Consider the following 57,671-nt stretch of genomic DNA (forward strand, 5'->3'; position numbering starts at 1 on the left):
AGTGGGGGCAATGGCCGGCGGTGGGGGGAAGTGGGGAGTTCACCCCGGAACCACCACCCGGGAACCACCACCCGGGAACCACCACCCCGGAACCACCGCACGGGAACGATCGCACCGCGCCGTCGCTGGGGCGCGCTCGATCGAGCACGCCGCACGACAGGGGCTACGGAAGGCTGGCCGTATCGAAGAGCCGTGAAACGACAGCAGCACCTCACCCGAGGGTGAGGTGCTGCTGTCGAATCGGTGAAGTTGTGGTGGGTGACCGTCAGGCCCAGGGAGATCCGGACGGCGGAGTCATATCACTCCTGATCGAACCGCTTACGAAAACGGTCTTCCATTCGAGAGGTGAAGCTGCCGCCCTTGCGGCCACCGCTCGATTTCGGCTGAGCACTACGACCTTGCGTGCCGGCTCGGTCGCTTGCGCTACCTTCTTCGCCGGTCGCGGCAGCTCCCTTCTTGGAGCCGCCGAACAAGAACAGTGCCCCGGCACCGAACATGAAGAGAAAGCCGATGAGGCTGACGACGAGAAAACCCAGACTGTTCGTCGACAGTGCTACACCGGCGACGAGCAACACGAGTCCCACGACGAACAACGCGGCAGCCTGAAAACGCCTCTTGCTCGACGCCGCGCGAACGCGACCGCCCCTCACATGGGACGCGAATTTGGGATCCTCGGCGTAGAGAGCGCTCTCGATTTGATCGAGCATGCGCTGCTCGTGCTCGGAGAGTGGCACGGTACCTCCCCCTGCACAGATAATGAGAGTCGTTTCGGTTCAGAAGCGACGGGAAGCTGACCTTGGCGGCTACCTACTGACGATGATACGAGCTGAATCGGCCGCTTACCACCTACTCGCACTATGTGTTCCTGAGAAACGACCAAGTTTTCGAGACGGACGTCTCGGAAACACTTGTCGAACACCGTGTGACGTGGCTGTTCACGTCCGTCCGGACTCGAGGAACCGACTCGGCGGGCTATGCGGACAGCGGTGCCGCCATCGGATCGACAGGCTGGAACCTCGACTGACCGCCCAACCGGTCCTCGACCGCGTTCAGAAAACGACTGACGTGTCGATAGAAGTCGTCTGCGTCGACGTCTCCGACAGCGGACGAGGCACCCGCCTCGACTGCCGCGCGGGTTGCGGAGAAGGACGAGAAGTACTCGGACCAGATCGCCAGATCCGGCGCAGCCTTCGCCATCAGAACCCAGGCGTTGCGCGAACGTGGCCGCGAGCCGATCGAATTGGGCAGCGATGCCAGGACTGCGGCAGCACCCTTGAGTGCGGCGACGTAGCTTCCGAGGAAGCGGTCCCCCGCATCGCGCTCACCGATGGATTCGGACAGCAACGCATCGGCTCGACCGAGCAGGACCTGCGCATGACGCGACACCGGCGACCGCACGCCGACATCGAATGTCTTCGTCATCGTCATACTCGAACACCTCCAGTTCGAATCTCCGGGCGCGCTACCGACACGCCTGGAACCGTGATGAAGCCTTACAGTCGAACTCCGGAAGAATCCGCCTCGTTCGTCGAGGTGATCCACCGGCGCACTCGGCCCCGATCATCGAACACCCGTTCGACACATTCAATATAGCTGTGCCCACCGACAAGTTGCCGAAGAAAGGGTGAGAACCGTCGTCACCGATGCGCAGACAACCCCCTACGTGGTCGATCTGACGCCCCAGGAATTCCGTCGGCGCTTGTTCGACGCTCTGGCGATCTACGTCGAGGCCATGGAATATCCCCGCGGAACCGAGCACAGCCGCGCACCGATGTGGACGGAGCATCTGCACCGGCCGGGCTGGCGAGCGGTGGGAGCCATGGTGCCCAATCCCGACAAGACGCAGCCGGACACGCTGGTCGCCGTTGCGTACGGGTATCACGGCGCGCACCATCAGTGGTGGCATCAGCAGGTCCGCGACGGATTGCGCCGCGCAGGACACTCGACACAGCACGTCGACGCCACCCTCGGCGACTACTTCGAATTGACCGAATTGCACGTACTACCGAGCGCGCAAGGACACGGACTCGGCGGGCGTCTCTGTCGCAGGCTGCTCGACGGTGTCCGAGCGCACTCTGTGATGTTGTCCACACCCGAGGTCGCGCAGGAGGACAACCGCGCCTGGCGGTTGTATCGACGGCTCGGCTTCGAGGACGTACTGCGGCACTTCACGTTCGCCGGCGACCGGCGCCCCTTCGCGGTGCTGGGCCGCCGGTTGCCGCTCGACGGGCCCGTAGCCTGAAGGTGTGATCGATGCTGTGGTGGTGGGCTCCGGCCACAATGCCCTGACTTCTGCCTGCTACCTGACCGATGCCGGAATGTCGGTGGAGATCGTCGAACGCGACACCGTCGCGGGCGGTGCGGTGTCGACGGTGGAGCGCTTCCCCGGCCATCGAGTCGACCGGGGCTCCTCCGCGCACATCATGATCAGGCACACCGGGATCGTCGAAGAGCTCGGACTCGAGGAGTTCGGGCTGCGCTACATCGACTGCGATCCGTGGGCATTCGCCCCGGGCGACGTCGACACCGCCGAACGCGCCATCGTCTTCCATCGCAGCCTCGATCGAACGTGCGAGTCCATCGCTGCCGCCTGCGGGCCCGCCGATGCGCGCGCCTACCGTTCCTTCGTCTCGGTGTGGGGCCCGCGCAGCGAACGCACCATGCGCGCATTCGGTGGGCCGCCCACCGGGTCCAAACTGCTCCGATCCTTCTGGGGACTCGGTGCGCCCGACGGCGGCAGCTCGCTCTCGCGCGAGTTTCTCGCCACCGGCGATTCCCTGCTGGACGAAATGTTCACGAGCGAGCGACTCAAAGCTGCGCTGGCATGGTTCGGAGCGCAGTCCGGCCCGCCGATGTCCGAGCCCGGCACCGCCCCGATGGTCGGCTTCGCGGCTCTGATGCACACGCTCCCACCGGGCCGCGCCGTCGGCGGTAGCGGCGCACTGACCGAGGCGATGATCGCCCGGCTGCACCGGGACGGGGCAGCGCTGACGCTCGGCGATGCCGCCGTATCGCTGACGCGTCGCGCGCACGGCTGGACGACGAGGACCGCGTCGGGACGGGAGATCGACAGCACGATCGTCGTGGCCGGATGTCATATCCTGACCACGCTCGACCTGCTGGCGGAGGGCGGACACGACGCGGCACAGCTGGCCCGATGGCGCTCCACCATTCGGGTGGGTCCGGGGATCGGTACCGCGGTTCGGTTGGCCACCGACGCGCTGCCGCAGTACCCGAGCGCCGACTGCATCGAGGACGGTACCCACGGTCTCGCGCTGCTCGTCCGCGACCGCGCGCAATTGCGGTTGGCTCACGGGCACGCCCTCGCCGGGGAGCTGCCGCCGACACCCGCTGTTCTCGGCATGTCGTTCAGCGCCCTCGATCCGACGATCGCGCCGCCGGGTCAGCATCAGATCTCCCTGTGGTCGCAGTGGCATCCGCACACTCTCGCCGATGGCCGCCGGTGGCGCTCGAACGTGCCGGGGCAGCGTTCTTTGGCCGAGGTCGAGGGTGATCGAATCGTCGCCGAGCTCGATCGCTACGCCCCGGGATTCGCCGCGTCGGTCCTCGATCGGTACGTACAGTCGCCGCCGGACATCGAGCAGGAACTCGGACTGATCGGAGGCAACATCATGCACCTGGACATGTCACTGGACCAGATGATGATGTGGCGTCCTCATCCCCAGCTGGCCGGCCACCGCGTTCCCGGAGCAGACGGTCTCTATCTCACCGGCGCGTCGACTCACCCGGGAGGCGGCGTCACAGCGGCCAGCGGCCGTTCGGCGGCGAGAATCGCACTCGCGGACGCACGCGCGGGGCGTCGTCGCGCATTCTTCAGCAGGAGACGAGCATGAAGATTGCCCCGACGGTCTTCGCGATCGGTGCCGTCGCCGCCCAGATCTGCTACCCGCTCGTATCGGGTTCGACGCGGGACGCGGTGACCATCGCGGTGGTCGCGCTACTCGCGCTGGCGTCGATCGCGCACGCCGTGCTGTACCGCGGAAAGCCGTGGGCGGCGGCTCTCGTGATCCTGACTGCAGGAACGGGATTCGTGTCCGAACTCGTCGGCACGGCCACCGGGTTTCCCTTCGGCGAGTACTTCTACGCGCAGAATCGACTCGGACCCAGCCTGTTCGAGGTCCCCGTGGTGGTTCCACTCGCCTGGACGGCGGGGTTCTATCCGATCTGGTGCGCGGTCACGTTCATCGTCGGCCATCTCGGTGCGACACGGCTCCGAGCGTCTGCATTCCGAATCGCCGCAGTCGCCGTCGGAATGGTGGGCTGGGACCTGTATCTCGATCCTCAGATGGTCACCGACGGCCAGTGGACCTGGACGTCCGGTGCCGTCGGACTGCCGGGTGTGTCGTCGATCCCGTTGACCAACTACGCGGGTTGGCTGTTGGTGGCGACATTGATGGCCGCAGTCATGGAAGCGGTGAACCGCGTGGTGGCCCCGCGCGCGTCCGACGACGTCGTTCCCCTCGGGCTGTTCCTGTGGACGTGGCTGGGTTCGGCGCTCGCGCACGCGGTGTTCCTCGACGGCCCCGAACTACGATTCTCGGCCGTCTACGGATTCGTCGTCATGGGTAGTGTCGGAATCCCGTTGCTGTGGATCGCACGTCGTCGCGGATCTCTACGTAGCCGACACGCACCGATGGCAACCCCTGCCGACTGACACCGACGCGACGCCCTGGCACGATGTCGCTGTGCAGTCGACATCACGAACATCCGCTCGTACCCGCCGACGCCGAGTTCTCTCGGTGCTCGCCCTGACGCTGCTGGTCGCGCCGATGCTGGCCGGCTGCTTGCGGGTCCAGGTCACGATGGGTGTGTCGGCCAACGACCGGGTGGCGGGTCAGATCGTCGCGGCGACGGTCCCCACCTCCGACACCGACACCGGCCCCGAACTCGTGGTGCCCTCCTCGATCGAGGACAAGGTCCGCGTCGAGCCGTACAACCAGGACGGGTACGTCGGGTCGCAGGCCATCTTCGACGACCTCTCGTTCGGTGATGTTCAGACACTCGGTTCGATCTTCCAGAACGCGGCCGGATCGTTTCAGCTGACCCTGCAGCGTTCGGGCGACACCGTGACGCTCGCCGGTAACGCCGACCTGTCGTCGGTACCGGTCCAGGGGTCCGACGTGCAGTTCACTATTGCATTTCCCGCCCGTATCGGGACCACCAACGGCACTCGCGAGAGCGACAACTCGATCTCGTGGAAGCTGCCGGCAGGCGAAGTCACCTCGGTGCGTGCCGAGGTCAACTACCCGGACCCCAACACTCGTAGCTTCGCCGGCTGGGCGGGCATCGTGGGCGGCGTGACCGTCGGAGTGGCCGCTATCGTCGGTGCCATGGCCTGGGTGTCGCGGAACCCACCGTTGGGCAACCGTCGTAAGCGCGCTGCCGAGACGGGCGAGTCGAACGACCGAACGTCGGTGTGATCGCCCCCATCTCGTCCCGCACGACAGATCTCGCCGAATGACGGTCCTGACCCGGGCGACTCGGGCGACTGCCGTTCTCGCCTCCACCTCCGCTGCCGTCGCGGTGTTCAATGCGCTGTTCGTGCCGGGTTTGCGTCGACCGAGCCGTGACGTCACCGAACGGGTCGCAGTGTGCATCCCCGCGCGCAACGAAGTCGACACGCTGCCTGCGTTGATCGGCGATCTCACGCGTCAACGATTCTGCACCGACCTGCAGGTCGTCGTCCTCGACGACGATTCGACCGACGGAACGGCAGCCGCTGCCGTCACCGCGGCGAACGGCGATCCGCGATTCCGCGTCGTGACCTCCCACGCGTCGCCGCCGCCCGGATGGACGGGTAAAGCCGCCGCGTGCGCCGAACTGGCCGACTCGGTCGACGTGGATACGACGATCGTCATGTTCGTCGACGCGGATGTCCGGCTCGAACCCGAGGCCCTCGCCGCCGCGGCGAGGAGGTTGCGCCGCCGCGGCGACGCTCTGATGTGCCCCTGGCCCGAGCAGGTGGCGGGTGGTCTCGCCGAACGCCTCGTTCAACCGCTGCTCGCGTGGTCGTGGATGTCGACGCTGCCCGTGCCGGTCGGCAATGCGACGCTGCTGCCGTCGATGGCCGTCGCCTGTGGGCAGTTCATGGCGTTCGATGCCGCCGCGTATCGCGTCGTCGGCGGCCACAGCTGCGTCGCGTCGAGTGCCACCGAGGATCTGGACATCGCGCGTGTCCTGCGTCGACGCGGGTTCTCGACGTCGGTTGCCTCCGGTGCCGGGTTCGTACGGTGCCGGATGTACCGCTCGGCCGCCGATGTTCGGGCGGGTTACAGCCGGTGGCTGTGGAACGAGTTCGGTGGGCCCGTCGGTTCGGCCACGGCTGCCCTTGCGCTGAGTACGGTCTACCTGTTGCCGCCGGTCGCGGCAGTCTTCGGTTCCGGTTCGACGCGGCGACTGGGTGTCGTCGGTTACCTCGCCGGGACCGTATCGCGCGTGGCATCTCGTCGGCGCGAGTCGGGACCCCGATTCGGCGCTCGCGACGTCGTCGACGCCGCGGTGCACCCGCTGTCGATTCTCGCCTTCGTGGGGCTCGTTGCGGAATCCCACGTGCGACGACGCCGCGGCGCGCTGAGCTGGAAGTCGCGTCCGATGCCGACGTCGTAACGCCGATCGCAAGTCAGACGCGCGCGGCTGCCAGCCCCAGGTTGCTCAGGACCTCACGTGTCGCGCGCGCGAAATTCAACGTGATGAAGTGCAGCCCGGGCGCACCTTCCGCGATGAGCCGCTCGCCGATGTTCGTGGCGAGCTCGATACCCACCTCTCGAACCGCGGCCTTGTCTTCCTCGGCTCCGGATCCTGCTGCGCGAGTGAACTTCTCGTCCAGATGCGACGGCAATGTCGTGCCCGAGAGCTCGAGCATCCGGCGCACCGAACGCAGCGAGGTGATGGGCATGATCTCGGGGATGATCGGCTTGGCACCCTGCTCGGGGTCGTATGCGCTGACGCGATCACGCAGCCGCAGGTAGTCGTCCACGTCGAAGAACATCTGCGTGATCGAATACTCCGCTCCCGCACGCAGCTTCCCGACGAGGCACCTGGTGTCCTGCTCGAGATCGTCGGCGCGGTGATGGCCTTCCGGGAACGACGCCACTCCGACGTGAAAGTCGCCCAGTTCGCGGACCATACGCACCAGCTCTTCCGCGTACTCGACTCCCTCGGGATGCTTCTCCCACTCGCCGAGTGGATCTCCCGGGGGGTCACCGCGAAGAACGAGGATGTTGGTGATGCCGCGGTCGGCGTACGACCCGACCATCGAGCGCAACTCGGCGACACTGTGCGACACGGCAGTGAGATGCGCCACTGGCAGCAGAGTCGTCTCCTCGGCGATCTGACCGGTGACGCGCACCGTTCGATCGCGGGTGGAACCACCTGCGCCGTACGTCATCGACACGAACGCGGGCTGGAGTTGCTCGAACTCTCGCACTGCTCGCCACAACCTGGCCTCGGCAGCCTCGTCGCGCGGGGGCGAGAACTCCACCGAGAACGGGATCCTCGCTTCGGGTTCGGTCCGCAATCGGTCGACGATCGACGGCGTCCTCGTCACGAATCCTCGGCTCGACCGCCCCCTGACGGAATCTTCGCTCACCCGAAGATCATAGGTTGCGCTGCGCCGCCGGCCCGCTGGGCATCCCCCGACGGCGTAGTTCGCTGCTCGTCGGTGCCGGGTTCGGGTGCCTATTACTGTGGGACTGTAACGCGTCTTTCCCACGAAGACCTTGGAGGATCGTCCTGTCCGGAGACCTGTCCGCGCCCACCAACTCTGTGTCCGTGAATGCGACGTCGCTACGGGATTCCGTCGATGCGAAGCTCGCGGAGTTCTTCGCCTCGCGTCGTGCGGTCGTCGACAGCGTCGGCGGTGGCTACCCGGCCGCAGTGGCCGACCTCGAGGCGTTCGTACTACGCGGCGGCAAGCGCATGCGCCCGGCATTCGCGTGGACCGCGTGGCTCGGCGCGGGCGGTGAGCCCACCGGGGACCGCGCCGACGCAGTACTGCGTGCGTGCTCGGCCCTCGAGTTGATCCAGGCCTGCGCATTGATCCACGACGACATCATCGACTCGTCCCGCACCCGCCGAGGCTTCCCGACCGTGCATGTCGGCTTCGCTCAGCGACATCGCGATGCGGGGTGGTCGGGCTCGGCAGATCACTTCGGGGTCTCCGCAGCCGTTCTCGTCGGCGACCTGGCGCTGTGCTGGGCCGACGACATGCTGCGCGAGTCGGGCATCGACACGGACGCGGCACGGCGGGCGCAGCCCGTGTGGTCCGCGATGCGTACCGAGGTGCTCGGCGGTCAACTCCTCGACATCGAGGCCGAAGCCGGGACGGACGAGAGCGTCGCGGCAGCCATGCGCGTCAACCGGTACAAGACCGCCGCTTACACGGTCGAACGCCCTCTGCACCTCGGGGCCGTTCTTGCCGGGGCCGGCGAACCGCTGACTGCGGCGTACCGCAGCTTCGGTGCCGACATCGGCATTGCCTTCCAGCTGCGCGACGACCTGCTCGGCGTGTTCGGCGACCCGGAGATCACCGGCAAACCGTCGGGTGACGACATCACCGAGGGCAAGCGCACGGTGCTCATCGCCGTCGCCTTGCAGCAAGCGGACGCGAGCCGTCCCGATCACGCGGCGAAGATTCGAGCCAGTCTCGGTACCGAGCTCAGCGAGAGCGAGGTCGCCGACATCCGATCGATACTCACCGAACTGGGCGCCGTCGAGGCCGTCGAACGGCAGATCGACGAACTGGGCACCCGGGCCGTTGCCGCGCTGGACGACAGTTCCATCGATCCGATCGCCGCCGAACACCTTCGTGCCATGGCCACCGCCGCCATCCAACGGCAGTACTGAAAGAGAGCGTCATGTCTACGATCCGAACCGTTCCCGGCCGCACCGACTCGGTCGTCGTCGTGGGAGCTGGATTGGCCGGCCTGGCCGCGGGGCTCCACCTGCTGGGCGCAGGCAAGAAGGTCACGATCGTCGAGCGCGACGACACCGTGGGCGGCCGCGTGGGGGTGTATCCGGTGACCGACTCCGACGGAACGCATCTCTACGACATCGACAACGGTGCGAGCGTACTCACGATGCCGAACCTGGTGCTCGAAGCGTTGGCCGCCGTGGGTGCCGACTTCGAGTCCACGACGCCGCCGATTCGGCTGACGTCCCTGTCGCCGTCGTACCACACGCGGTACGCCGACGGCACGTCCATCGACGTCTACTCGGACCCGGAGGCAATGGCCGCCGAGGTCGAGCGGACCTGCGGTACGGCCGAGGCGCAGGGCTACCGCGATCTTCGGCGCTGGCTCGCCGACATCTTCGACGCCGAATTCGACCGCTTCATCGACTCGAACTTCGATTCGCCGCTGGACCTCGTGGGATCCAAGGCCGCGATCACCGATACCGCAACGCTGACGAAGCTGGGCGGCTTCGGTCGCCTCGGGCCACGGGTCGATCGTTTCCTGAAGGACACCCGTCTGCGCCGAGTGTTCACGTTCCAGGCCCTCTACGCCGGCATGGCACCGCAGAAGGCGCTGGCCGTCTACGGTGCGATCGCACACATGGACACCTCCCTCGGGGTGTTCTTCCCCGAGGGAGGCATGGCGGCTATCGGCCGGGCCATGGCCGACGCGTTCGTGACGGCGGGCGGCACGCTCGAACTGGGCACCGACATCGTCGACATCACCGTCGACCGCGGCCGTGCCGATGCCGTCCTCACCGCCGAGGGACGTCGAATCGCTTGCGACGCATTGATTCTCACCGCCGACTTGCCCGTCGTCGATCGCCTGCTCGATCGCGCCTCGGTGTCGAAGAAAGGCAGGCGCAATGGGTACGGCGTCGTGTCGCCGTCCGCCGTCGTGGCCCACGGAACGGTTCCGGTCGAACTCACGGCGTCGTGGCCTGCGCGGGCGCACCACACCATCGACTTCGGTGACGAATGGGCCGAGACCTTCCGCCGGATCACCGCCCGCTCCGGCAAAGGATCTCTGATGGCCGATCCGTCACTGCTGATCACGCGGCCGTCGGTGAGCGATTCGGGCCTCGAGGTCGTGCGCGACGGGGTCCGCAGCGAGCCGGTCTCGATCCTCGCCCCGTGCCCCAACCTCGACAGCGCTCCCCTCGCCTGGACCGAACTGGCTCAGCCCTACCTCCGAGAGATTCTGGCGACGCTGGAGGGCCGCGGATACACCGGACTCGCCGACGCTTTCGTGCTCGATCACATCGACACACCGCAGACGTGGGCGGACAAAGGCATGTTGTCGGGCTCGCCGTTCTCGTCCGCGCACGTCTTCCGGCAGACCGGGCCTTTCCGGAGAAAGAACATGGTCGCCGGCCTCGACAACGTGGTTCTCGCCGGCTCCGGAACCACTCCCGGTGTGGGCGTGCCGACCGTCTTGGTCTCGGGCAAGCTGGCGGCAGAACGAGTGACAGGGCCGCGAGGGCGGTAGGTTCGTCCGATCGACTGCGTCGACCAACTAAGCTGAGCGCGATCGTTTGCCGGTCGCGATCTTTGCTGCGACCATGATCCTTCGGCCGACAGCGAGAACGCGTCGGCGCGGAGCCACATCTCGACACACACGACTCGCAGCAGAGGAGGAGCAGGCGGCAATGTCTTCGGTTTCGTCGCACTCCACCTCCGAAGGGCGCTCGTCGGACGGGTCTGCACCGGTGCCTGCGCGGCATCCGTCGAGACTGACGACCACCGGAAACTTCCTGCGAAGTCCCGAGGGCAAAGCAGCGATCCTCGGGGTTCTCGGTGCGGTCTGCATCATGTTCGGTGGATTCGGCGCGGGCAGCGTGCGCCGTCGTGACCCTCTACTCGAAGAGATGCATCTGTCGTGGCTGCGATTCGGCCACGGCTTCGTGCTGTCGACCGTCATCGTCTGGGCCGGTGTGCTGTTGATGATCACCGCCTGGGTCAGGCTCGGCCGAGCCACGCTGCACGGCCGCACCACGGTGGGCGAGCTCCGGTGGATCGTGCCCGCATGGACGGCACCGTTGCTGCTGTCGGTGCCGATGTTCAGCCGCGACGCTTACTCGTACCTCGCTCAAGGTGCGTTGCTACGGGACGGCTTCGACCCGTATGCCGTTGGGCCCGTTGCCAATCCGGGAATCCTGCTCGACAACGTCAGCAACGTGTGGACCACGACCACTGCCCCGTACGGGCCGCTGTTCCTGCTCCTCGGTCGCGGCATCACCAGCCTGACCGGCGACAATGTGATCGCCGGAACCATGCTGCTCCGCCTGACCATGCTTCCCGGGCTCGCTCTGATGATGTGGGCCGTCCCGCGACTGGCCACCCATCTGGGCGGGCGCGCCACGACGGCGGTGTGGCTCGCCGTGCTCAATCCCCTGGTGCTGATCCACCTCATCGGCGGAGTGCACAACGAGTTGCTCATGGTCGGCCTGATGACCGCGGGCATCGTGCTCGCGCTCGAGCGTCGCCACGTGGCCGGCATCGCGCTGGTGGCGATCGCCGTGGCCATCAAGGCAACTGCCGGTCTCGCTCTGCCGTTCCTGGTGTGGATCTGGATGCTGCACCTCCGCGACAAGGCGCGCGAGGAAGGCCGCACACCGCCTGCACCGATTCTGGCGTTCACGAAGACCGCGGGCATCGGAGCGGCCGTCTTCGTCGCGGTGTTCGCCGTCGCGTCCGTGATCGCCGGAGTCGGCATCGGCTGGCTCACGGCGTTGTCCGGCTCGGCGAAAATCATCAACTGGCTGTCACTGCCGACGATCCTCGCGCATCTGGTGACCGTCAGCACCTCGTGGTTCCTCGATCTGCGTCTCGGACCGGTTCTCGACGTCACCCGGCTGCTGTGCGCGATCGCCTTGGTGGTCATCCTGGCCGGGGCGTGGTGGTTGGGCCGCCGATCCGAGCGGGACGCGGTCAAGGGCATCCTGATCGCTCTCGTCGCCACTGTCGTTCTCTCCCCCGCCGCGCTGCCCTGGTACTACTCGTGGCCGTTGGCGATTGCGGCCGGCTTTGCGTTGTCCCGCCGAACGCTGATGGTTCTCACCGGCCTGTCGACCTGGCTGATGCTGGTGTTCCAACCCGACGGATCCATCGGCCTGTACACGTTCGTGCACGTGGCCCTCGCAGTTTTCGCTGCAGTCGTTGCCGCGCTGGCGCTGACCCGAGTCGACCCGTTGCGTTTGCGATCGGACCGCTCCCGGGAACACCGTGCCGTACCCAACGCCCCCAAGACCGCGACCGTCTCCACCGAAGACGACGCCACACCGTGAGGTCCCGCGCCATGAGTGCCCGCGTATCGAGAGAACTGACCGACATCGATCCTGCTCTGCACGAGGCGTATCGCATCTGCCGCGAACTGAACGCCCAGCACGGCAAGACCTATTTTCTGGCAACCAGGCTGTTGCCCGTCGACAAGCGCGCAGCCGTGCACGCTCTGTACGGTTTCGCTCGGATGGTCGACGACATCGTCGACCTCGAAGGCACCGACATCGCGGTCGGTTCGGACGAACTGAACGCCCGCAGAATCGTCGAACTCGACATCATCGAATCCCGGGTGCGCGACGCCTTGGCCGGAAAACCTCTGTCCGACAGCACATCCGATCAGGTGTTGAGCGCATTGTGCGACACGGTCGCTCGGTACGAGATTCCCCACGACTACTTCTTCGCGTTCATGCATTCGATGCGCATGGACATCCCGGGCAGCGCGATGTTCGTCTCGCGGTACCGAACGATGGAGCAGTTGAACGAGTACATGTACGGATCGGCCGCAGTCATCGGACTGCAGATGTTGCCGATCCTCGGAACGGTGGTGCCGCGAGCCGAGGCCGAGCCCTCGGCTGCGGCGTTGGGCGAGGCGTTCCAGCTGACCAACTTCATCCGCGACATGGGTGAGGACCTCGACCGCGACCGCATCTATCTCCCGACCGACGAATTGGCGGCCTTCGGGGTCGACGAGGATCTGTTGCGGTGGTGCCGGACCACCGGCTCGGTCGATGCCAGAGTCACCCGCGCCCTCGCCCACTCGATCGCCGTCACCCGGTCGATCTACCGGACGTCGGACGCCGGGATCGACATGTTGGATCCGCGAGTGCGTCCGTCCATGCGAACGGCGTCCATTCTGTACGGCCGCATTCTCGACGAGGTCGAAGCGCAGGGCTACCGGGTGCTCTCCCAGCGCGCGACCGTGCCGCAGTGGACGCGCGCACGCGTCGCGCTACCGCAGTTCGCCGTCACCGGCTGGAAGCGCGCCACGGTCCGCTGACAACCGCTGTTCCAGCTGCTAGAAGGCCATTGCCTGAGCGCGTCTGATCACTTCGCGCATCAGGTCACCGTGCAACGCTGCGACCGGGGTGCCGGGCAGACTGTCGTCCTCGGCGAACAACCACCGCAGAATTTCTTCGTCCTCGTAGCCGCCGTCGTGCAGCACCGCCAGCAGGCCGGGCAGACCCTTGACGATTTCGCCCTTGGTCGTGTCGAAGAACTGCTCGGGCACGCCGGGGACGCGGGAACGCTTGAGAGCCAACAGCTGACGATCCCGCACGAGCTGCTCGACGCGCGTCTTGGGGACGTCCAGGATCTTGGCGACGTCGGCGAACTGCAGCAGAGAAACCGACGGATCGAGCACGTCGTCGGCGTAGGGAATGGCACTCACGCGGGTAACGTTAACGGGTCCGGCGTCCAGACTTCAAAAGTGACGCGGCCCGCCACGGAGACCGAAGACACGAACCACGATCGTCGGTGAGCTCCCACGGCGCCGATACCATCGTCGTCAGGCGTCCGGATTTCGAGCGGACACATCGAGGACGACGAGGGGAGGTTCGGTGATACCGGGTTCGATGCTCGATCGTCGATATCGAATAGACGCACCGATCGCACGGGGCGGAATGTCGACGGTCTACCGCGGACTCGACACCAGGCTCGACCGACCTGTCGCGGTGAAGATCATGGATCCGAAGTTCGCCGAGGACCCGCAGTTCGTTCAGCGATTCGAGTTCGAGGCACGCGCGGTGGCCAGGCTGAGCCACCCCGGTCTGGTGGCCGTGTACGACCACGGGCGGGACGGCGATCACGCATTCCTGGTCATGGAGCTCGTCGAGGGCGGAACGTTGCGCGAGCTGCTGCGGGAGCGCGGGCCCATGCCGCCGCACGCCGCAGTCGCCGTGGTTCGCCCCGTGCTCGAGGCTCTCGCCGTCGCACACCGCGCCGGTCTGGTGCACCGAGACATCAAACCGGAGAACATCCTGATCAGCGACGACGGAGACGTCAAGATCGCCGACTTCGGGCTGGTCCGAGCCGTCGCCGCCTCCACCGTCACCTCGAGCAGTGTGATTCTGGGCACGGCCGCGTATCTGTCTCCCGAACAGGTCACCACCGGCTCCGCGTCCGCGAGCAGCGACGTCTACGGCGTCGGAGTCGTACTGTTCGAGCTGCTCACCGGACGCACCCCGTTCACCGGCGACACATCCCTGTCCATCGCCTACCAGCGCATCGACAACGACGTTCCGCTCCCCTCGACCCTCATCGCAGGCGTGCCACCACAGTTCGACGACGTGGTCCAACACGCCACCGTCCGCGACCGGGAACACCGATACCGCAACGCCGACGACATGGCCCGCGCGCTGCGCACTGCCGCGTCGGCGCTGGCACTTCCCGCGTACCGGGTGCCCGCTCCCCAGCGTTCGGCACAGCACCTGAGCTCGGCGGCTGCGGGCGCACCGACGACAGTCGCCGGCGATCGACAGCCGCCCACCCGCACCCAGGTGGTGCAGAGCGCTCCCCCGGTACCACCGCCCGACGGCATGCACCACACCCGAGTGGTCACGTCACCCACATCCCGCGAAATCGAGTACGAACCGCAACCGGACGACCCGCAGCCGGCGGCACCCTTGGGCCGGCGACACTACGAATTTCCCGATTTCGCCGCCGATCGCCAACGGTCCCGGCGGGCCATCGTCGTCTGGTTGGTGGTCGTTGCACTGTTGGCCGTATTGGTCGGTTTCGGCGGCTGGTGGATGGGCTCGGGCCGATACACCGCAGTTCCGATGGTCGACGGTCTCGACACCACCGGTGCCACGAGCGCGATCGAAGCGTCGGGCTTGGAAGCAACGGTTCGGGGAACGTACTCCGACACCGTCTCGACCGATCTGCTCATCGGCACCGACCCCGTCGGTGGTTCCCGAATCGCCAAGGGCGACACCGTGTTCCTGCTCGTCTCACTGGGCAGCCCGACCGTCCCCTCCATCGACTCCGACGCCTCCGTCGAAGACATGCAGCAGCAATTGCGCGAGAGAACCTTCACCCCGGTCGACGGCGGCGAGGCATTCAGCACCACCGCGCCGATCGGCGGCGTTGCGGCGCTCGATCCCCCGCCGGGAACGGTGTTGAACACCGGTGCCGCGGTCACCGTGCTGCGCAGCAAAGGTGCACCGCCGGTACAGGTTCCCGACGTCCGCGGACAGAGCGTCGATCAGGCACGGACGACTCTCGAATCGGTCGGCATCACCGTCGACGAGGTCCGCGAGACGTTCGACGAGGACACCGACGGCGGAAAAGCGATCGGCACGAACCCGAAGGCCGGCCAAACCGTCAAGTCCGGCACCACCGCCGTCCTCGACGTGTCTACCGCGGTCACCGTGCCGTCGCTCCTCGGCCGTTCGGTGGGATCCGCACGCACGACTCTGGACTCGCTGGGACTGACGATCGATGTTCGTCAGGTGGTCGACACGGACGGCTCGTTGGTCATCTCCCAGAGCCCCGGAGCCGGTTCACGGGTGGAACCGGACTCCGAGGTCATGGTCGTCTCACTGCCCTGACCCCCGGCGGCCCTGACCGCCGGCTGCCCTGAGCCACCAGGGCGGTGCCGGCGATCAGCCGCGAAGCATCTCGGCGACGAGGAATGCCAGCTCGATGCTCTGCTGAGTGTTCAGTCTCGGGTCGCAGGCAGTTTCGTAGCGCCCGGCCAGGTCGAGATCAGAGATGTCCTGGGCTCCGCCGAGGCATTCGGTGACGTCGTCACCGGTCAGCTCGACGTGGATTCCGCCCGGGTGGGTGCCGAGGCCGTTGTGCACCTCGAAGAAGCCCTGCACCTCGTCGACGATGCGGTCGAAATGCCGGGTCTTGTATCCGGTGGACGCCTCGTGCGTGTTGCCGTGCATCGGGTCGCACTGCCAGATCACCTGGTGTCCGGTGGCCTGCACCTTCTCGATGATGGCAGGCAGGATGTCGCGAACCTTGCCGTTGCCCATGCGTGAGATCAGCGTCAGGCGGCCCGGCTTGTTGGTCGGATCGAGGCGCTCGACGTATTCGACGGCCATCTCGGGGGTCGTGGTGGGTCCGATCTTCAGCCCGATCGGGTTCGAGATCAGTTCGGCGAGCGCGATGTGCGCGCCGTCGAGCTGGCGAGTGCGGTCGCCGATCCACAGGAAGTGAGCCGACAGATCGTAGAGCTTGGGGTGATCGTCGGTGTTGTCGAGCCGCAGCATCGCGCGCTCGTAGTCGAGTACGAGTGCTTCGTGGCTCGCGAAGATCTGGGCGGTGTGCAGATTGGGGTCGGAGACGCCACAGGCATCCATGAACCGCAGGCCGCGGTCGATCTCCCCGGCCAGCGCCTCGTAGCGGGCTCCGGCGGGTGACTGCGCGACGAATTCACGGTTCCAGTCGTGCACCTTGTGCAGGTCGGCCATCCCGGCTCCGGTCAGTGCCCGAACCAGGTTCATGGCCGCACTCGCGTTGGCGTAAGCGCGCACCAGCCGTGACGGATCGTGGCCGCGCACGCTCTCGTCGGCCACCAGCGAGTTGATCATGTCGCCGCGGTAGGACTGCAGGCCGAGCGCATCGATGTTCGACGAGCGAGGCTTGGCGTACTGGCCGGCGATGCGCGCGACCTTGACCACCGGCATGCTCGCCCCGTAGGTGAGTACGACGGCCATCTGCAGCAGCGTGCGAATGTTGCCCTTGATGTGCGGTTCGGTGTTGTCGACGAACGTCTCGGCGCAGTCGCCACCCTGAAGCAGGAACGCCTCACCGCGGGCGACGGCAGCGAGCTTGTCCGACAGCGCCTCGACCTCACCTGCGACGGTGATCGGCGGAACGCTCTCGAGCACCTTGCGCATCTCGCCGGCCTGCTCGGGATCCCACTGCGGCTGCTGCGCAGCCGGCTTGGCCAACGCGTCGTCCAATCGAGTGCGCAGCGTCGGAGACAGCGGCGGCAGGTCGGGCAAGCGATCGATGGGTACGTCGACAGTCCAGTTCACCGTTACAGGATATTCGTACCGCCGTCGCCGCAGGACAACGGGTGTTCAACCGCGGTACGAGTACTCCTCGATCGCCTGGAACTTGGCCAGATTGTGGCGCGCGTCGGCCAGGGCATCGTGGGCGTCGTCGGGCACCGAGGGAAGCTCGGGACTGCCGCGATCCTCCCAGTGCTGACGGAGCTCACGGGTGAATCGAGGCAGGGAACGCGGCAACTCGGTCATCGATCCCCACAGCTGGCAGAGCGCCACGTGGTCGTACGCCGCCACCCATGCCCACAATTCGACCTCGGCACCGTAGTGCGGTACGAGGAATTCGAGCAGTTCGTCGCGAATTCGGGATCGGCTCATCCACAACGCCGACGAGTACGGTGGCAGCTTGGGTAAGACGTTGCGCCGGACCCACCGGCCCGCCCGCTCGGGGTCGAACTCGGAGGACACCGCATAGAACTCGCGACCGTCCTCCGACACCACACCGATCGAGACCAACTCGATTGTGCGACCATCCTCGATGAACTCTGTGTCGTAGAAGTAGCGCACGCGGCTCACCCTAGCGCGTGCCCCGGCACGTCCCCCACACACCGCAGAACCGAGCCGAACAAGCCCTGAAAGGGAACGTTGTGACTTCGTCCGACACCAACCGTCCGGTCGCCGAAGCATCGGAGCCTGCCGGCCCGACGCGACGCCGGTGGCCGCGTTGGGCGGTGGCGTCGAGCAGGGTCGTCGTTGTCGTCGCCTCGGCGGTCGGTGTGCTCTTCCATCTCAACGGGTTTCCCGGGCTGCGAACGTTGGGTGAGCATTACCGACTGGATCTCGATGTCTATCGGCTCGGCGGCGAGGTGTTCGCTCGGGGCGGGGATCTGTACGGCCAGCTTCCTCCCATCGCGACCGGTACCACGTTGCCGTTCACTTATCCCCCGATTGCTGCCGCTCTGTTCAGCCCGCTCTCGAAGGTCTCGCTGTACGCCGCATCGATGACGGTGACATCGTTGTCCATGCTCGCGTTGCTGGCGACCGTTGTGCTCACGCTGATCTCGTTGGGGGTTCGCCCTCGCACGCTCGTGTGGTGGAGTGCAGGCGCGGTGTTCGCGGTGTCCGTCCTCGTACTGGAGCCGGTCACGTCCACGTTGAACTACGGGCAGATCAACATCGTTCTGATGATGTTCGTCGCGCTCGACTGCTTGCCGAAGAAGACTCCGTGGCCTCGGGGTGTGCTGATCGGTCTGGTCGCCGCCGTCAAACTCACTCCCGCAGTTTTCGTCTTGTTCTTCTTGCTGCGCAAGGACTTTCGCGCTGCGGTGGTATCGGCACTGAGCTTCGCGGTGTTCACGGCGATCGGGTTTGCGCTCACGTGGTCGGACTCGGTGAAGTACTGGACCGAGACGATCATCGATTCCGATCGGATCGGCGGACCGGGGTACCCGGCGAATCAGTCCATCACAGGTGTGCTGGCCCGCCTCGGAATGGACGAGCTCCCCCGTTCGATTCTGTGGATCGCGCTGTCGGTAGGGGTACTGCTCGTGGCGGGAATCGCGATGCGCAAAGCGTTCGCCGCCGGTGAGGTCGCCCTGGCGCTGACCGTGAACGCGATGTTCGGCCTGTTGGTCTCGCCGGTCTCCTGGTCACACCACTGGGTGTGGGCAGTACCGTTCGCGTTGGTGCTGGCCACCGTCGGATACCGCCGTCGAAGCGCACTGCTACTCGCTCTGGTTGCCGTCGGACTAGCGATCATGGTGTACGCACCGCACTGGAAACTCGGTGAAGGTCGATGGAGTGGACTCGACTGGCCGTTGGTCGATCAGTTCGCCGCATCCGCCTACGTGTGGTGGGCTCTGGCCTCTGTGGTCGCCGTCGCGGCCGTGAAACTCTCGCCTCGGGTCACCCCGAAGGAAACCGACACCGCGGTTCACTGACCGCCGTCGTCAGCTGGCCTTCGAGTCGGGGATACGGCGCGCGGACGGAGCCGAATCTTCGGGTGTCGCAACCTTCTTCAGCGAGGCCGCGTACACGTCGACGTATTCCTGGCCCGAGAGCAGCATCAGGTCGTACATCACCTCGTCGGTGACGGCGCGCTCGACGAATCGGTTACCTGCCATTCCCTCGAACCGGGAGAAGTCGATGGGCTTGCCGACGCGAATGGTGACCTTTGCCGGACGCCACACGCGCGAACCGATCGGGTTCATCTTCTCGGTGCCGATCATGGCGACCGGCACCACCTGAACGCCGGTCTGCAATGCCAGGCGCGCCATTCCGGTCTTGCCCTTGTAGAGCCGCCCGTCGGGCGACCGGGTGCCTTCGGGGTAGATACCGAGCACCTTGCCGGCTTCGATCACGCGGGCACCGGCGTTCAGTGCGTCCTGTGCCGCGTCGGCTCCGGTGCGGTCGATGGGCACCTGACCCACCGCGGTGAAGAACCACTTCTGGAACGCACCCTTGAGACCCGAGCCGGTGAAGTACTCACTCTTGGCGAGGAAGGTGATGCGCCGCGGGGTCTTGAGCGGAAGATAGAACGAATCGAGAACCGCTTTGTGGTTGCTGGCCAGGATCACCGGGCCGTGCGTCGGAATGTTCTCCGCACCCTCGATCGTGGGCCGACCCAGGGCAATGAGCAGGGGCCCCACGATGATGTATTTGAACAGCCAGTACCACATTGACGTGCTCCCTGATCATGGTCGGCAATCGTTGGTGTGCCGGCTCGCGCGGGGCGAACCGACTGCGGCCGTGCGTTCTCGAACCGTGCCGCGTAGTGAACTGTACCCAGGGTTTATGACACCAGCCACATCGACGAGCAGTCGTCGTGCGACATCACACGGCGTCGGTCCGGACCGTCATCGTGCGGTGGTGACGAACTGTGCTCGCGCGAGCTCGGCCGCACCGATCATCCCCGCGGCCTCGCCCAGTTCGGTGCTGCGAATCCGTGCCAGCGGGCGATGGCCCGCGCCGGTGACGAGCTCGGCGTACTTGTCCGTGGCACGAGCGAGGAATTGGCTCGACGAAGTGGCCACACCGCCGGCCAACACGATCAGGTCGGGGTCGTACACATCGCTGACCATCGAGAGTCCGACGCCGAGCCAGTGTGCGAAATCCTCCATGGTGCGTCGGCCGATCGAGTCGCCGTCGTGCGCGGCGCTCGCGATCCGACGCCCGGTCAACGAGCCGGGATCGAGGAAGACCTCGCGCGCCAACCTCGTCGAGGACGACGGGTCTGCGGCCAACAACTCCACCGCCGTATCCACCAGTGCGGTACCGCTGCAATACCGTTCCCAGCACCCGCGTTTGCCGCAGGGACACGCTCGTCCGTCGGGCACCACCTGAATGTGACCGAGTTCGGGTGCCACCCCGTGGCTCCCTCGATAGATTCGGCCGTCGATCAGCAGCGCCGCGCCGATTCCCGTTCCGATAGCCACCATCACCACGTTGCGGCCACCCGATGCCGCTCCGAATCGGTATTCCGCCCACGCGGCGGAGTTGGCGTCGTGTTCGAGCAGCACCGGTAGTCCGATGCGTTCGCTCATCTCGGTTGCGACCGGCGTGTCGACCCACGGCAGGTGCGGGGCGAACCGGACCGTCGTGCGGTCGGAATCGATGAAACCCGCCACCGCCAGACCGACGGCAGCGATGTCGTGTCGGCCGGCCAGCTCCTGCACGGCGCGGTCGAGACCCCGCTCGAGTGCACGAGCAGTGTGGGGCGTGGGTGCTGCGGTCGAGTCGAGCACCTGACCGTCCGCGTCGACAACCGAGGCGCGCAGGCTCGTGCCGCCCACGTCGATCCCGACCGTCAATCGCTGATGATGACGCTTCATTCGTTCATGCCTTCCTCGGCCGTCCCCCCACGGCGATGGTCACTCCTTGACCCGAACGGTAATCGGTACGAACGCCGGTCGACGAACGGACGGCGCAGAGGTGTCCTCCGACACGTCCGCGGCGGCGTCGACCCGGTCGGCAGCGGACGCTGTCGACTCGGTGCTGGACTCGCTACTACCCCCAGCGGCGTGTTCGGTGCCCGGCGCGGTGTGGTCGATCAACAACTGACGCAGCAGTGCGACGACGACGGCCCCTTCCGAGGCAACGAGTTCGACGAGATCGTGCCGTTCACCGCGCACCAACGCCGCGAGCGCACACACCGGGCACCAGCTGCAGCCCTGCTGATCGCGGTCCTGCTGTGTCTCGGCAACTCGGCGCAGGATGGGCTCGAGACGTGTCAGGACGGTGTCGGCCAACGCCAGCAGGTCCGCGCCCAACTCCGAATGCCCGGCCGTCACAGCGTCTCTCCGCTCACAGCTCTTCCGGTCATTGCTCTTCCGGTCATGGCTCGGCCGCTCACAGCGGCCACACATCGGGGTCGGGTCGGAAACGCACCACCAGGAACGGGCCGTCGAGTTCCGCAGAATCGGCGATACACCGACGCAACACCGACGCCAACGTGACGCGTCGCCGCCTACCGTCGGCACTCACTATCAAGTCGTCCTCCACTCGCCCCAGACCCAAGGTGGTCGAATCGACTACCGGCAGAAGCATTCTCATCGCGTACACGGATTCGAGTCCGCTCCCCGACTCGAGTTCGACCGACGGTCGACCGGCCGGGCTCGACGCACGTCGTTCGAGGGGCGGTGCCAGGTGCTCGGCCACATCCTGCAAGGGGCCCAACCCTACCGGTTCCACTTCACAGTGCTCCACCTCCACGATCGGAACCGAGCCGACGCGTCGTCGGAGTTCGGCCACGGCGTCGAGCTGCGCGGCCCGCCATCGCTCGAACCAGAACACCGCAGGATGAGCTCCTACCAGACCGATCGACGAGGAATTGAGGGCCGGGAGCATCCGGTTCACCAGCAGTCGGTCGACGCGAACGCCGAACAGAGCCGCTGCGGAGAGCGTGCGTTCGGCGTCGACGATGGACAGGTGCTCGGGGGTCAGGACCACGGTTGCCCCTGTCCGGTCGGGATCGGTGATCAGCGCCCGGACCGATTCGATCTGTCCGAGGATCCGCTCGATCATGGCCACCACGAGCGTGAGCCGCACGTCGGTTCCGGTGCCGGCGACCATGCGATCGTGGCGCGGCCACACGCGCTCGAAATAGGACGAGACGGTGTCGGGCAGCTGCAGTGTTCGCAGCGCATCCCCCGATGCCGGAAGATCGACTATCACTGTGTCCCAACGACCTTCGTCGACGAGCCGGGACACCTCGTGCAATCCCAACAGCTCCTCGATACCCGGGAACCCCATCAGCTCCTCCGGCTCGATCGCGCCGAAACTCACGCCGTGTTCGTGGCCTGCCGAGGCCACCGACAGCATCGAACCCAAACCGCGGTATCGCTCTTCGAGCAGCCGCGAGGTATCGATCTCGACGACGTCCAGGTTCGGAGCGACCGCTCCGATGCCCGAGTCCTGGTCGGTGTCACCGTCTGCGCCGAGGGCGTCGCGGAGCGAGTGCGCCTGGTCGAGGGAGGCGATCAGCACCTCTTGGCCCGAGGCCGCGAGCGCAAGACCCGACGCAGACGCCAGGGTGGTCTTCCCCGCGCCACCTTTGCCGATGAACAGCGATACCGTGGTGCGGGGTTCGGGGCGAGCGTCGGTCAGCCTTCGACCCGCTTCTTCAATTCCTTGAGCGCAGTGTCGGTGATGACCTTCTCTGCTTTGCGCTTGAACAGGCCGATCATCGGAATGTTCAGATCGACCGTGAGCTCGTACGTCACGTCGGTGCCGTTGCCGGTCTCACGCAGCGAGTACGACCCGTTCTGAGATTTCTGCATTTCGCCCGAGACGAGATTCCACGACACCGAATTGCCGTCCGCGGCCCAGTCGTACTCGAGTTCGTACGTGTCTTTCACCATTCCGGCGTCGAGCACGAACTTGACCCGCTTTCCCCGTCCGTCCGCACCGACTTCGAGGACCTCGACGGACTTCGCGGCGGATACCCACGTGGGATACGCGTCGAAATCGGCGATGACGTCCATGACCCGACTCGGTGGGGCTTCGACGACGATCGACCTCTGGGTTTTCTCCGCCATGACTACTGGTCCGCTTCCTCTCGGGTACTTCGATCCGCTTCGTTCGCTGCCTGCTGTGCAACCCGCGGCAGGCCTATCTCACACGATCGAACCGCCGACGCACAACGCGAACCGGCCGACCGTACCGCGCGGTTCATTCGGGAGCTGAACTCGACGCTACGTGGTGGGGTGCCTCGCCCGCTGACCTCCCGGCCTCGAGCTCCCGCTTCAGCTCGAAGGTCATGGCGCGGCCGGCCACCCGACGCGCATGCTGCTCGGTGGCCGACTCACTTGGTGAGGCCGGCTCGGCGTGCAGGAAGTAGTGGACGATCACGCCGTCGAGTGCGGGCTCGAGCCACAGCTCCATCGTTCCGACGACGCCGCCGCGGACCGACCACCGAATGCCCTTCTCGCCGCGATCCTCGGTCACGGTCAGCGACAGGTCCGGCCACCACCGCCGCCATCGCTCCGGCGAGACGAACGCCTGCGCCACCGCCGCACCGGGCGCTGCCACGAATGTCTGATCCGCAACTTGAATACTGCTCATCGTCAGAGCTTCACATATCGGGTCCGAGACCAGGACCGCCGAGGCGCATTCGGGACCGTGCGCCCCGGGTCTAGAGTATCTGTGAAGCCGAGCTATCGACTTTCTCCATCCCGTTCGATCCGGAGGTAATCCCGTGCGCGAGTTCACTGTTTCCGCCGAGTACGACATCGCGGACACCGACTCGGCTGTCGACAGCGTCTTCGCCCGCGCTCGGACGTCGCCGGATGCCGTGGTGTTCCGTCGGCTCGACGACGGCCGATGGACCGATGTCGGCGCCGCAGAATTCGAGCGACTGGTCGTCGACGTGGCCAGGGGCCTCGTCGCGGCAGGTATCGAGCAGGGCGATCGCGTCGCGCTCATGTCGTCCACGCGATTCGAGTGGTCGGTCATCGACTACGCGATCTGGGCCGCGGGCGGAGTGACCGTGCCGATCTACGAGACGTCGTCGGCGGGCCAGGTCGAGTGGATTCTCGAAGACGCCGAGCCGGTTCTGTTGGTCCTCGAGAACGACGCGCACGTACGGGAGACAGAAGCCGTCGTAGCTGCGGCGCCGTCGGTACGTCGAACGTTCGTGATCGACAACGCTTCCGGCACGGGCGGAGTGCAGGCTCTGATCGACAACGGCGCGGACGTCTCCGAAGACGTTGTGCACGAACGAGTCTCGACACTTCGCTCGTCCGATCCGGCCACGTTGATCTACACCTCGGGCACTACCGGCCGCCCCAAAGGTGTGCAATTGACGCATGCGAACCTCCTTGCGGAATCTCGCGGCATTCGCCAGACGTCGTTGAAAGCTCTTCTGACACAGGGCCGCAGTACGTTGATGTTCCTTCCGATGGCGCACGTCCTCGCTCGCGCGGTGAGTATCGCGTCGTTCGATGCCGGAGTCACCCTCGGCCACACCAACGACATTCCCAACCTGGTCGCGACCTTCGGGACATTTCGACCGGACTTCATTCTGTCCGTGCCGCGCGTGTTCGAGAAGGTCTTCAACACTGCGAAGCAGAAGGCACACAGCGACGGCAAGGGCAAGATCTTCGATCTCGCGACCGAGTGCGCAGTGGCGTGGAGCCAGGCGCAGGATTCCGGTGGCCCGTCGATCGTGTTGCGCGCCAAGCATTTCGTGTTCGACAAGCTGGTCTATGCGAAGCTGCGGACCGCTCTCGGCGGCAAGTGCGAACTTGCCATCTCGGGCGGCGCACCACTGGGAGCGCGACTCGGCCACTTCTACCGCGGCATCGGCGTGACCATCTACGAGGGCTACGGCCTGACCGAAACCACTGCGGCGTTCGCGGTGAACACCATCGGATTCCAACGTGTGGGCAGTGTCGGACGCCCGCTACCCGGGAACACCGTCCGCATCGCCGGCGACGGTGAGATCCAACTACGCGGACCCGTTGTGTTCGACGGATATTGGCGAAACGAGAAGGCGACCGCGGAATCCCTCGACGACGGGTGGTTCCGCACCGGCGATCTCGGATCCGTCGACGAGGAGGGATACATCACGATCTCCGGCCGCAAGAAGGAACTGATCGTCACCGCCGGCGGCAAGAACGTCTCCCCCGCGGGCCTCGAAGATCACCTTCGTGCCGGAGCACTGATCAGTCAGGCCGTGGTGGTCGGTGACCAGAAGCCCTTCATCGGTGCCCTCATCACCCTCGATCCGGATGCGTTCGACAAGTGGAAGTCCGCACACGGCAAGGACTCCGACGCCACCGCAGCGGATCTGCAGGCCGACCCCGATCTCGTCGCCGAGATCGACGCCGCCGTCGCCGACGCCAACAAGTCGGTCTCGCACGCGGAATCCATCAAGAAGTACCGCCTGCTCCCCCACGACTTCTCGGAGGAGAGCGGCGAATTGACGCCGACGATGAAGCTCAAGCGCAATGTCATCACCAAGGCGTACGCCGACGAGATCGAGGCGATCTACGCGAGGTGACACGCGTGGCGTGAGCCGTGGTGCGAGCGGCCCGCCCGGTCAGATCAGTGACCGCAGTTTCTCCGTCAGCACGTCCCAGCGCCATTCCGCGTCGACCCATGCCCGACCGGCGTTGCCCATCTGCGTCGCCAGTGTTCGATCGGACAGGATCGTCACGATCGCGTCGGCGATGGACGACACCGAAGTCCCGTCGACGACGAGCCCGGTCTTGTTGTGCTGCACAGCTTCCGGAGCGCCTCCCGACATCCCGGCAACCACCGGAACGCCACAGGCCGACGCCTCGAGGTAGACGATTCCGAGCCCCTCGACGTCGAGGCCCGCGCCTCGGGTGCGGCTCGGCATCGCGAACACGTCGGCGATCGTGTGATGGGCAGCCAGTTCCGCCGACGGCACCGTCCCGGTGAACACCACGTGCTGCTCCATCCCGGTGGAGCGAACGAGTTCGCGCAACGTGTTCTCGTACGGACCGCCGCCGACGATCACCAGAACCGCCCCGTCCACCGCGCGCCGGATCTCCGGTAGCGCCCGGATCAGGAAGTCCTGGCCCTTGCGCGGCACCAGCCGCGACAGACACAGAACCGTCGGTCGGTCACCGAGGCCGTACCGAGCACGTAGCTCCGTCCTCGCGGCATCGTCGGGCACGAAGCGATCGGTGTCGACCCCCGGCGGCAGATGCTCGAGTGCCGCCGACGCCCCGAACGCCGAGCTGAATCGGCTCCGCGTGTACTTGCTCACGTAGGTCACCACATCGGTGTTCTCTCCGATGGTGCGCAGCGTCGCGCGACCACCGGGCACCATCGACCACCCCACCTCGTGGCCGTGCGTGCTCGCCACGATGCGATCCGCCCCGGCTTTGCGCAGGTGTGACGACATCACCGCCAACGGGGCCGCGGCACCGAACCACACCGAGTCGCACCCTCGGGTTTTCACGATGCGCGCTGCGCGGCGAGCCACCAACGGAGTCGGCAGCATCAACGTGGTCGGATGCCTGATGACCTCGAAGGGTTGTTTCGCATCGAACTTCACGTGCGAATCACCACGCCACCGCGGCGCGTAGACCACGAGCTCGTCGGCGGGCAACTGCGAGGCGAAGCTGTGCAAGTAGGACTGGATTCCGCCCGGCCGGGGCGGAAAGTCGTTCGTCACCAGAAGAGTACGACGCATGACGACAACCGTAGCGCTCCCGATCGGACAGCTCGTGTCGACGACGCGCACGTCCGCATCAGCGTGACCGAGCGGCCACCCAGTTGCCCCACTCCGCGACGAACCGGGTTCGGCTCAGACTCAGGACCGAGGTGATCGCCGCGTCGACGACTCCGTCCGACCCGGGTCCGGCCGCCAGCGCCTCGTAGAACCTGCGCAACGTGGACTCGCCGTACCGGTCGGCCACGAACGCGAAGACCGACCAGGCTGACTCGTAGGCCACGTTGGAGCGGGTGCCGCCTGCACCGAAATCCTCGTCTTTCGGCAACACGGTCGGCGGGCCACCGGCAGCCACGATCGATGCCAGAGTAGGTGCCAGCTGCCGGAAGTCGGCACCGGAACTGCGATACCCGGAGTAGTCGGCGAAACCCTCCGCCACCCACAACGCGGTGCCTTCCGCCGTCTTCGCCCGCGCCGCCACATGCGTCAACTCGTGCCGAAGCACCGAACGAAGAGTGAACGGAGTCAGCCGCGACGCGGCATCGGGACCGAACACCACGCGCTGACCCGTCGGACGCGACCCACCGGCCACGGCGTCGGACACGGTCACTGCGGCCACGTCCGTCGAGGGCGAGGACCCCGTCGATTCGTCGAACTCCTCGGCCGTCGAACTGACGAACACCAGTCCGTCCCGGGCCCAGTCGGCCCCCCAGAAGTCGGTGACCGCAGCGGTCGCCGCGGGCAGCTCGGCGGCCACATCTGCCACGAACTGCTCACGGTCGGGATGTCCCAACACCACCGACGTGCCGGATGCAGTGGCGACCGAGCGCACCGTCACGGGCCCGAAATCCCACGGCCCGCGCCAGGTGTGGCGACGGTAGGTCGGCAAGTCTGCGTCGTCGACCAGTCGCCACTGGCCGTCGCGTTCGGCGACCACCAGCGAAACCGGCCGACGGGTCGGCGAGGCATCCGGGCCCTGCACGGCATATCGCAGGTACACCGGTGGAGCCCACACATCGGTGGCATCCAGCTGCTCGGCAATCGACGACGGCACGGGGGTCTCGGGTTCGTCACCGATCTCGTAGTCGAAGTCCGAGAAAGGAACCGTCGGAACGACAGTCGCCCGGCGAACCTGCGCATCCACGAACGTCGGATCCGCGAGGGGGTCGAGTAACCCACGCAGCGCCGATTCGTCGCCGGAACGGAGGGCAGCCGCCCAGCGCTCGAGCAGCTCGGTCACTTCGGCGCGGCGCTGCTCGTCGTACGTCGGCGGATTCTGCGAGGCCGACGGATCGGACGAAGTCGATGCGCTCGATGTCGCCGCTCCCGATGCAGGACCGTCGTGACGATGAACCCACAGCAGCGTCGACGCCACTGCCAGAACGACCAGGACTGCCGCCCATCGCGCCCGCCCCGACGCGGTGAGCGCGTGGACAACGGACGGCCGTTCCGTACCGCTCATTCAGGCGTCAGTCGTCGTTCGCGGCACAGTCAGTACCGACGGGCCCCGTAGAACGGGAACGACGCCATCGACTGGACCTTCACCGGAACCCCGAAGGTGGAGGCATGCAGAACGTTGCCGTTACCGGCGTAGATACCGACGTGTGATGCGTCCGGGTAGAACAGAACGACGTCTCCCGGCTGCAGATCCTTCTGATCGACGGGAGTTCCGCCGGCAGCCTGAGCCTGACTCGACCGCGGCAACGTCTTTCCGACCTGCTTGTAGGCCCAGACGACCAACCCGGAGCAGTCGAAACCGTCGGGGCCGGTCGCTCCCCAGACGTACGGCTTGCCGATCTGTGTGAGACCGGCTTGCAACGCGCTGGAACCGGAGCCCGGCGTCAAGTTCTTCAGAATCGTGGAGGGGTCGAAACCTTCGGGAAGCGCCGATCCCGCGAGGGCCAGCTGCTCGGACGAGGAAAGCGCGCTGTACGCGGCCATGACTTCGGCGATCTGGCCCTGAAGTTCACTCTGCTTCGCCTGCAGATCGTCGCTGACCGCTTTGGCCTGCTCGGCGGCGACTCTGGCCTGTTCTGCGGCGGTCGCGGCGGCCTGCTCTGCCGCGGATGCATCCGCGCTGGCCTGCTGGAACCGAGCTACCTGGCCGGCTGTCTCGGCGGAAATGACATCGAGGGCCGACATTTGGTCGAGCAACTGTTGCGGGGAGTCGCTGACCATGACCGCGAACAACCGGTTGGTGCGAGCGCCCTGGTAGTTGACATTGGCCACCTTGTCCATGGCGGGTTTGAGCTGCGCCAGCTGCGACTGGGCGGCGTCGAGGGCCGCCCGACTGGCATCGACGGCGGTCTGCGCATCGAGCTGCTCGCGAGCCCGAGCGTCGAGATCGATCTGCGCGTTGTGCAGCGACTCGTTGGTCTGTTCCGACTCCCGGGACAGCTCCGCCAGCTTCGCCTGCGCGTCGGAAGCCGAGCCGAACCCCGGATCGGCGCTCGCCGTCGTGATCGGCACCACCATGATGCATGCGGCCGCAACGGCTGTGGTCACCGAGCTACCTACTAGTCGTAGAACTCGGGTGGTTCTCGATATCGCCACGGAAAGCGACTCTCCGTCCTGACATATGCCATTCCAGCTGGAGTGGCGGTTGGAAAAAGTGACCGGAACCGAACGATACCCATGCTCAGCTGGGCGCGGACGTGAACACGGTCCGAAATCGACGCAGTCTGCACGTGACAGATCACAAACCAAACGTCGGAGAGGTCTCGATCAGATTACGAACTGGACGCTCTGCTGTCCACCGTACCGGCGTGTCGCCCGGAAACCGTCCCTGGAAACGACAACAGGGCCGAACCGTCGAAACGGATCGACCCTGTCGGTCGGTACACAACTCCGGTCGGAGCGCTCGGCTCAGTAGCGTCGAGCACCGTCGAACGGCATGGAGTCCACGGGAGCAACCTTGACCGGCACGCCGGACGTGGATGCGTGCACGACGTTGCCGTCGCCGATGTACATACCCGAGTGCGAGCCGCCGTAGAACGAGACGACGTCGCCGGGCATCAGGCTGTCACGCGAGACCGGGGTGCCCGCGGCTGCCTGGTCGTAGCTCGTACGGGGCAGGCTGACGCCGGCCTGCTTGTAGGCCCACTGGATCAGGCCCGAGCAGTCGAACGAATCCGGACCCGATGCGCCGTACACGTACGGAGCGCCGATCTTGGACTCCGCCGCCTGGACGGCCTTGGCAGCCGGGGTGACCTGCGGGGCAAGGGGCGCACCCGGAGCGGGCATGCCCGGAATGTTGAGGGGAGGGAGACCCGGGATGTCAGGAATCTCGAAGGTTCCGACGCCGGGGATGGTGACTGGGGCCGCCATTGCCGGTGCAGCGGGGAGAATCACCACGCCTGCCGTGAGCGCTCCGGCTACGAGAGCTCGCCGCAATGTTCGGTTGGAAAGTTGTGACGCCACGAAAGATGGTGCTCCGTTTCTTCCACTCGTCCGCCGACCGAGTTAGCTGACGGGTTCGGGCTGGGAAGAGCAGCCCTACCCACCGGCCACCATCGGTGACTCGGCGGGATTCACCCCAGTAAATATCGGGTTCCCGGTACGAACACTCTCGCGAGTGATCGATTAGGCGGTGACTTGCGACGCCACTCCGGTTTGGACTGGCAAGACTCCGCAAGGTCTCAGGAAGGTTACGAAATGGCATACCCCTGTGTCGACCCCAACGCGCCGAACGGACCGAATTCGGCCATGTTCTCGCTACCCGGCGCGTTGATCGCCCGGTGTGTCACGAGTCGATAACAGGGGAACATCCGCGGTGCCGTCGTCGTTCACGACGAGCTTGAGCGCGGGCACCATACCGACGTCGGCGAGCACTCCCATGGCACCGAGTTCTTCCTGCTCGAGGGTGATACGAGACGGTGAACCGACCCATTGCCCATCCGATCTCGCGGGCATCCCGGGAGCCCCCAGAAGCACCGTCACAACGCAGTCGGCGCAGGCGATGTCACGAACCAGGCAGTCACTGCAGTCGATGATCATTGTGATCCTTGTCTCTTTGTCGCGTCGGACGGTGTAATCGGCCGATCGAACGAAAGGTAGCGCCAGCCACCGACAGGTTCCGCGACTCGACAATCGGCACCGACCGACACGATGCCCTCCGACGCCGTGTTCGGCGTTCTTGTCGGAGGTCGGCCCTAACGTCGTCGCAGTGAGCCTGCCGATCCAGCTGACGTTCGACGAACTCGACACCCCGCTTCACGCCACCACGTTCGTCGTCGTCGACCTCGAAACCACTGGTGGCAGCGCTGACACGGAGGCGATCACCGAAATCGGGGCAGTCAAGGTCAGAGGCGGCGAGATCATCGGCGAATTCGCTACCCTCGTCGACCCGGGCAGATCGATCCCGCCGTACATCGTCGAGTTGACCGGCATCACGACGGCGATGCTGATCGGGGCTCCCCGCATCGAACGCGTTCTCCCCGGCTTTCTCGAGTTCGCTCGCGGATCGGTACTGGTGGCACACAACGCCGGGTTCGACACGGGATTTCTCAAGGCCGCAGCGAGTCGACTCGATATAGCCTGGCCCCGCTTCCAGGTGCTCTGCACGGTCAAACTCGCCCGGCGAGTGCTCACGCGCGACGAGGCACCCTCGGTGAAACTGTCCGCCCTGTCGACGTTGTTCAGATCCAGCACTCGGCCGACTCACCGAGCATTGGACGACGCGCGTGCCACGGTGGACGTGTTGCACGGCCTGATCGAACGAGTGGGCAACCAAGGCGTACACAGTTACGCGGAACTGGTCGACTACCTCCCTGCGGTGTCGGCGGGGCAACGAGCCAAACGCGGCCTGGCCGCACACCTGCCCGATACACCCGGCGTCTACCTCTTCCGAGGACCGTCGGACGAGGTCCTGTACGTAGGGACCTCGAACAACCTCAAGCGTCGGGTGCGCAACTACTTCACCGGTTCCGAGACACGTGGGCGAATGAAGGAGATGGTCTCGCTCGCCACTCGCGTGGACCACGTCGAATGTGCGCACGCACTCGAGGCAGGAGTCCGCGAATTACGGCTGCTCTCGGCTCACGTCCCGCCTTACAACCGCCGATCGAAGTTTCCCCGCAAAGGGTGGTGGGTCACCCTCACCGACGAAGCGTTTCCGCGTCTGTCGATCGTGCGCACTCCCGCACCCAACAGCCTCGGACCGTTCGCTGTTCGGGCGGACGCGGCGGAGGCCTCCGCCCTCGCCGCAGAATTCTGTCGACTTCGTACATGCACCCGCCGGTTGGGCCGCGCGGTTCGACACGGTGACGAGTGCACCGCGACGGACGTCGGTGGCTGCCCAGCGGCGTTCTCCGGGCCCCTGACGGCCGAGGAGTACTCGGGTGCCCCGGCGAAATTTCTGGCGTTCGTGTGTGGACACGACGACGAGCTGCTGTTCGCGATGCGACGCCGCGTCGCCGAACTCGCGGACCGTGAACTGTTCGAGACAGCCGCGCGTCTCCGCGATCGAATCGCGGTGACGGTGAACGTGCTCCGCAGGATGCACCGGGCGGCCGCCGTTGCGGCCATCGCCGAGCTCGTGGCGGCCAGGCGGACGGCCGACGGTGGTTGGGAGCTGATGGTGGTGCGCTTCGGCCGCTTGGCCGGGGCGGCCGTCGCACCGCGAGGGGTGCACCCGATGCCCGTCGTCGATGCGATCACGGCGTCGGCCGAGACGGTGATGCCCGATGCGACGCCACTTCGCGGTGCGCCGCCGGAAGAGGTGGGCCTGATCGCGTCGTGGCTCCATACGGACGGAGTGCGCATCGTTCGCACCAGCAGTGGCTACTGCAGCCCTGCTCGGTCTGCGGGTTCGTGGGAGGAGTGGTGTCGAACGGCCCGAGAAGCAACGCGGCAGGAGTGGAGCCCGCGGAACGACCGATGAGGCAGGAGTGGAGCCCGCGGAACGACCGACGAGGCAGGAGTGGAGCCCGCGGAACGACCGATGAAGCGAGAGTGGAGTCGGCCGAGCAACTAGTGTTGTCTCGGTTGGGTCGAGCTCGCGTCATGTGTGAGCCCGGAGATGCGTGAGGAGCACAGATGATCAATGCCATCGTCTTGATCGACGCCGAGGCCGATCTGATTCCGGAGACGGCGCAGGCCGTTGCCGATGTGGACGGTGTGTCGGAGGTGTACTCGTGCGCCGGCGACGTCGATCTGATTGCCATCGTCAAGGTGCGTGATCATGCGTCGATAGCCGAGGTCATCACCAAGCACATCAATCGTGTTCGTGGTGTTCGCAGTACGACGACTCACATTGCGTTTCAGTCGTATTCGAGTGCCGACGTCGATGCAGGATTCTCGATCGGCGAGTAGTTCGGTGTGATTCAGTCGGCCAGCGCGGTGGTGCAGCGTGCCCAGTCGGCAAGCAGGCGGGCCGCGGAACCGTTGTCGACAACCGTTGCCGCAGTTGCCAATCCGGCTTCGATTTGCTCGTGCAGGTTTCCCGAGACTCCTCGATGCGCGGCCATGGCCGCGGCGGCGTTGAGTAGCACGGCGTCACGGACGGGTCCGTGTTCGCCTGCGAACACGCGATGTGCCACTGCTGCATTGAAATTCGCGTCCCCGCCTCGGAGGGCCTCGATGGGTGCCCGAGCGATTCCGTAATCGGCCGGGTCGATCGAGTCGACGGTGACGGTCCCGTTGGACACCACGTGCACGGTGGTCGTGGTGGACAGGGTGATTTCGTCGAGCCCGTCGTCGCCACGGACGACGAGAACCGAACTACCGCGTCGAGCGAACACGCCGGCGACGACGGGCACCAGATTCTCGAATGCGCAGCCGATCAGTCCGGCGCGTGGGCGGCCCGGGTTGGTCAAGGGGCCCAGCACATTGAAGATCGTCGGAATGCCGATCTCCTTGCGCGCCGGACCGGAGAACCGAAGTGCGGGGTGGTGGATCGGCGCGAAGCAGAATCCGATCCCAACCTGCTCGACGCTCGACGCCACCCCGGCGGGCCCCAGGGTGACCCGCACGCCCAGCGCCTCGAGCACATCGGTCGTACCACTCTTGGACGACGCTGCACGGTTACCGTGTTTGACGACGCGTATTCCGCTGGCAGCGACGACGATCGCGGCCATCGTGGAGATGTTCACCGTGTCCGCACCATCGCCGCCGGTTCCGACGACGTCCACCGCGTCACGGTCGGTCTCGACCAGAAATGCGTGCGAGAGCATGGAGTCGGCGAGACCCTCCAGTTCCGCGGGAGTGGGGCCCTTCATCTTCAGTGCCACCCCGAAGGCAGCGATCTGAGCGGCTGTGGCGTTGTCGGACATGATCTCGTCCATCACCCAGCCGGTATCGGCGCTCGACAGGTCGGCGTGCGTGGTCAACGCTCCGAGGATTCGACGCCACGTTCGCGGCTGCTCGTCACTGGTCCCTGCGGTCATGGTGGATGTGCCGTGCCCTTCTGCTGTCGATGCGCGCGGTGCGGTGGAAGCTTAGTCAGACGTGTCGGCGGGTGAGGCGGGCTGCAGCGCATCCCACCCCAGTACCGCTCCCCCACGCCGTTGCGCGAGACCCGCCATCCGAGACCTCTCCTGCGAACAGTGCAACGCGTCGAGCACCTGTACCCGCTGCAGGACCACAGCGACACCGTCATCGACTTGCGGCCGATACCCGGTGTCGTCCGGTAGTTCGACCTGCGGACCGACCTCGTACGCATCCTGCGCCGCGACGGCTGCCGCATCGTCGACTTCGTGCGCGGGCAGCACGAGGTGATGCCGCAACAGCACCTCGGAGGACTCGATCCAGGTGGGTTCTGTGTTCGCCGCCTCGTCGAGAACGGCGGAGCACGCCCGCGCGTCGTCGAAGCAGCTCGCCACTACCACCAGATCTTCGCGCGTGGGGTCCAGACGTTCCGCGGTCGACCGCGAGAACAACCGCCGAAACCACCCACCTGCACTGCTCTTTGCCATGAGGCCAGCCTTGCACGACTGGACCCTACCGGCCCGTACAGGCCCTTCCACCAGCGCGGGAACAAGGGCGCGCTCGGAATCGTTCCTCCGCGACGCGCCAAGACCGGACCCGGATATGCCTTCCGTACTACGACGGGTCATACTTCTTTCTGTGACGAGCGCTGTAGGGACTCAAGGATCGGCAATCACCCAACGCGTGCACTCGCTGAACCGTCCCAATATGGTCAGCGTCGGCACGATCGTGTGGCTGTCGAGTGAACTCATGTTCTTCGCCGGGCTGTTTGCGATGTACTTCGTCGCACGCGCGCAGGCGAATGGAAACTGGCCGCCGGAGCCGACCGAGCTGAACCTCGGGTTAGCTGTTCCGGTGACGGCCGTGCTGATCGCTTCTTCGTTCACCTGCCAGCTGGGCGTGTTCGCTGCCGAGCGTGGCGACGTGTTCGGGCTTCGTCGGTGGTACATCGTCACCCTGGCCATGGGCGCGTTCTTCGTCGCCGGTCAGGGATACGAGTACTACCACCTGGTCCACGAGGGCACGACGCTCTCGAGCAGCGTGTACGGCTCGGTCTTCTACATCACGACCGGCTTCCACGGTTTGCACGTGATCGGCGGACTCATCGCCTTCGTCTTCCTGATCACCAGAACCCTGGTCAGCAAGTTCACGCCCGCGCAGGCCACCGCCGCCATCGTCGTTTCGTATTACTGGCACTTCGTCGACATCGTCTGGATTGCCCTCTTCGCGACGATTTACTTCATCCGCTAGTGACAGTCAGCAAGCCACAGATATCGAGCGAACGGATTCAGCCCCCGACGTTCGGCCCGTCCCGACACGACAAGGGATAGAAGATGAGTACATCTCCCCCAGCAGCAACCGACGACACTTCGGCCTCGAAGGCGCGACGCAAGCGTAAGACGCGTCGACGCGTCACCGGTGCACTCGTTCTGATGATGGGCCTTCTGAGCGCGGGTTTCCTCGCGTCGGCCCTGACGCCTACACCCCAGGTTGCAACAGCCGATACCGATTCGGCGGCGCTGATCCGCGAAGGCAAGCAGCTTTACGACACGTCGTGCGTGACGTGCCACGGTGCCAATTTGCAGGGTGTTCAGGATCGCGGACCGAGTCTCATCGGTGTCGGTGAAGCTGCCGTCTACTTCCAGGTGTCGAGTGGCCGTATGCCGGCTGTTCGCAACGAGGCGCAGGCACTGCGCAAGCCGCCGAAGTTCGACGACAAGCAGATCGACGCGCTCGGTGCTTACATCCAGGCCAACGGCGGCGGCCCGACGGTCATTCTCGACGAGAACGGTGAGGTGGCGCAGGAGTCACTTCGCGGCGACGACATCGCCCGAGGCAGCGAGCTGTTCCGCTTGAACTGCGCGTCCTGCCACAACTTCACCGGCCAGGGCGGCGCACTGTCGTCGGGCAAGTTCGCGCCGGACCTCGGGCCTGCCAACGAGCAGGAGATCTACACCGCGATGGTCACCGGTCCGCAGAACATGCCCAAGTTCTCCGACCGTCAGCTGACGATCGAGGAGAAGTCGGACATCATCGCCTACGTCAAGTCGGCCCAGGAAACCAAGGCCGCAGGCGGCTGGGGTCTCGGTGGCTTCGGTCCCGGTACCGAGATGATCGCCCTGTGGGTTGTCGGAATCGCCGCTGTCGTCGGCGCAACATTGTGGATCGGAGCTAGATCATGAGCGACGGCGATTCCGGCCGTAAGGACGCCGACAACACCGACGGCACCAATGCCGGGGGTGTGAATCCCGACAAGAAGTACACCGACGAGGAGTTGGCAGCGCTCAGCCGGGACGAGTTGGTCGAACTCGGCACCAATCTCGACGGTGTGGATGTCGCATTCCGTCGTAATCGCTGGGCTGTGGAAGGTACTCGCGCCGAGAAGCGCGCAGAGCGCAGCGTGGCGATCTGGTTTGCCATCGCCGGCCTGTCGGCAGTCGCGTTCATCGGCGTCTACCTCTTCTGGCCTTGGCAGTACGCGGGCATCGGTGACGACAACTACAACCTGTACTCGCTGTACACGCCGCTGATCGGCGGAACGATGGGTCTTGCGATCCTCGCCGTCGGCGTCGGTGCCGTGCAGTTCACCAAGAAGTTCATTCCCGAAGAGGTCTCCATCCAGGACCGCCACGACGGAAGCTCGTCGGAAACGGACCGCAGGACGCTGGTCGCCGAGCTGGGCGATTCGCTCGACACGTCGACCATCGGACGACGCAAGGTCATCAAGCGTTCGCTTCTGTTCGGCGGCGGCGCTCTCGGCGTCATGGCACTGCTCCCCCTCGGCGGCCTCATCAAGAATCCGTGGGCCAAGGGCGAAGATTCTCCGTTGTGGGTATCCGGCTGGACGCCTCGCTACGATGGAGAGACGATCTACCTCCGACGAGACACCGGGCGACCGGAAGATGTTGTTCTCGTACGGCCCGAGGACTTGGACGCTGGTGCCATGGAAACTGTCTTCCCGTTCCGCGAGGCGGACCGCGAGAGCGAGCACGACCTGCTCATGTCACTCCGCGGTATCCGTAACGCAGTCATGCTCATCCGTTTGCGTCCCGACGACGCAAGCACGGTCATCAAGCGCAAGGGCCAGGAGAGCTACAACTACGGCGATTACTACGCCTACTCCAAGATCTGCACGCACCTGGGTTGCCCGACATCGTTGTTCGAGCAGCAGACCAACCGCATTCTCTGCCCTTGCCATCAGTCGCAGTTCAACGCGCTCGAGTACGGCAAGCCGATCTTCGGACCGGCTGCGCGCGCGCTGCCTCAGCTTCCCATCACAGTCAACGAGGAGGGTTACCTAGTGGCACAGCACGACTTCCACGAAGCACTGGGTCCCGCCTTCTGGGAACGTCGACCGGAGCGTGATTCATGAGTCCTTCACTGCAAACCCTCGCCGCCAAGCAGGCGGACGACGTAGACAGTCGTTACCACTTGGCACCAGGTTTGCGCCGCCAGATCAACAAGGTGTTCCCTACCCACTGGTCGTTCCTGCTCGGTGAGATCGCGCTGTACAGCTTCGTGATCCTGCTGATCTCCGGCGTCTTCCTCACCCTGTTCTTCGATCCTTCGCTCAGCGAGGTCGTCTACCAGGGCGCGTACACCCCGCTGAACGGCGTGACCATGTCGCGTGCCTACGCGACAGCACTCGACATCTCGTTCGAGGTGCGCGGCGGTCTGTTCATGCGCCAGATCCACCACTGGGCAGCACTGATGTTCGCCGCGTCGATCATCGTGCACATGATGCGCATCTTCTTCACCGGTGCGTTCCGTCGTCCTCGTGAGGCCAACTGGGTCATCGGCTGCCTGCTGCTGATCCTGGCGATGTTCGAGGGCTTCTTCGGATACTCGCTCCCCGACGATCTGCTCTCGGGCACCGGCCTCCGCGCCGCGTTCTCCGGAATCACGATGAGCATCCCGATCGTCGGCACCTGGATGCACTGGTTGATCTTCGACGGGGACTTCCCCGGCACGATCATCATTCCTCGCCTGTACGTGGCGCACGTGCTGCTGCTGCCGGCCATCATCCTGGCGCTGATCGCAGCTCACCTGGCTTTGGTCTGGTACCAGAAGCACACGCAGTTCCCCGGACCCGGTCGTACGGAAACCAACGTCGTCGGCGTTCGTATCCTCCCGGTCTTCGCCGTCAAGTCCGGCGCGTTCTTCGCCGTGACGTTCGGCGTGATCGCCGCCATGGGCGGACTGCTGCAGATCAACCCGATCTGGGCGCTCGGACCGTACAACCCGTCTCAGGTCTCCGCAGGTTCTCAGCCCGACTTCTACATGATGTGGACCGACGGCCTGGCGCGTCTGTGGCCGGCATGGGACATCTACATCGCTGGTCGCTACACGATTCCTGCAGTCTTCTGGGTGGCCGTGATCATGGGCCTCGTCTTCACCGTGATGATTGCCTACCCGTGGATCGAGAAGCGTCTCACCGGAGACAACGCACACCACAACCTGCTGCAGCGTCCCCGCGACGTGCCGGTCCGTACTGCAATCGGCGCAATGTCCATCGCCTTCTACGTCGTTCTGACGCTCTCGTGCGTCAACGACCTGATCGCGTACAAGTTCGACATCTCGCTCAATGCGATGACGTGGATCGGTCGAATCGGAGTGCTCATTGCTCCGCCGATCGCATACTTCGTCGCGTACCGGTTCTGCATCGGCCTACAGCGCAGCGACCGGGCAGTCCTCGAGCACGGCATCGAAACCGGAATCATCAAGCGACTCCCGCACGGCCAGTACGTGGAAATCCACCAGCCGCTCGGACCGGTCGACGATCACGGTCACCCGATCCCGCTCGATTACCAGGGTGCAGCGGTCCCCAAGAAGATGAACAAGCTCGGTTCTGCCGGCAAGCCCGGCTCGGGTTCACTGTTCACCCCGGACCCCGTTGCGCAGAGCAAGGCCCTCGAGGATGCACTCCACAAGGGCGAGCACGAGCAGCTGGCAATGCTTCGCAACTACCAGGCGGGCATTCTGGGCAATGGCCACTCGAACGGCAACGGTCACGCCAACGGCAACGGCCATACGAACGGCAACGGTCACGCCAACGGCAACGGTCATTCCAATGGCCACGCCAACGGCAACGGCAACGGCCATGCCAACGGGCACGAAGACACCTCGATTTCTTCGGGTCGTCAGGACAGCGATCGCGATCACTGAGTCCTGACAACGCATTCCGCTGAAGGGCGGCACCGGCAACGGTGCCGCCCTTCTTCGTGTGGTGGCGGTGCTACCCGCTCGACACATGTCCGGAGACGATCCGGCTGGATCTCCATCGGTCCGCGGGAGTCCTGTGAACGGAGGCCGCAACTCACACAGGCTCCACTCCCCTCCCCCGCCCGAGGACTGCCGATTCAGAGCGCGGTAATGCTCGAGTCGGAGCCGGCACTCACCTGCCGGTAGCCTGCAGACCCATCGGTGACGAGCATCGGCCCGGTCGGTCTCGACCGGTATTAGTATCGGTGTATGGTCCGTATCCCACTCAGTCCCGGTGAACTCGCGCGTGGTGCTCGCTTGGGCACAGCCTTGCGTCGTTTCCGGGGCAACCGGACCATGACCGAGGTTTCCGACGCCGCCGGCATCTCCGTCGAAACTCTCAGAAAAATCGAAACCGGGCGTATCGCAACCCCGGCATTCTTTACCGTCGCCGCACTGTGCAGTGCGTTGGAGATCTCACTCGATGCACTGCTCGAATCCACGACGGATGCGTCGTCGACCCTGCGGGAGGCAGACGCGTCCTGACTGGTTCGGATCCGCGCCGTGGTCTTCCGGGACGTTCATGCGTTCCAGTCCATGACGAAAGACCAGCCCATGGGGTGCGGCCGGTCTCTCACCGGCCCGCAGTAGGTAGGCGTGGTGCTTCACAGTCGATCGGCGAGACCCTGATGAGGTTGCCGTCGGGGTCCGCGATCACGAAAGTGCGGCCGAAGACGGCGTCGTGTGGCTTCTGCACTACGGCAACTCCTTTCGCGACCCAATCGGTGAATATGTCGTCGACTGCCTCCGAGGGGCCGGGCACCATGAGTCCGATCTCGCTCATGCGGGGTGTGCTCGGTACAGAGTGCTCGGCGTAGCCCGTCCACAACGCGAGCAGTACACCGGGGGCAACGTCGAAAGCAACATAGTGGGGACTCGTGAAGGTCGGTTCGATCTCGAACAGGTCGCTGTAGAAGGCGGTGGCGGCCTGGGTCTCCCGGACGCCGATCAAGAACAGGTTCGGTGCAGGCATGGAGGGCTCCTGATCGAAGCACTCACACCAGCCGCAGCTCGCGAACGCATCGGTCAGCTCGCCACAGTTCTGGCCGAAAAGCACTCGACCCCGCCGGCTGACCCGGTCGGAATGCCCCTGCACTCGAGCGATGTCCCCGGTGTGCACGTCCTAGCACAGAAAAGGGCCCCGATCGCTCTCGTGAACGATCGGGGCCCTTTTCGGGTGTCTACAGGTCAGTGGCGTTCGGCACCGATGTGGTACTCGAAGACCAATCCAGCGGCCGAGGCGATGACGCACACGACGCCCAAGGCGATCAACCAGGGCTGGAAGAAGGCAAAGCCCAGAGCGGTGATCGACGCCGCCACGGCCAGCACGAACGGCCAGAAGCTGCCGGGGCTGAAGAAGCCCAGGTCGCCTGCACCGTCACTTACCTCGGCGTCGTCGAAGTCTTCGGGCCGAGTGTCGAGCCGTCGAGCTACGAATCGGAAGTACGTTCCGACGATCAGCGTCAGGCCGACCGACAGGAAGATCGCCGTGACGCCTGCCCACTCGACGCCAGTTCGGCTCAATCCTGTGAACAGCGCATACACGATGCCGACCAGGAGGAAGAAGACCGTGAGGATCTCGAAGATCTTCGCTTCGATTTTCATATCAGCATGCTTCCTTGGTCAGTTGCCTTCGGCGACGGTGGCGGTACGGACGGTGCGATCGGTCTCGAACGGCGAGGTGCTGGTCGCGAGCGGGCTCTCGCCGATGGCTTCCAGTGCCTGCGCGTTGGTCAGCGCTTCGCCACCCTCGGACAACGGCTTGCGCAGCTCGATGTACTGCTCGAACTTGTCCGGGGACACGGCGCGAACCTCGAAGTTCATCATCGAGTGGAACGTGCCGCACATCTCCGTGCATCGACCGACGAACGAACCTTCGCGCTCGATTTCGCTGATCTGGAACACGTTGTCGGAATGGTTCTCCTCGGGGTTGGGGAGAACGTCACGCTTGAACAAGAACTCCGGAACCCAGAAGCCGTGGATGACGTCCGAGGATGCCAGCACGAATTCGATGCGCTTTCCGGTGGGAAGGACGAGCACCGGAATCTCGGCGCTGGAACCGACCGTTTCGATCTTGTTGTAGTGCAGGTAGGACAGATCCTGGGGAATGGCACCGTGGATCGCGCCGGGCACGAACTCGCCGTCCTCGTTACCCTCGGCGCCTTCGCCGGGAGTTGCGGCGGCTTCTGCGGCGGCCTGCTCCTCTTCGTCGGTGCCCTCGTACTTGGCGGCACCGTCCTTGAGGTCGATGGTCCGGTATCCGAACTTCCAGTTCCACTGGTATGCGGTCACGTCGACCTGGACGTCGGGATCTGCCTGCTTCTCGTCGACGTAGTTCTGCACCACGACGGTGAAGTAGAAGAGCACGGCGATGATCACGAACGGAACCGCCGTGTAGAACAGCTCGAGCGGAACGTTGTACGCGGTCTGACGCGGGAACTCCGGGGAGCTCTTCTTCTTACGGTGGAAGAGCACCACCCAGAAGATCAAGACCCACACGACGATGCCCATGACCAGGGCGGCGATGACCGACCAGGTCCACAGGTCGCCGATGCGTCGTCCCTGCGGAGTGACGCCCGAGGCGAAACCGAAATTGAGTACGTTGTCACTGCTGATGGAACAGCCCGACAGCATCAACGCGGCTACACCGAGAAATGCTGTCAGCCCCGCTCGCCGAAGGATCCGACTATGCGCCACGTTCACGCCTTCCTGATTGCCCACCACTGGAGAATAAGGGCTTCCACATGGAGATGCCCGAGTACTACGCAGCGTAGACCAAAGCTGACGCGGAGCCACCCTTGGGTCGTTACCTAGGTTCGAGCGTGTCTGCGGCATACTCGGTTGCTGATCGACCGTCCCGCTGACGACACGCGGAGATCCGGCCCCCGGCATTGTCCCCAACTGCGAGAAGAGGTAGCAGACGCTGTGTGTGGACTGCTCGGAGTACTGACATCTCACGGAACGACCGCCGCCGGCGTCGAGCTGGTGAGCTCGGCGACTCACTGCATGCGCCATCGTGGCCCGGACGAGCCCGGTGGCACCTGGCACGACGACGACGTCGTGTACGGCTTCAATCGACTCTCGTTCATCGACATCGAACACTCGCATCAGCCGATGCGGTGGGGACCTCCCGGTTCACCCGACCGGTACGCGCTGGTGTTCAACGGCGAGATCTACAACTACCTCGAGTTGCGTGCGGAGCTCGCGCGCGATCACGGTGCAGAATTTGCCACCGAAGGTGACAGCGAGTCGATCGTCGTGGCATTTCACTACTGGGGCGCTGCCGCCGTGCAGCGTCTGCGAGGAATGTTCGCCTTCGCCATCTGGGACACCGAGACGCGCGAGATGTTCATCGCGCGCGATCCCTTCGGCATCAAGCCGTTGTTCTACGCCACGGGCCCGGGTGGAACCGCGTTCGGCAGTGAGAAGAAGAGCGTTCTCGAACTGATGGAGCTGCTGGGCGTCGATCTCGACCTCGACCCGCGGGCCATCGAGCACTACACCGTGCTTCAGTACGTCCCCGAACCGGAGACGCTGCACGCGGGGATCAGGCGGCTCGAGTCGGGTTGCTACGCCACCCTCTCCCCCGGTACGCCGCCGAAGATCACTCGATACTTCACACCGAAGTTCCCGGTGAAGCCTTTCGCTCCCGGCAGCGAGAAGGCTCGCTACCAAGAGATTGCCGAGGCGCTCGAAGATTCGGTCGCCAAGCACATGCGTGCCGACGTGACCGTCGGTTCCTTCCTCTCGGGCGGCATCGATTCCACGGCCATCGCGGCACTGGCGATTCGACACAATCCGAACTTGATCACCTTCACGACCGGCTTCGAGCGCGAGGGTTACTCCGAGGTCGACGTCGCAGCGGAGTCGGCAGCCGCGATAGGTGCTCGGCACATCGTGAAAGTGGTCGGACCGGAGGAGTTCGCGGCGTCCATTCCCGAGATCGTCTGGTATCTCGACGACCCGGTTGCCGATCCTGCACTCGTACCGCTCTACTTCGTTGCAAAAGAAGCCCGCAAACACGTCAAGGTCGTGCTGTCCGGAGAGGGTGCGGACGAACTGTTCGGCGGCTACACCATCTACCGCGAGCCGCTGTCGTTGAAGCCGTTCGAGTCGCTGCCCGCGTTCCTGCGCCGCGCAGCCGGGTCGTTGAGCGAGCGCATTCCCGAGGGCACGCGCGGCAAGAGTTTGCTGCACCGGGGTTCGATGACCCTCGAGGAGCGGTACTACGGCAACGCGCGCAGCTTCAACGACGCACAGTTGCGATCCGTCCTGCGCGAGTTTCGGTCGGAGTGGACGCATCAGGACGTCACCGCACCCATCTACGCGCAGTCTCAGGGGTGGGATCCCGTGGCTCGAATGCAGCATCTGGACCTGTTCACCTGGCTGCGTGGTGACATTCTGGTCAAGGCCGACAAGATCACCATGGCGAACTCCCTGGAGCTGCGCGTCCCGTTCCTCGATTCCGAGGTCTACAAGGTTGCCGAGAAGTTGCCGCTGGAGCAGAAGATCACCAAGAGCACTACCAAGTACGCACTGCGCCAGGCGCTGGAAGGCATCGTTCCCGGTCATGTGCTGCACCGCGCCAAGCTCGGTTTTCCGGTGCCACTACGCCACTGGCTGCGCGGTACCGAACTCTTCGACTGGGCTCACCAGCAGATCGCCGAGTCACAGACCGATCACCTGCTGAACAAGGCCGCGATCGTCGCCATGCTCGACGACCATCGGGCAGGCAAATCGGATCACAGCCGTCGCCTGTGGACGCTGCTGATCTTCATGGTGTGGCACGGAATCTTCGTGGAGAAGCGCATCGTGCCGCAGATCGCCGAACCGGAGTACCCGGTCAACATCTGACTGGTACACCCGTCTCCCCCGGGATCAATGTGGATTTCAGTCGCTCAGATTGCAACAAAGCCGCATTGATCCCGCTGAGAGAAGGCGATCTCAGGCGGGCAGCAACGCGCCGATCTCCTCGCCGGCTTCGGCACCGTACGCCGCGCTCAGGCGCTTGATCGCGTCGTCGCGGTTCAGACTCCATTCTTGCGTTCCGGTGGTCTCGAGGACCAGCACGGCAACCAGAGAACCGAGTTGAGCAGCTCGTTCGATGCTCGCTCCGGCGAGGTGGCCGGTGAGGAACCCGGCACGGAACCCGTCGCCCACTCCGGTGGGATCGACCTTGCTCGTCTCGGGCACGACACCGATGTGGGTGTGCTTCCCGCCCTTTTCGACGATGTCCACGCCCCGCTTGCCCAGCGTGGTGACCCGCAGGTCCACCTTGTCCGCGATATCGGCGTCGGACATCCCGGTCTTCTGCTTGAGCAGTGCCCATTCGTATTCGTTGGTGAACAGGTAGGCCGCCCCGTCGATCAGGTCGGTGGCCTGTGCGGCGTCGAGTCGCGCGAGTTGCTGGGACGGGTCGGCGGCAAAGGGAACACCTGCTGCGCGGCACTGGTCCGTGTGGGCGGTCATTGCCTCCGGATCGTTGGCCCCGATCAGTACGAGATCGAGCTCGTGCTGCGCGGCCAGCGCGTCGATGGAGATGTCGCGGGCTTCGCTCATGGCACCGGGATAGAACGACGCGATCTGCGCCATGTCCTCGTCGGTGGTGCAGACGAAGCGTGCTGTGTGCGCGGTGGCAGACACACTGACGCCACTGCAGTCGACTCCGTGCTCTTCGAGCCAGGTCCGATACTCGGCGAAGTCCGGCCCCACGGCTCCGACGAGGAGCGGAGAGCCGCCGAGGACCCCGAGTGCGTAGGCGATGTTTCCGCCCACTCCCCCTTTACGGATGACCAGGTCGTCCACCAGGAAGCTCAGCGAAATGTTCGCGAGCTGATCGGCGACGATCTGCTCGGCGAACCGACCGGGGAAGCGCATCAGATGGTCGGTTGCAATCGAGCCGGATACCGCGAGAGTCACGAAGAAGGGCCTTTCGGAGTGAAGTTCTGGATGACCGACGAGCAGACACGACTGTGACCGATACACGAATACGTGTATCGGTCACAGTCGAGAGCGAGTCAGCTCAGTTGAACGAGTCGCCGCACGCGCACGATCCGGTCGCGTTCGGGTTGTCGATCGTGAAGCCCTGCTTCTCGATCGTGTCCACGAAGTCGATGGATGCACCCTCCACGTAGGGAGCGCTCATCCGGTCGACTGCGAGGGTGACGCCGCCGAAGTCGACCGCGAGGTCGCCGTCGAGGCTTCGATCGTCGAAGAAGAGCTGATAACGCAGTCCTGCACACCCACCGGGCTGTACAGCAATGCGCAGCGCGAGGTCGTCGCGGCCCTCTTGATCCAGCAACGCCTTGGCCTTGGCCGAAGCGGTCTCCGTCATGGTGACCTTGTGCGCCGTGGTTTCGGTCGTTGTGGTCTCATTCGAAACGGTCATGGGCTCTCCCTATCAGTCGTACCAAACCCGTGAACAAACTCAACCGTACTCCGGGTTGCTCTATTCCTTGCGCGCGCCGCCCCTGTTCGAGGGCCCGGCAACAGCACTGCTCGCCACGTGCGCGGCCAGCTTTTCGAGCTGATTGGCCGCATCGGTCATGGCCACCTCCACAGACCCGGCGAACTCGCTGATCGAGTGAGCGGCCGAGATACCGGCCGACGCCAAGTCGTCCTTACTCAACGTCACCTGGCCGGCGAGCACCACGGTCTCGATTCCGGTGGCACCGCCTGCAGCGGCGATTCTGGTCACCAACTTGCCTCGCAGCGACTGCGAATCGAACTTTCCCTCGCCGGTCAGCACCAGATCGACGGAGTCCAGGAGTTCCCGCTGACCGGTTCGTTCCGCCACGACGGCAGCACCCGGCACCTGCCTGCCACCGAGCGCGAACAGGGCCGCCCCCATCCCGCCCGCGGCACCCGCACCGGGACGGTCTGCCACATCGTGGCCCGCAGCCGACAGAACGGCAGCCCAGTCGGCGTTCAGTTCTTCGAGTCGCTCGACCGTCTCGGTGTCGGCGCCCTTCTGCGGCCCGAACACCCGAGCAGCACCGGCATCGCCGAGCATGGGGTTCTCCACGTCCGACGCGGCGACGAGGTCGATTCCCGAGAACCGTTCGATTGCCGACCCCAGCCCGCCGAGCGCGCGGATCATCGCTCGTCCACCGTCGGTGCAACTGCTCCCGCCGAGTCCGACGACGATCAACGTGGCGCCACTGTTCAACGCCTCGCTCAGCAGCTGTCCGACGCCGTAGCTGTTCGCCTTCAATGCCGACTGCGGAGTCAGTGGACCGTCGACGAGGTGCAACCCGCAGGCCTGAGCAGATTCGATGTACGCCACCGCGCCGTCGAGCAGCCAGCGGGCCTGCACCGGCGTCCCGAGCGGTCCGTCCACGTCGGCGACGTGGACTGTGCCGATGCGCGAGGCCAGTACCTCGACGAACCCCGGTCCACCGTCGGATTGGGGTGCCAGTTCCAGCTCGTCACCGCTCCGGACGCCCGCCCATCCTCTGGCAATGGCGGCGGCTGCATCTGCGGCAGTCAGGGTGTCCCCGAAGGAGTCCGGCGCAATCATCACTCGCATTCTCGGAAGTGTAGGACCGCGGTACCCGAACAGCATCCGGTGCTGCGCCGCTGACCTGGCCGGTGTTCGAGTACCTCCGCTCATCCCATACTCTGGTTGCGTGAAGCTGCTACGCCGTGGAAACTCTGACAATTCGGACGGACAGGACTCGAACGAGCCCGAGTCGACTGTGTCCGCCGGCGAGGCGACCTCGCCGGTGTCTCTCGGCAAAGGCCGACCGACCCCCAAGCGCCGTGACGCCGAGGCCCGCCGCCGCGGGCCGGTCGCTCCGGCTCCCCTGACGAGCAAAGAGGCACGAGAGCGCCGTAAGGCGAACAAGGGCAGCAAGGAAGACCGTAAGGCTGCCTCGAACGAACGGCGTGCAGCAGCTGCAGAGCGTCGGGCGCGCATGCTTGCGGGCGACGACAAGTATCTGCTGCCTCGCGACAAGGGCCCGGTGCGTGCCTACGTTCGCGACATCGTCGATGCGCGGCGCAATCTTGTCGGCTTGTTCATGCCGCTCGCTCTCATTCTCATCTTTGCGCTGTTTCTGCAGCCGCAGGTACAGCAGTACGTCACTCTCGGCATGTTCGTGATGATGCTGTTCATGGTCGGCGAGGGCATCTACCTCGGCAAGATGATCAACAACCGCATTCGCGTCCGGTTCCCCGACACCCCCGACGGCGGCTTCAAAATCGGCTGGTACGCCTTCGTACGGGCGTCGCAGATTCGGAAGATGCGTGCCCCCAAGCCGCGAGTGAGCGCCGGCGAGGCCGTCTGACGTCGGTGGCCGTGCCGTCTCGAACGCTCGTCCTCGGCGGAGCCAGATCCGGTAAGTCCGCGCACGCAGAATCGTTGGTCACGACCCGCCCGGTCCGTTACGTCGCGACCGGACAGCGCGATGCGTCCGACGAAGACTGGGAGCAGCGCATCGAACTCCATCGTGCGTCGCGTCCGCCCGAGTGGACCACGGTCGAAACCGTCACCGGGCTGGCGGCGGTGGTGGCTCAGCCCTGGGGCGGCACCACGATGGTCGACGATCTGGGCACCTGGCTCACGGGAATGCTCGACGACGCAGCGGCCTGGGACCTGCCTCGCGGGACGATTGCTCCGGCCGTGGACGACTTGGTCTCAGCGGTCTCGGACTGCAGGTCGACTCTCGTGATCGTCAGCCCCGAGGTCGGCATGTCCGTGGTTCCCGAGTCGCGTTCGGGTCGACTGTTCCGTGACGAGCTCGGTGTCCTCAATGCGCGTCTCGCGCACGTGTGTGACAGGGTTCTGCTGGTCGTCGCGGGCCTCGCGCTGACCCTCAAAGAACCACCGGCGGATTCCCTGACCGCGAAAGGCCCAGTGTGACAACTCCTGTGGACGAGATTCCGGCACCCTCACCGTTTCGAACAGTGCCTTCGCCCTCCGATTCCGCGCGGTACGAAGCTGCCGAGCGGCAAGGCCGGTTGACCAAGCCGGCCGGTAGCCTCGGCCGTCTCGAGACGCTCGGCGAGTGGATCGCCGCCTGCCAAGACGTCAGTCCGCCGAAGTCTTTCGAGCGCGTCCGTGTCGTCGTCTTCGCCGGCGACCACGGCGTCGCCGCTCATGGAGTGTCCGCCTACCCGCCCGAGGTCACGGCGCAGATGGTCGAGAACATTCGTGCGGGCGGTGCTGCGGTCAACGTCCTCGCGACCATCGCCGGGGCCACTGTTCGGGTGGTCGACATCGCTGTCGACGCCGACACCGATCCGTCGGTGTCCGCCTTCAAGATTCGGCGCTCGAGTGGTTCCATCGACCGCGAGGACGCACTGAGCGAGGACGAGGTGCGCGCCGCCGTCGCCGCCGGCGCTGCGATCGCGGACGAGGAGGTCGACGCCGGTGCGGACCTTCTCGTCGCAGGCGACATGGGCATCGGAAACACCACGCCCGCAACCGTATTGATCGCCACCCTCACCGATACCGAACCGGTCGCTGCCGTCGGCCGCGGCACCGGAATCGACGACGCCGGGTGGATCAGGAAGACCGCTGCGATCCGGGACGCGATGCGGCGGGCTCGGCCGGCGGCCAAGAATCCCACCGACCTGCTGCGGGTGGCCGGTGGTGCCGACATCGCTGCCCTCGCCGGCTTCCTCGCGCAGGCGGCACATCGGCGTACCCCGGTGATCCTGGACGGTCTCGTCGTCACAGCAGCAGCACTGGTGGCGGAGGACGGTGCGGCCGGTGCCAGCGCCTGGTGGGTCGCCGGGCATCGTTCGGCCGAGCCCGCCCATTCAATTGCCTTGCGGCACTTGCGACTCGAGCCGTTGGTGGAGCTGTCGATGCGACTCGGTGAAGGCTCCGGCGCGTTGGCGGCGTTGCCGCTCGTTCGTGCGGGAGTCGACACGTTGAATTCGATGGCGACGTTCGCCGACGCCGGCGTCAGCACCGGCGACCCCGAAGTCCGCTGACCGTGAGGCTGCGGGCCGAGGGTCTGGTGCTCGCGTTCTCGTGGTTGACGGTGCTGCCCGTGCGCGGCCCGTCGCAGGTCGACAGGGTCCGCGCCGGTCGCGCGATAGCGCACGCTCCCCTGGTCGGTCTCGTCCTCGGGTGCGTGTGTTCGGCACTGCTGTGGGCGACGACGGTTGCCGGGCTGTCGGCAATCCTGTGCGGCCTCATCGCCGTTGCCGCCGCCGCGCTGCTGACGCGCGGTATGCACATCGACGGGTTGGCCGACACCGCCGATGGGCTCGGCTGTTACGGCCCGCCCGAACGTGCGCGGGAGGTCATGAAGTCCGGTAGTGCCGGACCGTTCGGGGTGGCGGCCATCGCTCTGACGTCGGCGATTCAGGCCGCGAGTCTGGGTCAACTCGCGCAGGAGCGACTGTGGTGGGCTGTCGTCGTGGTTGCGGTGACTGCCCGGGTGGCGGCAGTCCTGGCCTGCCGCAAGGGAATCGACGCATCGACGTCGGGCGGCTTCGGTGCGCTCGTGGCCGGAACGCAGTCCAACGCCGTCCTGACGCTGTGGGTGATTGCGGCAGCAGCTGCGTCGGTCTTCGCGCAACCCGATCGACCCTGGCAAGGGCCGCTGGTCGTCGTCGCGGTCCTGACACTGTCGGTGTTTGCCGTTCGACACTGCGTCCGACGCTTCGGTGGCCTCTCGGGCGATGTTCTCGGTGCCGCAATCGAGACCACCACGGCGTCGGCCGCGGTGGGCCTGTTGATCGGCAGCTGATCAGCGGAGCTTGGTCATCCAGCCGTGGGTATCGGCGAAGGTGCCGCGCTGGATGCCGGTGAGGGTGTCTCGCAGTGCGAGCGTGATCTCGCCGGGTTCTCCGCCTGCGATCTCGAAAGAACCGTCGGTGGATTTGACGCTGCCCACCGGGGTGATGACAGCTGCTGTGCCACAAGCGAACACTTCGGTGATCTCGCCCGCTTCGGCACCCTTGCGCCACTCGTCGGTGGAGATCCGTCGTTCTTCGACGGGGATGCCGGAGTCCGTCGCCAAGGCCAACAGCGAGTCGCGCGTGATTCCGGGAAGCAGCGATCCGGACAGCGAGGGCGTCACCAGCCGAGCGTCGGAACCCGAGCCGAAGACGAAGAACAGGTTCATGCCGCCCATCTCCTCGACGTAGCGGCGCTCGGTGGCGTCGAGCCAGACCACCTGATCGCAGCCCTCGTCGCTGGCCTGCGCCTGCGCGAGGAGGGAGGCGGCGTAGTTGCCTGCGAACTTCGCGGCACCGGTGCCACCCGGTGCTGCCCGGACGTATTCGGTGGACAACCACACGCTCACCGGTTTGACGCCCCGTGGGAAGTACGCGCCTGCGGGTGAGGCGATCAGCATGTAGCGATACGCGTCGGCGGGGCGCACACCCAGACCGGCTTCGGTGGAGAACATGTAGGGCCGCAGATAGAGCGCGTCCTCGCCGCCCGCCGCCGGGACCCACTCGTGATCGAGCTCGAGCAACTTCTCGATAGAGCCGATGAACAATTCGTCCGGCATCTCGGGCATGGCGAGCCGCTTCGCCGAGGTACGGAATCGTTCGGCATTGGACTGCACCCGGAATGTGGAGAGATCACCGTTGGGTTGGCGGTAGACCTTCAGGCCCTCGAAGATCGCTTGGCCGTAGTGCAGAACCATCGCCGCGGGGTCGAGCTCGATCGGACCGTACGGGGTGATCCTCGCATCGTGCCAGCCGCCGTCGCGGGTGTAGTCGATGCTGACCATATGGTCGGTGAAGTGCTTTCCGAATCCGGGCGCAGCAAGTACCGCGTCACGCGCCGCGGAGGTTGCGGGCGAAGGATGCTGCACGTACGTGAATTCGGAAACACCTGTCATGCCGGAAATCCTATCGTGGGGTTCGTGGCGGTCTCACGCGGTCACCTGGTCTTGGCGACGACGAACGGCGGTGCGACCACTTCGCAGCGCAGGGCGCGGCCCCGAACGTCGACCTCGACCTCCGAACCCACCGCGGGAGCGGCCTGCGCGTCGAGGAGTGCAAGGGCGATACCGACCTTGAGAGTGGGCGAGAAAGTGCCGGAAGTCGTCGTTCCGAGATCGCGTCCCGACGCGCGCACGGTGAGACCGGGGCGTAGAACGCCGCGATCGAGAGCTCTGAGCCCGCGCAGAATCCGTGCCGGACCGTCTGCCTTCTGGGCGGTCAATGCGTCCTTGCCCCAGAACGAGTCCTTGTTCCACCCGATCGCCCAGCCGCATCGTGCTTCGAGGGGCGAGATGTCCTGCGCCAGTTCGTGTCCGTGCAGCGGGTACCCCATTTCGGTGCGCAGCGTGTCGCGCGCTCCGAGTCCGCACACCTGACCGTCCCGAGACCGCACCGCAGCCAGCAGCGCCAGGAACAACGGTTTCACGTCGTCGGCAGACGGGATCAGCTCGTAGCCCTGTTCGCCGGTGTAACCCGTGCGGCAGACCCGGACAGGCAGCGAGTTCCAGGTGGCGTCCTCGAATGCCATGTAGTCCATATCGGTCGGTAGACCCAGTTCCTGCAGAACCTCGGACGCCTTGGGCCCCTGCACGGCCAGCACTCCGAACTCGCGGTGCCGGTTCACCACCGAGACCCCGGCGGGGGCAGCGGCAGCCATCGCCTCGACCACAGCTGCCGTGTTCGCAGCATTGGGTACCAGAAACACGTCCTCGTCGGAGACGAAGTAGGCGATCAGGTCGTCGACGACGCCACCGGACTCGGTGCAGCACAGCGTGTATTGCGCTTTGCCCGGTTCGATCCTGGCCAGGTCGTTGGTGAGGACGGAGTTCACGAATGCGGCGGCCCCGGGGCCGGTCACCGACGCCTTGCCGAGGTGGCCGACGTCGAACAGACCCACCGTTTCACGCACTGCCGTGTGCTCGACGACGACGCCGGCGTACGAGACCGGCATGGTCCATCCACCGAACGGTGCGAACGTCGCGCCGAGTTCGGTGTGCACGGCGTGGAGTGGTCCTTCGATCAACTCGGTGTCGGTCATGGCGGCCACGCTAGCTCACCTTGCGGAGCGTCTCAGGTCGGTCGCCCCGGTACGTCCCTCGATCGTCGACGCCGCCGACCGTCATTAGGATCGAGGGACATACACGTCAACCCCTACAGGAGCAGCCACGTGCCTTCCCCCTCGACGCTCACCCGCACTCTCGGACCCGACCTGGTTCTCGCGGGCAAGCTCGGTAAGAAAGTCGACGTACTCGTCGTCGCATTGAGCACGAGTGACGACGGCCTCGAACTCTCCATCACCGACGACATTTCCGACGATGCGATCGCCACCGAATTGCTCGACGCGTTCGAAGCCGTCGGTGCCACCGGCAAGGCCGACGAAGTAGTGCGTATTCCGGCTCCGGCCGGCCTGGCCGTGGCGAGTGTGTTGGCCGTGGGCCTGGGCAACGCCGCCGACATCGACAGTGAACGCATTCGTCATTCGGCCGGCACCGCGGCTCGCGCGCTGTCCGGTGTCGAGACGGCGGCCACGACGCTCTCGGCGCTCGATCTGGGTGCGGCTGCCGAGGGCTTCTTCCTCGGCGCGTACCAGTTCGCCGAGTTCAAGTCGGCTCTCTCGGCACCGAAGCCGTCTGCGCTTCCGGTGACTCGCATCGAGTTGTTGGTGCCCGACACTCGTTCCAAGGATGCCAAGCGAGAATTGGAGAGGTCGATCGCGATTGCCGAATCGGTGGCTGTCGCAAGGGATTTCGTCAACACTCCGCCCAGCCATCTCTACCCGGAGGAGTTCGCGGCTCAGGCCAAGGCGCTGGGCAAGGCGGCCGGCCTCGAGGTCGAGATTCTCGACGACAAGGCACTCGAGAAGGGTGGCTACGGCGGCATTCACGGAGTGGGCAAGGGATCGTCCCGACTGCCTCGGCTCGTGCGCCTGACGCACTCGGGAGGCAAGCGCGGCGCGAAGAAGGTTGCCCTCGTCGGTAAGGGAATCACGTTCGACACCGGCGGCATCTCCATCAAGCCGGCTGCCGGCATGGAGAACATGACCTCGGACATGGGCGGTGCGGCATCGGTCATCGCCACGGTGGTGCTCGCCGCCAAGGTCGGTCTGCCGCTCGACGTCATCGCCACCGTCCCGATGGCGGAGAACATGCCGTCGGGCACCGCTCAGCGCCCCGGCGATGTGCTCACCCAGTACGGCGGCATCACCGTCGAGGTGATCAACACCGACGCCGAGGGCCGCTTGGTACTCGCCGACGCGATCGTGCGGGCCTGCGAGGACGATCCGGACTACCTGATCGACACCGCGACGCTGACGGGAGCTCAGGTCGTCGCACTCGGCAACAGGACTCCCGGCGTGATGGGTACCGACGACTTCCGCGACCGCGTCGCAGCGATCTCGCAGGCAATCGGCGAGAACGGATGGGCCATGCCGTTGCCGAAGGAGATTCGCCGCGAACTCGACTCCAAGATCGCAGATCTCGCGAACGTCACCAACGGTCGAGCAGGTGGCATGCTCGCCGCTGCTCTGTTCTTGAAGGAATTCGTCGCCGACGGCGTGGAATGGGCTCACATCGACGTTGCAGGCCCGGCATACAACACCGGTGGTCCGTTCGGCTACACCGGCAAGGGCGGCACCGGGGTTCCGGTCCGAACCATGTTCGCGGTTCTCGAGGACATCGCCGACAACGGCTGATCGTCTCCCGTCCGTGCGCGAGGCCCCAGGCCCTCGCGCACGGACGGCGTCAGCTGTCGCGCTGCTGTTGTTCGCGCTGCCGAACGATCTTCTGCCGAGCGTCGTGATCACGCATCCGCTGCGGATAGCCCGTCTTGCGGACGTCGTACACCGGAATCTTCAGGTCCGATCCGATCTTTCGTACATATTTTTCATCGAGCGGTCGACGCGTCCACTCACCGTCGTTCGCGACCAGAACCACCGTCAGCGGCGTGACCGTCGTTTTCGGTTCCACGTAGGCCTCGACGCCGATTCGCGCCGAGGTCCAATTGGCCAGGTACTGGGCAACCGAGCCTTCGGGTGCCCGTTTCGCGCCCCCGCCGCTCGACTTGAATCGATCGAACAATCCCACGCGAACTCCTCTGTCGTACGGCCGGCGAAGTCCGAGTTTCGGTGCCGGATCTTTGTTACCCACCAGTTCGACAGGCGTGTTGCACGCCCTAGGGGAACGGCGAGGCGACATCAATGGAAGGATGACATTAGAGGGTTCAGCTCTCTTGATTGTGAACCAAGGCTCGTGAAGTGAGTAAGTGAGTTGCCGAGAGGGAGTGTCGACGTGGGCGCTGGATCGAGCCGAACGTGCTCGGTGAGTGTCGATCGCACCGGTGCCTCCGTCGAACCGAATCACCCAACTCTCGTCCATGAACCCTGTTCCGCCAGCACAATGGTCTGCGACCACAAGTCGTAAGAACTACATCACCCGCATACAACTGTCGAGGAGTCAACAGACATGGCCTTCTCCGTCCAGATGCCAGCTCTCGGTGAGAGTGTCACCGAGGGAACTGTCACGAGGTGGCTCAAACAAGAAGGCGACACCGTCGAAGTCGACGAGCCATTGCTCGAAGTCTCCACGGACAAGGTCGATACCGAGATCCCGTCGCCTGCTGCCGGTGTTCTCACCAAGATCGTCGCTCAGGAAGACGACACCGTCGAGATCGGTGGCGAGCTCGCTCAGATCGGTGACGCGGACGAGTCTTCCTCGTCCGACGCGCCGGCCGAGGACGCCGCTCCCGCCGAGGAGTCGGCACCGGAGGAGCCTGCCGAGGAGCCCACTCCCGCAGCCGAGCCCGAGCCGCAGGCCGAGCAGGAAGCTCCCGCAGCAAGTGCCTCTTCCAGCTCCTCCGACTCGTCCGGATCCGGCACCCCGGTGACGATGCCCGAGTTGGGTGAGTCCGTCACCGAGGGCACCGTGACCCGCTGGCTCAAGGCCGTCGGCGACGAGGTTGCAGTGGACGAGCCGCTTCTCGAGGTGTCCACGGACAAGGTCGACACCGAGATTCCGTCTCCGGTCGCAGGCACCCTGCTCGAGATCTCCGCCGAGGAAGACGACACCGTGGCCGTCGGCGGCCAGCTCGCAGTCATCGGCTCCGGCTCGCCCGCCGAGAAGGCCCCCGAGCCCGAGGCAACTCCGGAGCCCGAGGCCCCGAAGGCCGAAGAGCCCAAGGAAGAGCCGAAGCCCGAGCCGAAGCAGGAAGCCCCCAAGAAGGAAGCTCCCAAGGCCGAGCCGAAGCCCGAACCGAAGCAGGAGGCTCCCAAGGCCGCTCCCGCCAAGGAATCGGCACCGTCTGGCGATTCGAGCCCGTACGTCACTCCTCTGGTCCGCAAGTTGGCGTCGGACAACGACGTCGATCTGTCGTCCGTCAAGGGCACCGGCGTGGGTGGACGCATCCGCAAGCAGGACGTTCTCGCTGCAGCCGAGGCCAAGAAGGCTCCCGCTGCTCCGGCCGAGGCCGCGGCACCCGCCGCAGCGTCGAAGCCCGCAGCACCGGCGACCGCGGGAGTTCGTCCCGAGCTCGCACACCTGCGCGGCACCACGCAGAAGATCAACCGAATTCGTCAGATCACCGCGAAGAAGACGCGTGAGTCGCTGCAGACTTCTGCTCAGCTGACGCAGACCTTCGAGGTCGACGTGACGAAGATCGCCGGCCTGCGCACCAAGGCGAAGGCGAAGTTCGCCGAGAACGAGGGCGTCAACCTGACGTACCTGCCGTTCTTCGCGAAGGCGGTCGTGGAGGCACTCAAGGCTCACCCGAACGTCAACGCCAGCATCAACGAGGACGCGAAGGAGATCACGTACCACGCCGATGTCCACCTGGGTATCGCGGTGGACACCGAGCAGGGCCTGCTCTCCCCCGTCATCCACAATGCCGGCGACCTGTCGCTGGCCGGACTGGCACGCGCGATTAACGACATCGCCACTCGCGCCCGTTCGGGTGGGCTCAAGCCCGACGAGCTGTCCGGTGGCACGTTCACGATCACCAACATCGGCAGCCAGGGCGCGCTGTTCGACACCCCGATCCTGGTTCCGCCGCAGGCGGCCATGCTGGGTACGGGTGCGATCGTCAAGCGTCCCGTCGTCGTCAAGGACGACTCGGGCAACGAGTCGATCGGTGTTCGCTCGATGTGCTACCTGCCGCTCACCTACGACCACCGGTTGGTGGACGGAGCCGACGCAGGACGCTTCCTGACGACCATCAAGCAGCGTCTCGAAGTGGCATCGTTCGAGGCCGATCTGGGTCTGTAGACAACCGGCGAGTGTCGCGCCACGTATTCTCGTAGGAGCGCGAAACATTCGCATCGGGGTCTCGTTCACCAGGGGCACGGACAGAGCATCCGGGGCATCATTCGTTCGCGAATGGTGCCCCGGAGTGCGTCAAGGAGGCTTTCGTTCACATGCGCGTAGTCATTGCAGGTTCATCAGGCTTGATCGGCACAGCTCTCGTTGCAGCTCTGCGCGGCCGCAGCCACGACGTCACCAGACTGGTCAGACGCTCACCGGCGGGACCGGACGAGTCGCAGTGGGACCCGTCGCACGGCAGTATCGACCCCGCTGTGCTGGCCGGTGCCGACGCGGTCGTCAATCTGTGTGGTGTCGGTATCGGCGACAAAAGATGGTCCGGTGCGTACAAGCAGCTGGTGCGCGACAGCCGCATAGCGCCCACCGAGGTGATCGCGTCGGCTGCGGCCGACGCGGGTGTCCCCACCCTGATCAATGCCAGCGGCGTCAATTTCTACGGTGACACCGGCGACCGCGTGGTCGACGAGACCGCTCCGGTAGGAGACGGATTCCTCGCCGAGGTGTGCCGCGATTGGGAGAACGCCACGTCTGCGGCGTCGGAGGCAGGTGTTCGCACGATTCTGTTGCGCAGCGGTGTGGTCCTGTCGCAGCGCGGCGGCATGCTGGGCAAGCTGCGCCCGCTGTACCTGTTCGCGCTCGGTGGTCGATTGGGCAGTGGGCGACAGTACTTCCCGTGGATTTCGTTGGAAGACGAAATCGGTGCCATCGTGCACGGTATCGAGAACGACTCGCTGCGCGGACCGGTCAACATGGTGGGTCCGACTCCGGTGACCAACGCCCAGTTCAACAGCGCGATGTCGCGAGCGGTGCATCGTCCGGCCCCGTGGGTGGTGCCCGGATTCGCCCTGAAAGCGGTCATCGGTGAATTTGCCGAGGAGGCGATCCTGACCGGGCCGCGAGCCATTCCC

At 65.5% G+C, this 57,671-nt stretch carries 56 protein-coding genes and 1 riboswitch (1 of these 57 running past the window's edge); of the genes, 28 read left to right on the plus strand and 28 right to left on the minus strand.

The annotated features are described in order from the left end of the window. On the plus strand, window positions 1–196 hold a 196-nt coding region (locus CH268_RS28090; RefSeq protein WP_217900917.1), incomplete at its 5' end, for a hypothetical protein. A 103-nt stretch (window positions 197–299) separates the two neighbouring features. Here CH268_RS28090 and CH268_RS15640 read toward each other — a convergent pair. Together CH268_RS15640 and CH268_RS15645 are read right to left on the minus strand one after the other, a co-directional pair. After that, the gene (locus tag CH268_RS15640; protein ID WP_027497353.1) at window positions 300–734 is read right to left on the minus strand and encodes a DUF3040 domain-containing protein; all 435 of its coding nucleotides are present in this window, start codon (window positions 732–734) and stop codon (window positions 300–302) included. Between the two features lie 238 nt (window positions 735–972). Then, complete coding sequence (locus tag CH268_RS15645) at window positions 973–1,422, minus strand: SAV_6107 family HEPN domain-containing protein (protein WP_255182406.1); 450 nt, start codon at window positions 1,420–1,422, stop codon at window positions 973–975. Between the two features lie 202 nt (window positions 1,423–1,624). Between CH268_RS15645 and CH268_RS15650 the strand changes: the two genes are divergently transcribed. Genes CH268_RS15650 through CH268_RS15670 form a run of 5 tightly spaced genes read left to right on the plus strand, consistent with a single transcriptional unit; the run spans window position 1,625 to window position 6,627 of the window. Continuing rightward, complete coding sequence (locus tag CH268_RS15650; RefSeq protein WP_094664955.1) at window positions 1,625–2,242, plus strand: GNAT family N-acetyltransferase; 618 nt, start codon at window positions 1,625–1,627, stop codon at window positions 2,240–2,242. Window positions 2,243–2,246: 4 nt separating this feature from the next. Further along, a complete protein-coding gene (locus tag CH268_RS15655) occupies window positions 2,247–3,854 on the plus strand; it encodes a phytoene desaturase family protein (protein WP_094664957.1) in 1,608 nt (535 codons plus the stop codon). Next, entirely contained in the window at window positions 3,851–4,675 is an 825-nt protein-coding gene (locus CH268_RS15660; RefSeq protein ID WP_094664959.1) for a carotenoid biosynthesis protein, read from the plus strand. Before CH268_RS15655 ends, CH268_RS15660 begins: the two co-directional genes overlap by 4 nt. A 31-nt stretch (window positions 4,676–4,706) precedes the next feature. Beyond that, the gene (locus CH268_RS15665) at window positions 4,707–5,441 is read left to right on the plus strand and encodes an LppM family (lipo)protein (protein WP_045841254.1); all 735 of its coding nucleotides are present in this window, start codon (window positions 4,707–4,709) and stop codon (window positions 5,439–5,441) included. A gap of 37 nt (window positions 5,442–5,478) precedes the next feature. After that, the gene (locus CH268_RS15670) at window positions 5,479–6,627 is read left to right on the plus strand and encodes a glycosyltransferase (RefSeq protein WP_094664961.1); all 1,149 of its coding nucleotides are present in this window, start codon (window positions 5,479–5,481) and stop codon (window positions 6,625–6,627) included. A 13-nt stretch (window positions 6,628–6,640) separates the two neighbouring features. On the opposite strand, the gene metF is transcribed toward CH268_RS15670, so the two are convergent. Beyond that, window positions 6,641–7,567 carry a methylenetetrahydrofolate reductase [NAD(P)H] gene (metF, locus tag CH268_RS15675; RefSeq protein WP_032368108.1) on the minus strand — a complete coding sequence of 309 codons (927 nt, stop codon included), beginning with the start codon at window positions 7,565–7,567 and terminating at the stop codon, window positions 6,641–6,643. 185 nt (window positions 7,568–7,752) lie between these two features. Between metF and CH268_RS15680 the strand changes: the two genes are divergently transcribed. From CH268_RS15680 to CH268_RS15695, 4 genes are all read left to right on the plus strand, one after another. After that, the gene (locus CH268_RS15680) at window positions 7,753–8,865 is read left to right on the plus strand and encodes a polyprenyl synthetase family protein (RefSeq protein WP_441346976.1); all 1,113 of its coding nucleotides are present in this window, start codon (window positions 7,753–7,755) and stop codon (window positions 8,863–8,865) included. 11 nt (window positions 8,866–8,876) lie between these two features. After that, entirely contained in the window at window positions 8,877–10,460 is a 1,584-nt protein-coding gene (gene crtI / locus CH268_RS15685; RefSeq protein WP_176457961.1) for a phytoene desaturase family protein, read from the plus strand. Window positions 10,461–10,620: 160 nt separating this feature from the next. After that, window positions 10,621–12,258 (plus strand): alpha-(1->6)-mannopyranosyltransferase A, encoded by a 1,638-nt coding sequence (locus CH268_RS15690; RefSeq protein ID WP_094665041.1) that lies wholly within the window; start codon window positions 10,621–10,623, stop codon window positions 12,256–12,258. An 11-nt stretch (window positions 12,259–12,269) separates the two neighbouring features. Beyond that, window positions 12,270–13,250, plus strand: coding sequence for a phytoene/squalene synthase family protein (locus tag CH268_RS15695; RefSeq protein ID WP_032368109.1), 981 nt, complete (start codon window positions 12,270–12,272; stop codon window positions 13,248–13,250). An 18-nt stretch (window positions 13,251–13,268) separates the two neighbouring features. On the opposite strand, the gene CH268_RS15700 is transcribed toward CH268_RS15695, so the two are convergent. Continuing rightward, complete coding sequence (locus CH268_RS15700) at window positions 13,269–13,640, minus strand: Rv2175c family DNA-binding protein (protein ID WP_027497362.1); 372 nt, start codon at window positions 13,638–13,640, stop codon at window positions 13,269–13,271. 184 nt (window positions 13,641–13,824) lie between these two features. Here CH268_RS15700 and pknB point away from each other — a divergent pair, with 184 nt between their 5' ends. Further along, window positions 13,825–15,801: a Stk1 family PASTA domain-containing Ser/Thr kinase gene (gene pknB, locus CH268_RS15705; protein WP_094665043.1), complete on the plus strand. Its 1,977-nt coding sequence runs from the start codon at window positions 13,825–13,827 to the stop codon at window positions 15,799–15,801. A gap of 54 nt (window positions 15,802–15,855) precedes the next feature. Here pknB and CH268_RS15710 read toward each other — a convergent pair whose 3' ends face one another. After that, window positions 15,856–17,241: a class II 3-deoxy-7-phosphoheptulonate synthase gene (locus tag CH268_RS15710; RefSeq protein WP_027497364.1), complete on the minus strand. Its 1,386-nt coding sequence runs from the start codon at window positions 17,239–17,241 to the stop codon at window positions 15,856–15,858. Between the two features lie 45 nt (window positions 17,242–17,286). Beyond that, a complete protein-coding gene (locus CH268_RS15715) occupies window positions 17,287–17,778 on the minus strand; it encodes a polyadenylate-specific 3'-exoribonuclease AS (protein WP_094664963.1) in 492 nt (163 codons plus the stop codon). Between the two features lie 164 nt (window positions 17,779–17,942). Between CH268_RS15715 and CH268_RS15720 the strand changes: the two genes are divergently transcribed. Then, window positions 17,943–19,151, plus strand: coding sequence for a glycosyltransferase 87 family protein (locus CH268_RS15720; protein ID WP_255182412.1), 1,209 nt, complete (start codon window positions 17,943–17,945; stop codon window positions 19,149–19,151). A 9-nt stretch (window positions 19,152–19,160) separates the two neighbouring features. On the opposite strand, the gene CH268_RS15725 is transcribed toward CH268_RS15720, so the two are convergent. From CH268_RS15725 to CH268_RS15750, 6 genes are all read right to left on the minus strand, one after another. Beyond that, window positions 19,161–19,889 (minus strand): lysophospholipid acyltransferase family protein, encoded by a 729-nt coding sequence (locus CH268_RS15725; protein WP_032374359.1) that lies wholly within the window; start codon window positions 19,887–19,889, stop codon window positions 19,161–19,163. Window positions 19,890–20,066: 177 nt separating this feature from the next. Further along, window positions 20,067–21,041: an ROK family protein gene (locus CH268_RS15730; RefSeq protein ID WP_027497367.1), complete on the minus strand. Its 975-nt coding sequence runs from the start codon at window positions 21,039–21,041 to the stop codon at window positions 20,067–20,069. A gap of 39 nt (window positions 21,042–21,080) precedes the next feature. Next, complete coding sequence (locus tag CH268_RS15735) at window positions 21,081–21,500, minus strand: hypothetical protein (RefSeq protein WP_027497368.1); 420 nt, start codon at window positions 21,498–21,500, stop codon at window positions 21,081–21,083. 58 nt (window positions 21,501–21,558) lie between these two features. Further along, window positions 21,559–22,836, minus strand: a complete 1,278-nt coding sequence (locus CH268_RS15740) for an ArsA family ATPase (RefSeq protein WP_369597511.1) — start codon at window positions 22,834–22,836, stop codon at window positions 21,559–21,561. Continuing rightward, window positions 22,812–23,246: an SRPBCC family protein gene (locus CH268_RS15745; protein ID WP_027497370.1), complete on the minus strand. Its 435-nt coding sequence runs from the start codon at window positions 23,244–23,246 to the stop codon at window positions 22,812–22,814. The genes CH268_RS15740 and CH268_RS15745 overlap by 25 nt, the downstream gene beginning before the upstream one ends. A 133-nt stretch (window positions 23,247–23,379) precedes the next feature. After that, complete coding sequence (locus CH268_RS15750; RefSeq protein WP_094664969.1) at window positions 23,380–23,772, minus strand: polyketide cyclase / dehydrase and lipid transport; 393 nt, start codon at window positions 23,770–23,772, stop codon at window positions 23,380–23,382. 133 nt (window positions 23,773–23,905) lie between these two features. Between CH268_RS15750 and CH268_RS15755 the strand changes: the two genes are divergently transcribed. Continuing rightward, the gene (locus CH268_RS15755; RefSeq protein ID WP_094664971.1) at window positions 23,906–25,711 is read left to right on the plus strand and encodes an AMP-dependent synthetase/ligase; all 1,806 of its coding nucleotides are present in this window, start codon (window positions 23,906–23,908) and stop codon (window positions 25,709–25,711) included. Between the two features lie 39 nt (window positions 25,712–25,750). On the opposite strand, the gene CH268_RS15760 is transcribed toward CH268_RS15755, so the two are convergent. The 5 genes from CH268_RS15760 to CH268_RS15780 form a co-directional block, all read right to left on the minus strand. Then, window positions 25,751–26,875 carry a glycosyltransferase family 4 protein gene (locus CH268_RS15760; RefSeq protein ID WP_027497373.1) on the minus strand — a complete coding sequence of 375 codons (1,125 nt, stop codon included), beginning with the start codon at window positions 26,873–26,875 and terminating at the stop codon, window positions 25,751–25,753. 58 nt (window positions 26,876–26,933) lie between these two features. Then, complete coding sequence (locus CH268_RS15765; RefSeq protein ID WP_094664973.1) at window positions 26,934–28,316, minus strand: hypothetical protein; 1,383 nt, start codon at window positions 28,314–28,316, stop codon at window positions 26,934–26,936. 29 nt (window positions 28,317–28,345) lie between these two features. Further along, window positions 28,346–29,329: a C40 family peptidase gene (locus tag CH268_RS15770; protein ID WP_080729233.1), complete on the minus strand. Its 984-nt coding sequence runs from the start codon at window positions 29,327–29,329 to the stop codon at window positions 28,346–28,348. 390 nt (window positions 29,330–29,719) lie between these two features. Then, a complete protein-coding gene (locus CH268_RS15775; RefSeq protein ID WP_027497375.1) occupies window positions 29,720–30,274 on the minus strand; it encodes a C40 family peptidase in 555 nt (184 codons plus the stop codon). A 16-nt stretch (window positions 30,275–30,290) separates the two neighbouring features. Further along, window positions 30,291–30,453: riboswitch (cyclic di-AMP (ydaO/yuaA leader) on the minus strand. 115 nt (window positions 30,454–30,568) lie between these two features. After that, window positions 30,569–30,850: a hypothetical protein gene (locus CH268_RS15780; protein WP_032384652.1), complete on the minus strand. Its 282-nt coding sequence runs from the start codon at window positions 30,848–30,850 to the stop codon at window positions 30,569–30,571. A gap of 169 nt (window positions 30,851–31,019) precedes the next feature. Between CH268_RS15780 and CH268_RS15785 the strand changes: the two genes are divergently transcribed. Together CH268_RS15785 and CH268_RS15790 are read left to right on the plus strand one after the other, a co-directional pair. Next, complete coding sequence (locus CH268_RS15785; protein ID WP_032370295.1) at window positions 31,020–32,735, plus strand: DEDD exonuclease domain-containing protein; 1,716 nt, start codon at window positions 31,020–31,022, stop codon at window positions 32,733–32,735. Window positions 32,736–32,890: 155 nt separating this feature from the next. Further along, the gene (locus CH268_RS15790; RefSeq protein WP_032370294.1) at window positions 32,891–33,166 is read left to right on the plus strand and encodes an Lrp/AsnC family transcriptional regulator; all 276 of its coding nucleotides are present in this window, start codon (window positions 32,891–32,893) and stop codon (window positions 33,164–33,166) included. Between the two features lie 11 nt (window positions 33,167–33,177). On the opposite strand, the gene trpD is transcribed toward CH268_RS15790, so the two are convergent. After that, a complete protein-coding gene (gene trpD, locus CH268_RS15795) occupies window positions 33,178–34,239 on the minus strand; it encodes an anthranilate phosphoribosyltransferase (RefSeq protein WP_032370293.1) in 1,062 nt (353 codons plus the stop codon). A gap of 51 nt (window positions 34,240–34,290) precedes the next feature. Beyond that, window positions 34,291–34,767 carry a hypothetical protein gene (locus CH268_RS15800; protein ID WP_094664975.1) on the minus strand — a complete coding sequence of 159 codons (477 nt, stop codon included), beginning with the start codon at window positions 34,765–34,767 and terminating at the stop codon, window positions 34,291–34,293. Window positions 34,768–34,918: 151 nt separating this feature from the next. On the opposite strand from CH268_RS15800, the gene ctaE reads away from it, so the two are divergent. The 5 genes from ctaE to CH268_RS15825 all read left to right on the plus strand — a co-directional run bounded on the left by ctaE (window position 34,919) and on the right by CH268_RS15825 (window position 40,027). Continuing rightward, the gene (gene ctaE / locus CH268_RS15805) at window positions 34,919–35,530 is read left to right on the plus strand and encodes an aa3-type cytochrome oxidase subunit III (protein WP_027497380.1); all 612 of its coding nucleotides are present in this window, start codon (window positions 34,919–34,921) and stop codon (window positions 35,528–35,530) included. A gap of 83 nt (window positions 35,531–35,613) precedes the next feature. Then, a complete protein-coding gene (gene qcrC, locus CH268_RS15810; RefSeq protein WP_027497381.1) occupies window positions 35,614–36,462 on the plus strand; it encodes a cytochrome bc1 complex diheme cytochrome c subunit in 849 nt (282 codons plus the stop codon). Next, entirely contained in the window at window positions 36,459–37,652 is a 1,194-nt protein-coding gene (gene qcrA / locus CH268_RS15815; protein WP_241258025.1) for a cytochrome bc1 complex Rieske iron-sulfur subunit, read from the plus strand. The genes qcrC and qcrA overlap by 4 nt, the downstream gene beginning before the upstream one ends. After that, a complete protein-coding gene (qcrB, locus tag CH268_RS15820) occupies window positions 37,649–39,445 on the plus strand; it encodes a cytochrome bc1 complex cytochrome b subunit (protein WP_094664977.1) in 1,797 nt (598 codons plus the stop codon). The genes qcrA and qcrB overlap by 4 nt, the downstream gene beginning before the upstream one ends. A 306-nt stretch (window positions 39,446–39,751) precedes the next feature. Then, the gene (locus CH268_RS15825) at window positions 39,752–40,027 is read left to right on the plus strand and encodes a helix-turn-helix domain-containing protein (protein ID WP_094664979.1); all 276 of its coding nucleotides are present in this window, start codon (window positions 39,752–39,754) and stop codon (window positions 40,025–40,027) included. An 88-nt stretch (window positions 40,028–40,115) separates the two neighbouring features. Here CH268_RS15825 and CH268_RS15830 read toward each other — a convergent pair whose 3' ends face one another. From CH268_RS15830 to ctaC, 3 genes are all read right to left on the minus strand, one after another. After that, window positions 40,116–40,514 carry a VOC family protein gene (locus CH268_RS15830; RefSeq protein ID WP_094664981.1) on the minus strand — a complete coding sequence of 133 codons (399 nt, stop codon included), beginning with the start codon at window positions 40,512–40,514 and terminating at the stop codon, window positions 40,116–40,118. 215 nt (window positions 40,515–40,729) lie between these two features. Then, window positions 40,730–41,146 (minus strand): cytochrome c oxidase subunit 4, encoded by a 417-nt coding sequence (locus CH268_RS15835; RefSeq protein WP_027497386.1) that lies wholly within the window; start codon window positions 41,144–41,146, stop codon window positions 40,730–40,732. An 18-nt stretch (window positions 41,147–41,164) separates the two neighbouring features. After that, on the minus strand, window positions 41,165–42,244 hold the full coding sequence (gene ctaC, locus CH268_RS15840) for an aa3-type cytochrome oxidase subunit II (protein WP_176457965.1): 1,080 nt from the start codon (window positions 42,242–42,244) through the stop codon (window positions 41,165–41,167). A 222-nt stretch (window positions 42,245–42,466) separates the two neighbouring features. Between ctaC and asnB the strand changes: the two genes are divergently transcribed. Further along, window positions 42,467–44,395 carry an asparagine synthase (glutamine-hydrolyzing) gene (asnB, locus tag CH268_RS15845; RefSeq protein WP_094664985.1) on the plus strand — a complete coding sequence of 643 codons (1,929 nt, stop codon included), beginning with the start codon at window positions 42,467–42,469 and terminating at the stop codon, window positions 44,393–44,395. A gap of 90 nt (window positions 44,396–44,485) precedes the next feature. On the opposite strand, the gene CH268_RS15850 is transcribed toward asnB, so the two are convergent. From CH268_RS15850 to CH268_RS15860, 3 genes are all read right to left on the minus strand, one after another. Next, window positions 44,486–45,460, minus strand: a complete 975-nt coding sequence (locus tag CH268_RS15850) for a carbohydrate kinase family protein (RefSeq protein ID WP_094664987.1) — start codon at window positions 45,458–45,460, stop codon at window positions 44,486–44,488. Between the two features lie 103 nt (window positions 45,461–45,563). Beyond that, window positions 45,564–45,929 carry a HesB/IscA family protein gene (locus CH268_RS15855; RefSeq protein ID WP_027497390.1) on the minus strand — a complete coding sequence of 122 codons (366 nt, stop codon included), beginning with the start codon at window positions 45,927–45,929 and terminating at the stop codon, window positions 45,564–45,566. A gap of 60 nt (window positions 45,930–45,989) precedes the next feature. Then, window positions 45,990–47,069: a glycerate kinase family protein gene (locus CH268_RS15860; protein ID WP_094665045.1), complete on the minus strand. Its 1,080-nt coding sequence runs from the start codon at window positions 47,067–47,069 to the stop codon at window positions 45,990–45,992. Between the two features lie 100 nt (window positions 47,070–47,169). On the opposite strand from CH268_RS15860, the gene CH268_RS15865 reads away from it, so the two are divergent. From CH268_RS15865 to CH268_RS15880, 4 genes are read left to right on the plus strand one after another with little or no spacing between them, the layout of a single operon-like run. Further along, window positions 47,170–47,829 carry a DUF3043 domain-containing protein gene (locus CH268_RS15865; protein WP_027497392.1) on the plus strand — a complete coding sequence of 220 codons (660 nt, stop codon included), beginning with the start codon at window positions 47,170–47,172 and terminating at the stop codon, window positions 47,827–47,829. Window positions 47,830–47,834: 5 nt separating this feature from the next. Then, entirely contained in the window at window positions 47,835–48,404 is a 570-nt protein-coding gene (gene cobU, locus CH268_RS15870; RefSeq protein WP_094664989.1) for a bifunctional adenosylcobinamide kinase/adenosylcobinamide-phosphate guanylyltransferase, read from the plus strand. 44 nt (window positions 48,405–48,448) lie between these two features. Next, on the plus strand, window positions 48,449–49,483 hold the full coding sequence (cobT, locus tag CH268_RS15875; RefSeq protein WP_255182408.1) for a nicotinate-nucleotide--dimethylbenzimidazole phosphoribosyltransferase: 1,035 nt from the start codon (window positions 48,449–48,451) through the stop codon (window positions 49,481–49,483). Window positions 49,484–49,485: 2 nt separating this feature from the next. After that, window positions 49,486–50,247 (plus strand): adenosylcobinamide-GDP ribazoletransferase, encoded by a 762-nt coding sequence (locus tag CH268_RS15880; protein WP_048318652.1) that lies wholly within the window; start codon window positions 49,486–49,488, stop codon window positions 50,245–50,247. Here CH268_RS15880 and CH268_RS15885 read toward each other — a convergent pair whose 3' ends face one another. After that, complete coding sequence (locus CH268_RS15885) at window positions 50,248–51,351, minus strand: branched-chain amino acid aminotransferase (protein WP_027497396.1); 1,104 nt, start codon at window positions 51,349–51,351, stop codon at window positions 50,248–50,250. A 41-nt stretch (window positions 51,352–51,392) separates the two neighbouring features. Further along, window positions 51,393–52,493, minus strand: coding sequence for a glycine cleavage system aminomethyltransferase GcvT (gene gcvT / locus CH268_RS15890; RefSeq protein ID WP_094665047.1), 1,101 nt, complete (start codon window positions 52,491–52,493; stop codon window positions 51,393–51,395). A gap of 129 nt (window positions 52,494–52,622) precedes the next feature. Between gcvT and CH268_RS15895 the strand changes: the two genes are divergently transcribed. Then, window positions 52,623–54,146, plus strand: a complete 1,524-nt coding sequence (locus tag CH268_RS15895; RefSeq protein ID WP_094664993.1) for a leucyl aminopeptidase — start codon at window positions 52,623–52,625, stop codon at window positions 54,144–54,146. A gap of 49 nt (window positions 54,147–54,195) precedes the next feature. On the opposite strand, the gene CH268_RS15900 is transcribed toward CH268_RS15895, so the two are convergent. Beyond that, on the minus strand, window positions 54,196–54,537 hold the full coding sequence (locus CH268_RS15900) for an oxidoreductase (RefSeq protein WP_094665049.1): 342 nt from the start codon (window positions 54,535–54,537) through the stop codon (window positions 54,196–54,198). A 378-nt stretch (window positions 54,538–54,915) separates the two neighbouring features. On the opposite strand from CH268_RS15900, the gene sucB reads away from it, so the two are divergent. Together sucB and CH268_RS15910 are read left to right on the plus strand one after the other, a co-directional pair. Further along, window positions 54,916–56,709: a 2-oxoglutarate dehydrogenase, E2 component, dihydrolipoamide succinyltransferase gene (gene sucB / locus CH268_RS15905; RefSeq protein WP_032387845.1), complete on the plus strand. Its 1,794-nt coding sequence runs from the start codon at window positions 54,916–54,918 to the stop codon at window positions 56,707–56,709. Window positions 56,710–56,858: 149 nt separating this feature from the next. Further along, window positions 56,859–57,671 carry the 5' portion of a TIGR01777 family oxidoreductase gene (locus CH268_RS15910; protein ID WP_048318650.1) on the plus strand. 78 nt of this gene lie beyond the right edge of the window, so 813 of the gene's 891 nt are visible here — the first part of the coding sequence; it begins with the start codon at window positions 56,859–56,861; the stop codon falls past the right edge of the window.

The sequence above is a fragment of the Rhodococcus sp. 06-1460-1B genome (assembly GCF_002258475.1).
Classification (GTDB): Bacteria; Actinomycetota; Actinomycetes; order Mycobacteriales; family Mycobacteriaceae; genus Rhodococcoides; species Rhodococcoides fascians.

Coding starts and splice junctions, on each gene's coding strand:
- CH268_RS15660 (WP_094664959.1), top strand. CDS start 3,851: ATGAAGATTGCCCCGACGGTCTTCGCGATCGGTGCCGTCGCCGCCCAG.
- CH268_RS15790 (WP_032370294.1), top strand. CDS start 32,891: ATGATCAATGCCATCGTCTTGATCGACGCCGAGGCCGATCTGATTCCG.
- CH268_RS15690 (WP_094665041.1), top strand. CDS start 10,621: ATGTCTTCGGTTTCGTCGCACTCCACCTCCGAAGGGCGCTCGTCGGAC.
- qcrA (WP_241258025.1), top strand. CDS start 36,459: ATGAGCGACGGCGATTCCGGCCGTAAGGACGCCGACAACACCGACGGC.
- CH268_RS15780 (WP_032384652.1), bottom strand. CDS start 30,850: ATGATCATCGACTGCAGTGACTGCCTGGTTCGTGACATCGCCTGCGCC.
- CH268_RS15725 (WP_032374359.1), bottom strand. CDS start 19,889: ATGTGGTACTGGCTGTTCAAATACATCATCGTGGGGCCCCTGCTCATT.
- CH268_RS15645 (WP_255182406.1), bottom strand. CDS start 1,422: ATGACGAAGACATTCGATGTCGGCGTGCGGTCGCCGGTGTCGCGTCAT.
- CH268_RS15765 (WP_094664973.1), bottom strand. CDS start 28,316: ATGAGCGGTACGGAACGGCCGTCCGTTGTCCACGCGCTCACCGCGTCG.
- CH268_RS15750 (WP_094664969.1), bottom strand. CDS start 23,772: ATGAGCAGTATTCAAGTTGCGGATCAGACATTCGTGGCAGCGCCCGGT.
- CH268_RS15745 (WP_027497370.1), bottom strand. CDS start 23,246: ATGGCGGAGAAAACCCAGAGGTCGATCGTCGTCGAAGCCCCACCGAGT.
- CH268_RS15885 (WP_027497396.1), bottom strand. CDS start 51,351: ATGACAGGTGTTTCCGAATTCACGTACGTGCAGCATCCTTCGCCCGCA.
- qcrB (WP_094664977.1), top strand. CDS start 37,649: ATGAGTCCTTCACTGCAAACCCTCGCCGCCAAGCAGGCGGACGACGTA.
- sucB (WP_032387845.1), top strand. CDS start 54,916: ATGGCCTTCTCCGTCCAGATGCCAGCTCTCGGTGAGAGTGTCACCGAG.
- gcvT (WP_094665047.1), bottom strand. CDS start 52,493: ATGACCGACACCGAGTTGATCGAAGGACCACTCCACGCCGTGCACACC.
- CH268_RS15670 (WP_094664961.1), top strand. CDS start 5,479: ATGACGGTCCTGACCCGGGCGACTCGGGCGACTGCCGTTCTCGCCTCC.
- pknB (WP_094665043.1), top strand. CDS start 13,825: ATGCTCGATCGTCGATATCGAATAGACGCACCGATCGCACGGGGCGGA.
- CH268_RS15830 (WP_094664981.1), bottom strand. CDS start 40,514: ATGCCTGCACCGAACCTGTTCTTGATCGGCGTCCGGGAGACCCAGGCC.
- CH268_RS15760 (WP_027497373.1), bottom strand. CDS start 26,875: ATGCGTCGTACTCTTCTGGTGACGAACGACTTTCCGCCCCGGCCGGGC.
- CH268_RS15860 (WP_094665045.1), bottom strand. CDS start 47,069: ATGCGAGTGATGATTGCGCCGGACTCCTTCGGGGACACCCTGACTGCC.
- CH268_RS15695 (WP_032368109.1), top strand. CDS start 12,270: ATGAGTGCCCGCGTATCGAGAGAACTGACCGACATCGATCCTGCTCTG.
- CH268_RS15825 (WP_094664979.1), top strand. CDS start 39,752: ATGGTCCGTATCCCACTCAGTCCCGGTGAACTCGCGCGTGGTGCTCGC.
- CH268_RS15855 (WP_027497390.1), bottom strand. CDS start 45,929: ATGACCGTTTCGAATGAGACCACAACGACCGAAACCACGGCGCACAAG.
- CH268_RS15770 (WP_080729233.1), bottom strand. CDS start 29,329: ATGGTGGTGCCGATCACGACGGCGAGCGCCGATCCGGGGTTCGGCTCG.
- CH268_RS15800 (WP_094664975.1), bottom strand. CDS start 34,767: ATGGCAAAGAGCAGTGCAGGTGGGTGGTTTCGGCGGTTGTTCTCGCGG.
- qcrC (WP_027497381.1), top strand. CDS start 35,614: ATGAGTACATCTCCCCCAGCAGCAACCGACGACACTTCGGCCTCGAAG.
- crtI (WP_176457961.1), top strand. CDS start 8,877: ATGTCTACGATCCGAACCGTTCCCGGCCGCACCGACTCGGTCGTCGTC.
- CH268_RS15730 (WP_027497367.1), bottom strand. CDS start 21,041: ATGAAGCGTCATCATCAGCGATTGACGGTCGGGATCGACGTGGGCGGC.
- CH268_RS15835 (WP_027497386.1), bottom strand. CDS start 41,146: ATGAAAATCGAAGCGAAGATCTTCGAGATCCTCACGGTCTTCTTCCTC.
- trpD (WP_032370293.1), bottom strand. CDS start 34,239: ATGACCGCAGGGACCAGTGACGAGCAGCCGCGAACGTGGCGTCGAATC.